Below are 53,756 nucleotides of genomic sequence, written 5' to 3' on the forward strand. Positions count from 1 at the left end.
GCAACGCCTTGCGGTGTATCCGTGGACGGGATGGGACGATTGTAGGCACAGGTTCGCAGGGCGGGGAAAACGGGGATAGCGGGGGCGTTTCGTCTTCCGGTGGGGGAGAAGAAGTGGTTTCAACATCTTAGCGCAAGCTAAGTGTTAGAAATCGCAGATGAGGGGGCGACAACGTCCCCGTCTTTCTCAGCCGTCGCGGTCCCCCCTCACCAACAAAATCTAAGACTTAGCTGGCGCTAAATCTTGATTTTGTATCCTCTCCCTCGCTGGGGAGAGGAAATGTTCATCTCTGACTTGATTCGGTTATCAAGGTCGAATGAGATGGATTTTTCTCTCCAAGCAAGAAGTTTTCGGTCGCAATGATTTCTCGCAACATTGGTCGGGGGAGTTCGTAACCATCTCCGATTTTCTTGCGCAGTGTCTTAGCTAAATTTCGCGGAGACACTTCAGTTTTGTGTAGCTTTTGTATTCTCTGTCGGTCGGACCATTGACATATCTGGCTGAACGCTGGTTCCACAAAAATCTCGACAGAGAATCGTATCACCTTCTCAAACTCGTCAAGTGATCTGAAAAAATTAGAACGGAGTTGTTGATCAAGTTCTACCAAGTCCGCTCGCGAGATAGCGTCATCTATTTCAAGAAGCCGTAGGGGTAGTGTGGCTACAACACGTTGATGATCGCGAAAGTCACGGATTGATTTTATTGAAATAGAATTTCGAATAGCAAAAATTACTTTTCTTGATACTGTTTTATTATTTCTACCAACGGCGCGCGATATTTCGGACGCCTCCTCAACAAATTCTTCAGTTAGTCGATTATTGTTTTTGGAAAGGTGGTGAAATAATTCTTCAAAAGTCGAATCGTGCTGATTTAAAAGAATATCCCAAGATTCGGAAATGGCTTTAATTTGACCATCGTATCTTTGAAGCCAACGTTGCATCTCACTTGCGGTACCCTTCAATCTCTTTACGTTGAACTCCGCGAAGGCCGCTTCTTCACGGCGATCGAATGCCAACTCTGCGAGACGTAAAGTTTCTTCGCAAAAATACCCCTTTGCGCATGTGCTTCCAAATAAGATGGCGCCACCACCGGCAACAAACCCAGTGAAGCCGTTATTGTGGCGTTTTGATCCGCATATGTGGCAGTATACCTTTTCTGAGCTTACAACGTAGCGATTCAAAATTTCCAGCTGGTCTACATCTGGACTTTGTCTTTCCAGCGGAAGAAGGTCGTTTTGCCCATAGGGATCAAATGTCTTCAGCCCTTTTGCATGCAGATATGCATCGTAGTTCATTCGACTTTCATCCTTTTGGTGCAGCAATTTAGTTCATGAAATGTTCCGGTATGTAGTTCCGGATGCCAACGGCATCCGGAACTGGTCAATGAGTTCCCAGATATCAGCTGCACCCGCTCGTCGCACCGCACGTGTCGCACTTCTCGCAGGTGCCGTTGCGCACCATCGTGAAGTTCTGGCACTCGGAGCACATGTTGCCGGTGTAGCCCTGGGCGATCGAGCGCATGCGGCGTTCGTTTTCCAGCTTCTTGGCATCCGCCTTGGCGGCGGCGGCGTCGGCGGCGGCCTTGTCGGAGAACAGCGCGGTGACGCTCTCGGTCGCTTCCTCCGCCTCGTCGGCGATTTCCTCGGCGAATTCGGCGGCGCGCTCCTCGTAGTCGCGCTTGAAGGCGACGACCTCCGAGGTGGCGATCGAGACGGCCGGTTCGAGCTTGCGGGCGGCCGAGCCGGCAAACGACGTCACGTTGCCGGCCGCGGTTGCCTTGGCCGGCGTGCCGGTCGCGGCACCCTTGGCCTCGCCGGCCGGGCCGTGCGCGCCGCTGCCGCCCTGGATGATCGTCGGCTTGTGGCCGCGCGTCCAGCCGGTCGAGAAGGGATTGGTCTTGCCCTCCTGGATGCCCTTGCCGAGGGCGGTGTTGGAGAAGTCCGACTGGTCGACATGGGCAAGGTCGTGGCGGCCGAGATAGGAAACGGCGAGTTCGCGGAACACGTAGTCGAGGATCGACGTGGCGTTCTTGATCGCGTCGTTGCCCTGCACCATGCCGGCCGGCTCGAACTTGGTGAAGGTGAAGGCCTCGACATATTCCTCGAGCGGCACGCCGTATTGCAGGCCGAGCGAGATGGCGATGGCGAAATTGTTCATCATCGCGCGGAAGGCGGCCCCTTCCTTGTGCATGTCGATGAAGATCTCGCCGATGCGGCCGTCACCGAACTCGCCGGTTCTGAGATAGACCTTGTGGCCGCCGACGATCGCCTTCTGGGTATAGCCCTGGCGGCGGTTCGGCAGCTTCTCGCGCTCGCGGGTGACGCGTTCGATCACCCGTTCGATGATCTTCTCGGTGACCGCGACGGCCTGGGCGGCGGCGGGCGCGGCGACCAGCGCCTCGATCGCATCCTCCTCGTCCTCCTCGTCCTCGATCAGCGAGGCGTTGAGCGGCTGGGAAAGCTTCGAGCCGTCGCGGTAAAGCGCGTTGGCCTTCAGCGCCAGCTTCCAGGAGAGCATGTAGGCGTTCTTGCAGTCCTCGACGGTCGCCTCGTTCGGCATGTTGATCGTCTTGGAGATGGCGCCCGAGATGAAGGGCTGGGCGGCGGCCATCATGCGGATGTGGCTTTCGACCGACAGGTAGCGCTTGCCGATCTTGCCGCAGGGATTGGCGCAATCGAAGACCGGCAGGTGCTCGTTCTTGAGGAACGGCGCGCCTTCCAGCGTCATCGCGCCGCAGACATGGATGTTGGCCGCCTCGATGTCCTTCTTCGAGAAGCCGATATGTTCAAGCAAGTTGAAGGACATGTCGGCAAGCTGCGCGTCGGAGACCTTCAGCGTCTCCTTCAGGAAATCGGCGCCGAGCGTCCACTGGTTGAAGACGAACTTGATGTCGAAGGCGGCCTTCAGCGCGCCGTTGACGGCCTCGATCTTCTCGTCGGGAAAGCCCCTGGCCTTCAGCGCGCCCGGGTTGACGGCCGGCGCCTGGTTGAGGTTGCCATGGCCGACGGCATAGGCCTCGATCTCGGCAATCTGGCTTTCCGAATAGCCGAGCGTGCGCAGCGCCTCGGGAACGGCGCGGTTGATGATCTTGAAGTAACCGCCGCCGGCGAGCTTCTTGAACTTCACCAGCGCGAAGTCGGGCTCGATGCCGGTCGTATCGCAGTCCATGACGAGGCCGATCGTGCCGGTCGGCGCGATCACGGTCGTCTGAGCGTTGCGGTAGCCGTGCGTCTCGCCGAGCGAAACGGCCTTGTCCCAGGCGGCCTTGGCATGGGCGACCAGGGCCTGGTCCGGGCATTCGTCATGGATCAGCGCGACCGGATTGACCGACAGCGCCTCGTAGCCGGCGGTCTCGCCATAGGCGGCGCGACGGTGGTTGCGCATGACGCGCAGCATGTTGTCGCGGTTCGGCGCGAAGCTGGGGAAGGGGCCGAGCTCGCCGGCCATTTCGGCCGAGGTCGCATAGGCAACGCCCGTCATGATGGCGGTCAGCGCGCCGGCGATCGCCCGGCCCTCCTTCGAATCGTAGGGAATGCCGGACGACATCAAGAGGCCGCCGATATTGGCGTAGCCGAGGCCGAGCGTGCGGTATTCGTAGGAGCGTTCGGCGATCTGCCGCGACGGGAACTGCGCCATCATCACCGAGACCTCGAGCACGATCGTCCACAGGCGCACGGCATGTTCGTAGTCGGCGATGTCGATGTTCTTGGTGGCGGCGTCCTTGAACTGCAGCAGGTTCAGCGAGGCGAGGTTGCAGGCCGTGTCGTCGAGGAACATGTATTCCGAGCACGGGTTCGAGGCGCGGATGGGACCGGCGGCCGGGCAGGTGTGCCAGTCGTTCATCGTCGTGTTGAAATGCAGGCCCGGATCGGCCGACGCCCAGGCGGCGTAGGAGATCTGCTCCCAGAGGTCGCGCGCCTTCAGCGTCTTCATGACGCGGCCGTCCTTGCGGGCGGTCAGGTTCCACGTGCCGTCATTCTCCACGGCGCGCAAGAAATCGTCCTTCAGCGAGACGGAGTTGTTGGAGTTCTGGCCGGAGACGGTGAGATAGGCTTCCGAATCCCAGTCCGTGTCGTAGGTCTTGAACTCGATGTCCTTGTAGCCCTGCTTGGCGAACTGGATGACGCGCTTGATGTAGTTTTCCGGAACCTGGCTCTTCTTGGCGGCGCGGATCTCGCGCTTCAGCGCCGGGTTCTCGTTGGGGTCGAAGCAGGCGCCGTTGTCGGCCGAGCAGTTGACGCAGGCCTTCATGATCGCCTTCAGATGGCCGGCGACGATCTTCGAGCCGGTGACGAGCGCCGCGACCTTCTGCTCTTCCTTGACCTTCCAGTTGATGTAGTCCTCGATGTCCGGATGGTCGATGTCGACGACGACCATCTTGGCGGCGCGCCGCGTCGTGCCGCCCGACTTGATGGCGCCGGCGGCGCGGTCGCCGATCTTCAGGAAGCTCATCAGGCCGGAGGAGCGGCCGCCGCCCGACAGCTTCTCGCCTTCGCCGCGCAGGTAGGAGAAGTTGGAGCCGGTGCCGGAGCCGTATTTGAAGAGGCGCGCCTCGCGCACCCAGAGGTCCATGATGCCGTTCTCGTTGACGAGATCGTCCTCGACCGACTGGATGAAGCAGGCATGCGGCTGGGGATGCTCGTAGGCCGACTTGGATTTCACCAGCTTGCCGGTGAAGGGATCGACGTAGAAATGGCCCTGGCCGGGGCCGTCGATGCCATAGGCCCAGTGCAGGCCGGTGTTGAACCACTGTGGGCTATTCGGTGCGACGCGCTGGGTGGCGAGCATATAGGCAAGCTCGTCCTTGAAGGCGGCCGCGTCTTCCTCGGAAGCGAAATACCTGCCCTTCCAGCCCCAGTAGGTCCAGGTGCCGGCGAGACGGTCGAAGACCTGCCGCGCATCGGTCTCGGAGCCGTAGCGCTCACCCTCGGGCAGCGCCTTCAGGGCTTCGGTGTCGGCGACGGAGCGCCACAGGAAGGAGGGGACGTCGTTCTCCTCGACTTGTCTCAGCCGCGCCGGCACGCCGGCCTTGCGGAAATATTTCTGCGCCAGGATGTCGGCGGCGACCTGGCTGAACTGCTGCGGCACGTCGATGTCGGCAAGGCGGAAGACGATGGAGCCGTCCGGATTCTTGATCTCGCTCACCGCCTTGCGGAATTCGATCTCCGCATAGGCCGACTGGCCTGCCTTCGTGAAACGACGTTCAATGCGCATGGTCCCGTATCCTTGTGTTCGCCGCATCCCGGCTCGCCTGCCGCGGACGCAATTATCCCCGTCCGGCCGCGATGCGTGTCGCAGCCAGTTCCAAATCCCTAGCCCTGTCGAGAAACCCGATCTGTTGGGTACCCTCTATCTTGTGCTGAGTGTGGCTGCAAACGCTAAATATAGTATTAACAGCTTCTTTACGCCAGCCCGGGATGCCGCATTGACGATCAAAAAAACGCGACGCAACACCGTTCGCGGCGAGCGGTTCATCCACCCGTCGACGCAACGCAGGACACGCGATTTTTGATTGTAAGAACCGGCCTCGTAACATTCCGGTTCAGCCGCCGCCGCAACCGGGGACCATTAACGCCATCGGTCCCGATTCCGTCAAGGGGTGGTTTTTGACGGAATGATGAACCCTAGATGTAGTGTGTGGCCGCTGTGGAAAACGGGGACAGTGCCGAAGCCCTGCAATTTCAGGCGTTTGACGCCGCCGCCTGCCGGATGCCGACGGAAAGGCGGCGTTTTGGCGAGAAATCAGGGGTAAAAACCGGCATGATTTTCCGACTCGCGAGCTTCCACCATTGGCTTCCGGCACGAACTGTGCGCGGCGGCAGCGATTCGGCCGCACGGTGGTGAAAAGCCGCGGACGTGCCTAGGGTACGGACCAGTTTAACGGGCCTGCACCCTAGAAAAGCGCGTCCTCGAAGAGGTCCTCGTCGCTCTGCGCGGCAGCCGGCGCGGGCGCGGCGGCGGCAAGGTCGACGCCGAAGAGCCGGCCGTGGATCTCCCGCTCGGACATCATGGTGTAGGTCGCAGCGATGCGCGGGCCGAGGACGGCGAGCGCCTCCTCGATGCCGCGACCGTCCGGCGCGGCGGCCGTGGCCGGCCGGGCGAGGGCGGCACAGTCGGCGAGCACGTCGCCGAGTTCGGCCTTGAAGTCCAGCGTCGCGACGGCGCCGGCGACCTTGGCGGCGACGTCGCCGCCGGAGGCATGCAGATCCGCAAGGTCCGCCTCCATGCGGTCGCCGGCCGCATGCACGGTGGCGAGCGCGTCCTCGAGCCGGCCGTCGAGCGACAACTCTCCCGACGCTGTCGCCTCGCCAAGCGCGCCCGCATCGACGTCGAGCACTTTCAGCGCCTCGAGGATCTTCTCGGCCGTGTCGTCGAGCATCGCCGAAAAGGTCCTGAGCTCGGCGGTCACCACGTTGATCGCGCGGCCGTCCTCGCCGAGCTTGCTGCAGCGCAGGTTGGTGTTGAGGGCCATGTACTGGATGTCGGTGCGCACCAGCTTGATCGTCTCGACCCCCTGCAGAAGTTCGCGCACGGTGGCCGTCGTCTCGCGGCTGAGGCGGTTGGCATCTTCCGCCGCCTGCTCGATGCCGCCGACCACATGCCGCGCCGCTGCGATGTCGGCTTCGAGGCGCCGCAGGCCCGAATCGCCCGATGGCGCGTCGCCGGCCGGCGCCATCGTGCCGTAGAGGTCGAGCAGTTGTCCGATGTCGTTGGCAAAACCGCGGATCGTAGCGACGACCGTCGTGCATTCCCGCTCGAAATGGCGGCTCGTCTCGGTGAGCTGCGCGTAGACCAGGTGGTCGACGAGAAGGCTGATTCGCGCCCGGTCGGCCGCGCCGACCGCGCTTCCGTCCGGCCCGGTGAAGAAGGTGTCCGTCAGGGCGAAGGCGGACTGGCAGTGTTCGATGCGCTGGCGCGTGATGTCGCCGATCTGCAGGGCGGAGAGGGTGGTCGCGACCTTCATCTGAACTTTGCGCGCCATCTGGGCGACCTTCTCGGCAAGGTCGGAGAACTGGCGGCGCTCCCGCGTCAGTTCGTCGGCATTGCGGGTCAGACTGGCAACGATGGGCGGCACGCTCGTCTCGTAGCGGGCAAGCGTCTGGCCGCCGCGGCCGGCCGCCACCCCGATCGTCGTGCCGAGCCCGGTAATCCTGGCCGACAGCGCATTGACCTCGCCCGTGCCGAACTGGATGCGCTCGATGATTTCCTCGGCAAAGCCGGCAAAATCGGGAATACCGGCGCCGGCGATCTTCGCGGTCGTGGCGAAGGTGCGCAGATAGCGCAGGGTCTCCTGCATGGCGGCGACATGGCCGGCGAGCGTCTGGCCCGTGGCCGAAATCGCCACGAGCCGCGTCTGGCGGTTCGTTTCGACTGCGGGGAGTGCCGAGATCTGCCTAACGGTTTCGGCAAGTCGCTCGATCGTATCGCGCGCCGCATCCTCGTCCAGCGAACCCGAAAGACGCTCCAGCGAGGCGACCAGCCTGTTCAAAACGTCGAGCACCGAGAGGAGCACGGCGCCGCCGTCGAGGAAGCGCTGCTCGATCCGCGAGCGGGCCCCTTCCAACCGGTCGGCGAGCGTCTCTTCGGTGTTTATCGTCCTGTATGAAGTCCCTGTCCCGACCGTCACGTCCGCCCCTCACTGTCGCGTTGTGGGGGACCCTACGCTGCAACTATGAAACGTCCGGTAAACTTCGGCGGGGAGTCGGGGCGGATCGCTGCCCGCGCCGGCCGGGACGCACTATGCTTCCCCGGTCCGGTCATCGGCTGCACGGCGGCGCAACGCAAGCGTGTTTAGTAGTCAAGGTTGTTAAAGTATTCGCTAATTTAAATGCTAAAACAACTTGATGATGAGTCTGCTAACGTAGCGTTAGATAGATTTTTTCGACAAGATGGTTACCTATGCGGGTATTTTTTTGACCTGATTCACCGTTCGTTAAGGTTGAAATGAGATCGTCTTCTCGCCAACTCAATGTATTTCGGCGACTCACGGGGGCGACATTGCAAGTAAACACGGATCTGCTTCCGGTTGTAGTTATAAAATCCGAGATGACCATTAGAAATATTGCGTCGCTCAAAGAAGAACTGATCGATAAGTTCTCTGATTCTGCGGCATTGTCTATCGTCGTGGGCGATGACGCCGTCGTGGATCTCAGTTTCGTGCAGCTTGTCGAGGCGGCCCGGCGCCATGCCGGCGCGTCCGGCGGTGCCCTCAGCCTGGCGGCGCCCGCGTCGGGGCGGTTGCTGGATGTGCTGCGCAGGGGCGGTTTCCTCGACGATCTGTCGGCGGACGACGCCAGGTTCTGGTTGCATCAGGAGGCCCTATAGATGACCGCGAAGATTTTGACCGTCGATGACTCCGCCAGCATTCGCCTGACGACCCGCGTGACGCTGTCGAATGCCGGCTATGCCGTCACGGAGGCCGTCGACGGCATGGACGGACTGAGCAAGCTGAAGGGCGGCTCCTTCGATCTCGTCATTACCGACCTCAACATGCCGAACATGGACGGCCTGACGATGATCCGCGAGCTGCGCAAGCTGCCGGCGCATACCGGCGTGCCGGTGATCTTCCTGACGACCGAGTCGGACGGCGAGATCAAGCAGCAGGCGAAGGCCGCCGGCGCGACCGGCTGGCTGACAAAGCCCTTCGATCCGGAGAGCCTTGTCAAGATCGCCAAGAAGGTTCTTGGCCGATGAGCAATCCGGATCCGATCTCGGTGTTCCGCACCGAAGCGAACGAAATGCTGGAACTGATCGAGGCCGGACTCCTCGACCTGACGCGCAGCCTCGACGACCGGGATCAGATCGATGCGGTCTTTCGCGGCCTGCACACGCTGAAGGGCTCCGGCGCGATGTTCGGCTTCGACGCGCTCGCGGCCTTCACCCATCATTGCGAGACGGCCTTCGACAGGGTGCGCAAGGGCGACGTGCCGGCGACGCAGGAACTCGTCGCGGCGGTGCTGGCCGCGCAGGACCACATGCGCGCGCTGCTCGAAAGGCCGAACGGCGACCACGACGCGACGAGTGCGGCGCTGCTGGCAGACCTGCAGTGTGCCGTCAACGGCGGTGCGGCCCCGGCCGCGTCCGTCGCGCAGCCGGCGGCGCCCGCCGGGGCGGACGCGCCTGCCGGTCGCCGCACGTGGCGCATCCGGTTCAGCCTGCCGGCAAACGCCATGGCGAACGGCACCAATCCTCTCGGCCTTCTCGACGAAATGCGCGATCTCGGCGAATGCCGGATCGTCGCCGACAGCTCCAGGGTGCCCGATTTCCTGATGCTGGACCCGCGCGAGATCCATCTCGTCTGGGACGTGACGCTCACGACCGAGCGGCCGCGCGCCGACATCGAGGACGTCTTCATCTTCGTCATGGACGAGATGGCGCTCGAGATCACCGACCTCACCTCTGCGCGGCCGGCCATGCCGCCGGCGACGGTCGTCGCGGACGTGCCGGCCACGAACCCGGTTGTCGCCGAGCGCGAGCCGGCCCCGATCCAGGCCGCCAACGACAGCAGGCAGAACAAGTCGGCCGAGAACGTCCGCGTGCCGGCGGAGCGGCTGGACGAGATGATGGATCGCGTCGGCGAGCTCGTCATCGCGCAGTCGCGCCTGACCCAGCTTGCGGGTGCTGCCGCCGATCTTGGCCTGCGCTCGGTGTCAGAGGAGATCGAGCGGCTCTCCGGCGAGCTGCGCGACACGATGATGGTGCTGCGCATGATGCCGGTCGCGAGCCTCTTCAGCCGCTTCCGCCGCCTGGTGCACGACCTGTCGCGGGAGACCGGCAAGGAGATCGAACTCGTCACCGAGGGCGAGGGCACCGAGGTGGACAAGACCGTCATCGACCGGCTGGCCGATCCGCTCGTCCATCTCGTGCGCAACGCCATCGACCACGGCCTGGAGCGCCCGGAAGAGCGCCTTGCCGCCGGCAAGCCCGCCAAGGGCCGGGTCATCCTCTCCGCCCGCCAGACCGGCGGCGAGGTGATCATCACCATCAAGGACGACGGCCGGGGCATCAGCCGGGAACGGGTGCGCGCCAAGGCGGAGGCCTCCGGCCTCATCCAGCCGGGCGCGACGCTCGTCGACCAGGAACTGCTCCAGCTCATCTTCCAGCCGGGCTTCTCGACCGCGCAGCAGGTGACGAACCTCTCCGGCCGCGGCGTCGGCATGGATGTCGTCAAGAAGACCGTCGAGGCGCTTCGCGGCGCGATCGATATTTCGAGCCGTCCGGGCGAAGGATCGGAGGTAGCGCTTCGCATCCCGCTGACGCTCGCGATCATCGAGGGGCTTCTCGTCCGGGTCGGGCAGGGCTGCTACGTCATCCCGCTTCCCGCCGTCGAGGAGTGCCTGGAGCTGTCGCTCGAGGACGACCTGCGCTCGCGCGGCCGCAGCTTCATCTCGCTGCGCGAGAGCCTCGTGCCGTTCATCCGGCTTCGCGAGCTCTTCCGTACCGGGACGCAACCCGACCCGCACCAGAAGGTGGTCGTCATCTCGACCGGCGCGGAGCGCGTCGGGCTCGTCGTCGACCAGATCATCGGTGACCACCAGACGGTCATCAAGTCCATGTCCAAGCTGCATCACGACGTCGTCACCTTCTCCGGTGCGACGATCCTCGGCGACGGCAGCGTGGCGCTGATCCTCGACGTGACCCATCTGGTCGCGGTGGGACAGCAGCAGGAGGCGCAATTGCGGGCGGCAGGATGAACGAGGCAGTACGGAAGCTCGACTATGAGACGCTTTGGCGCGGCGGGGAGGACCTGTCGGTCCTGACCTTCAACCTCAACGGCGAGACCTTCGCCATCGAGGCGACCGTCGTGCAGGAGATCCTCGATCTCCTGCCGGAGACGCACGTGCCGGGCAGCAAGCCCTTCGTGGCGAGCGTCATCAACTTCCGCGGCAAGGTCATCCCGCTGGCCGATATCCGCCTCGCCTTCGGCATGGAGGCGACGGAGACCACGATCGACAGCCGCATCGTCGTCATCGAGCTCGATCTCGACGACGAGGCGACGCTGATCGGCATCCGGACCGACAAGGTCTACGAAGTCACGACGCTCGCCAAAGCGGCGAGCGAAGCACCACCGAGCGTCGGCATGCGCTGGCGCGCGGACTATATCGACTGCCTCGTCAAGCGGGGCGGAGAGTTCATCATCGTGCCGAACCTGCAGGCGATCTTCTCGCTGCAGCGGGACCGCACGGCACCGGCCGGGGGGCCGAACTAGGGGTTAAGGGGACCGACCATGCGATTCACCATCAAGCTCAAACTATTCCTCGCCTTCGGATTCATGCTGGCCGTGCTGATCGGCACGGCGGGCTACGGCATTATGAGCCTCGGCAGCCTGAATACGACGCTCAGCGATGTGCTGAACGGCCCGGCCGAGCGGCTCAAGCTCGCGCAACAGCTCAGCAATCTGCAGCTTCAGCAGATCCGCCAGCAGAAGAACATGCTGTCTGCGGCCAATGCCGCCGAGAGCAATCGCTATATCGGCCTCAGCGACGACGCGCGCAAGAAGTTCGACGAAGCCTTCGAACAGGTGCTCGGCAAGGCCACGGAACAGGGCAAGGTGCTCTGGAACAAGCTGCAGGGCTTCACCACCGATTTCCGCCGGGACGACGACCGCATTCGCGCGCTGGCGCTCGCCGGCGACATGGTGGCCGCGACGCGGGTTTCGACGGTCGACGCGCGCGCCGCGACCAACGAGATCGACCAGTTGCTCGGCGAGGTCGTGGAGCTCGAAGCGGGCCGTCTGGACGCCGCCGAGATGGACGCGGATGCGCAGTATCAGGCCACCCGCACGATCATGGTGTCGGTCGCCGCGATCGCCCTGCTGGTCGCCGTCAGCGTCGCCATGTGGATCGTCATCTCGATCAACCGCGGCCTCAACCGCGCGGTCGGCGTCGTGCAGAACGTCTCGGACGGCGACCTGACGCGCTTTGCCGAGGTCACCACGAAGGATGAGGTCGGCGACCTGCTCGGCCACGTCAACACGATGATCGAGCGGCTGCGCGGCGTCGTCGCCGACGCGCTGTCGGCCTCCGACAACGTCTCGTCGGGCAGCCAGGAGCTTTCCTCCAGCTCCGAGCAGCTATCGCAGGGCGCGACCGAACAGGCGTCCTCCGCTGAGGAAGCCTCGGCCTCGATGGAGGAGATGGCCTCCAACATCAAGCAGAACGCCGACAACGCCGCCCAGACGGAGAAGATCGCCCGCCAGTCGGCCAAGGACGCGGAAGCCTCCGGCCAGGCCGTCGGCCGCGCCGTCGGCGCGATGCGCACGATCGCCGAGAAAATCTCGATCGTCCAGGAGATCGCCCGCCAGACCGACCTGCTGGCGCTCAATGCCGCGGTCGAAGCGGCCCGCGCCGGCGAACACGGCAAGGGTTTCGCGGTCGTCGCCTCGGAAGTGCGCAAGCTCGCCGAACGCAGCCAGGCGGCTGCCGCCGAGATCAGCGCCCTGTCCGGCGAGACGGTCTCCGTCGCGACGGAAGCCGGCGAGATGCTGAACCGGCTTGTGCCGGACATCCGCAAGACGGCGGAACTGGTCTCCGAGATCTCGGCCGCCTGCCGCGAACAGGATATCGGCGCCTCGCAGATCAACGAGGCGATCCAGCAACTCGACAAGGTGACGCAGCAGAATGCCGGCTCGTCCGAGCAGATGTCCGCAACCTCCGAGGAACTCGCCGCCCAGGCCGAGGAACTGCAGGCCTCGATCGCCTTCTTCCGGGTCGACAGCGCCGCACGCCGGGAGCCGAACCACGCCGAGAAGCTGCGCACCACCGCAGCGAAGATGGCGGCGGCTCCGGCCAAGCGTCCCGCCGCCGCGCCGGTTCGCCGCGAGCAACCGGTGGCCTCCACGCCCGCGCGCGGCAGGGGTTTCTCCCTCGACATGTCGATGGGCGGCCCGGATGCCGACGATGCGGATTTCCGCGAAAGCGCGTGACATGGCCGGTCCTTCCTCTGAGTCCCAGTACGTCACCTTCAGTCTCGACAACGAGGTCTTCGCCGTGCCGGTCACGGTGGTGCGGGAGATCCTCGACCACGAGGACGCCTTCAAGATCCCGCACGGCCCGGAATACCTGCTCGGGTTGCGCGATGTGCGCGGGCAGGGCGTGCCGGTCATCGATCTCCGCCTGAGGCTCAGCATGTCGAAGACGGAGAAGACGCCGAACACCCGCGCGCTGGTGCTCGACGTGCCGATCGGCGACAGGATGCTGACGCTCGGCCTCGTGGCCGACCGCGTCTTCGAGGTGACGCCCTTCCGCCACGACGAGATCGAGGGCGCGCCGGACATCGGCGTGCGCTGGCCGTCGGACTACATCGCCGGCGTTGTGCGCCGCAACGGTGCCTTCGTCGTCATCGTCGATCTCGCCCGCCTTTTTTCGGGCGCCGAGGTCGCGATGATGGGCACGGCCAACCGCCTCGCCGCGACGGCATAAGCGATCAACGGAGAAACGCGTGGGAGCTGCAGTGAGAATGCAGGCGTCGGAAGACCGGCTGAGCAACCGGAACTTCGATGCCCTGTCGCGCTACATCTACGACTACAGCGGCATCAAGATGCCGGCGACGAAACTGACGATGCTCGAGGGCCGGCTCCGGCGCCGGCTCCGGGCAACCGGCATCGCCAGCTTCGACGACTATTGCGACTTCCTGTTCAAACACGGCGGCATCGAGCGGGAGGCGATCCACCTGATCGACGCCGTGACGACCAACAAGACGGACTTCTTCCGCGAGCCGAAGCATTTCGACCACATGGTGCAGGCGGGGCTGCCCGAACTCGTCGCGGCCGGCCATCGCCGCATCCGGCTCTGGAGTTCCGCCTGCTCGATCGGCGCGGAGCCCTATACGATGGCGATGGTGATGCAGGAGTTCGCCGCGGCGCATTCGGGGCTCGACTATCGCATCCTCGCGACCGACCTGTCGACGGATGTGCTGCAGGCCGCGCGGCGCGGCATCTATCCGCGCACCGCCGTCGCGCCGGTGCCGGCGGACATGCGGGGGAAATATGTCATGGCGCCGCGCGACGCGGCCCGCGGCGAGGTGCGGATCGCGCCCCGCCTGCGCGCCAAGATCGGCTTCGCCCGCATGAACCTGATGGACGACGTCTACAAGGTCGGCGATCCGATGCACATGATCTTCTGCCGCAACGTGCTGATCTATTTCGACAAGCCGACTCAGGCCAAGGTGCTCGCGCGGCTGTGCGACTGCCTGCATTCGGGCGGCTATCTTTACGTCGGCCATTCCGAGACGATCACCGGCATCGACCTGCCTGTGCGGCAGGTGGCCAATACGGTCTTCCGCAAGGTCTGAGAGGCTTGATGGGCAAGAAGATCCGCGTGCTGATCATCGACGATTCGGCGAGCGTCCGTCAGGTCCTGACCCATGTGCTGGAGCAGGATCCCGACATCGAGGTGATGGGGGCTGCGTCCGATCCCTTCGTCGCGGCGCGCCGCATCCAGGAGGAGGTTCCCGACGTCATCACGCTCGACGTCGAGATGCCGCGCATGGACGGCATCACCTTCCTGCGCAAGATCATGGCGCAACGGCCGATCCCCGTCGTCATGTGCTCGTCGCTGACGGAGGAGGGGTCGGAAACCCTGCTCCAGGCGCTCGAGGCGGGGGCGGTCGATGTCGTGCTGAAGCCGAAGATCGGTGCGGCCGACCATCTCGCCGAATCGGGCATGCGCCTGCGCGAGGCGGTCAAGGGCGCCGCGGCCGCCCGACTCGGCCGGGCGCCGCGACCGCCGATCGCCATGGGCACGACCGCCAAGCTGACGGCGGATGCCGTGCTGCCGCCGCCGACCGGGCGGGCGATGGCGAAGACGACCGAAATGGTCGTCGGCGTCGGAGCCTCGACCGGCGGCACGGAGGCGCTGCGCGTCATGCTGGAGGCGCTGCCTGCCAATTCGCCCGGCATCGTCGTCGTGCAGCACATGCCGGAAAAATTCACCGCCGCCTTCGCCAAGCGGCTGAACAGCCTGTGCGAGGTCGAGGTGAAGGAGGCGCAGAACGGCGATCCCGTGCTGCGCGGCCACGTGCTGATCGCGCCGGGCGACCGCCACATGATGCTGGAGCGGCAGGGCGCGCGCTACCATGTGACGGTGCGCGACGGCCCGCTCGTCTCCCGTCACCGGCCCTCCGTCGACGTACTGTTCCGTTCCGCGGCACGGGCGGCCGGCGGCAACGCGATGGGCGTCATCATGACCGGCATGGGCGACGACGGCGCGCTCGGCATGAACGAGATGCACCAGGCCGGCGCCTATACCGTCGCGCAGGACGAGGCGACATCCGTCGTCTTCGGCATGCCGAAGGAGGCGATCAGCCACGGCGGCGTCGACAGGGTGGTGCCGCTCGAGCAGATCGCCCGGGAAATCCTTGCTGCCGACCGGCGGCGGCACTGATCTTCATCTGCCATTAACCATATTTGGCAAGGATGTAGAAAGGCGCCATGGGTCGGCGCGGAAGCGAGCGATGAGCGGCTCACGAACTCCCCGGAGACGATACGGATGCCGGTCATCACCTTCGCCAACACCAAGGGCGGCGCCGGAAAGACGACGGCGGTGCTGCTCGTCGCCTGCGAACTGTCGCGCATGGGCTTTTCCGTCGTCGTTCTCGACGCGGATCCGCAGCACTGGATTTCGCGGTGGTACGAGATGTCCGCGGCGGCCCGCCCGCAGACGCTTTCGGTCGTTTCCTACGTGACCACCGCCACCATCGACCAGCATGTGCGCCAGGCGCGGGCGCGGGCCGATTTTGTCCTTGTCGACCTGCCCGGCGCGCGCAGTTCGCTGCTGGCGCAGACCATGGGCTATTCGGACTATGTGCTGATCCCCGTCCAGGGCTCGGCGATGGACGCGCAGGGCGGCGCCCATGTCATCGAACTGCTGCAATATCTCGAAGAGCGGGCCGATATCCGCATCCCGCATTCCGTCGTGCTGACCCGCGTCAACTCGATGGTGACGACGCGGGCGCTCCAGGCGGTCAAGGACCTGCTCTCTCAGCGTCGGGTGCATGTGCTCGATACGCCGATCATCGAGCGATCCGCCTACCGCGACGTCTTCGGCTCCGGCGACACGCTCTATTCGATGGACCCGCGCAGGGTCAGCAACCTGGACAGGGCGCAGGAGAATTCCCGGACGCTTGCCATGGAGGTGCTGCGGCGCGTCCTCGTGCTGCAGGGCCTTGCCGAGCGGGATGTCCTGGAGACGCTGAAACGCGTCGCCTGAGCCCGCCTGTCCGGATTTTCGCCACCCCCGTCCCTCCGAGGCATGTCGCGCAAAAGCGTGCGGCGGTTTTTCGATAGCGACAGGCACAAAATCAAAGAACTGAAGCGCGGCGCGAATCCGGGAGATCGCGATGCGCTTCAGGCCGACGGTTCCCGCAGCACGACGACCTCGCAGGGCGAGCCTGCCGAAAGCGCCGGCGCGTGTGGCCGGCGCAGGATGAGGCATTCCGATCGGGCGAAGGTCTTCATCATCGACGAATCCTGCTTGCCGAAGGGGGTGGCGAGAAGCGCACCGTCCGCGCCGCGCCGCAGCCGGGCGCGCAGATAGTCCTGCCGCTTGTCGTTTTCGGCGAGGTCCGTTTCCGTCACCGCGGTGGCGCGCCGGTCGATCGCCGGGAGCCGCGCCAGCGTTCGGATCAGCGGCTCCAGGAAAAGCAGGCTGCAGACGAGGCTTGAGACCGGGTTGCCGGGCAGGCCGAGCACCTGCATGGCGCCGAGCCGGCCGACCATCAGCGGCTTGCCCGGCCGCATGGCGATGCGCCAGAAGTCGAGCGCCATGCCGGCGCCGGTCAGCACCGGCTGCACGATGTCGTGGTCGCCGACCGAGGCGCCGCCGAGCGTCACCAGCACGTCGGCGCCGCAGGCCCGCGCCCAGTCGACCGCGTCGAGGATTGCCGCCGCATCGTCGCCGGCAATGCCGAGGTCGAGCACCTCGGCACCCGCGTCGCGCGCAAGTGCGGCGATGCCGTAGCTGTTGGAGGCGACGATCTGCCCGTGGGCGGGCGTCTTGCCGGGTTCCACGAGCTCGTCGCCGGTGGCGAGGATCGCGACCTTCGGCCGGAGATAGACCGGCAGGTAGGGGTGGTTCATCGCCGCCGCGACGGTCAGCCGGCCGGCATCGAGCAGGTCGCCGGCCTTGAGAACCGCCTCGCCCTCGGCGAAATCCTGGCCGCGCGGGCGGATGTGGCGGCCGGCGGCCGGGGTGAAGGTCGCCCGGATCGTGGCGCCGTCGCCCGAAATTTCCGCATCCTCCTGCAGAAGCACGGTGTCCGCGCCCTCCGGCACCGGCGCGCCGGTGAAGATGCGGACCGTCTCGCCGGGGCCGACCGTGCCGCGGAAGGCATGGCCGGCGGCCGAGCGGCCGATCACCCGGAGCGCCGCACCCGCGGCGAGATCCGCGTGGCGCAGCGCATAGCCGTCCATGGCGGAGCTGTCGAAGGGCGGCTGGGTCAGCGTGGCGGTGATGTCGGCGGCAAGCACGCGGCCCTGCGCCTCGTGCAGGCCGACGAGCTCGCTGCGGGCCGGTGGCGCGGCCGCTGCCAGAAGGCGTTGCAGGGCGTCCTCGACCGGCAGCAGCGACATCGCTCAGCGCTCCCTGCGGCGGTAATCGCCGGAGCGGCCGCCGGATTTTTCGACGAGCCGGACGCCGCCGATTTCCATCTCGCGGTCGGCGGCCTTCGCCATGTCGTAGATCGTCAGGCAGGCGACGCTGACCGCCGTCAGTGCCTCCATCTCGACGCCGGTGCGTCCGGTGAGCTTCGCCGTCGCCGTGACGCGCAGGCCGGGCAGGGCGGGGTCCTCGCCGATCTCGACGGAGACCCTGGTGAGCATCAGCGGATGGCAGAGCGGTATGAGATTGGCCGTCTGCTTGGCGGCCATGATGCCGGCGAGCCGCGCCGTGCCGATCACGTCGCCCTTCTTCGCATTGCCGGCAAGGATGAGGTCGAGCGTTGCCGGCGCCATGCGCACGTGGCCCTCGGCCGTGGCAACGCGCACCGTCTCGGCCTTGTCGCCGACATCGACCATATGGGCTTCGCCGGCCGCATCGATATGCGTGAGGCCGGCCGCCGTCATTCGGCAGCCAGCATCGTGGCGGAGCCGGTGAGGAGCGCGCGGGTGGCGGCGGCGACGTCGTCCTGGCGCATCAGGCTCTCGCCGACGAGGAAGGTGGTGATGCCCGAAGCCTGCAGGCGCTTGCAGTCGGCATGCGTGACGATGCCGCTCTCGCCGACCAGCAGCCTGTCGTCGGGCACCAGGCCGGCGAGCCGCTCGGAGACGGCGAGATCGACCTCGAAGCTGCGCAGGTTGCGGTTGTTGATGCCGAAGAGCTTCGTGCGGAGCTTCAGCGCCCGCTCCGTCTCGGCCTCGTCATGCACCTCGACCAGCACGTCCATGCCGAGCGCCAAGGCGGCGTCCTCGAGCGCCTTGGCATCGTCGTCGGAAAGCGACGCCATGATGAGGAGGATGCAGTCGGCTCCCCAGGCGCGGGCCTCCAGCACCTGGTAGCTGTCGAAGAGAAAATCCTTTCGCAGCGCCGGCAGCGCGCAGGCGGCGCGTGCGGCGGCCAGGAACGCCGGCGCGCCCTGGAAGCTCGGCCCGTCGGTGAGCACGGAGAGACAGGCGGCACCGCCCGCCTCGTAGGCCCTTGCAAGCGCCGGCGGATCGAAATCCGGCCGGATCAGTCCCTTCGACGGGCTCGCCTTCTTGATCTCGGCAATGAGGCCGAACTCCCCCTTCGCCTTCCGGTCGAGAAGGGCCGCGAGGAAGCCGCGCGGCGGCTCCCGGTCGCGGACGATCGCCCGCAGTTCGGCCGCCGGAACGCGCGCCTTGGCGGCGGCGATCTCCTCGCGCTTGTAGATCTCGATTTTCTTCAGGATGTCGGCCATGGGTGAAGCCTACCTCTAAATTCCGGCGTTGGAAACGGTGACGAGTCGGTCGAGCACCGTCTTCGCCGCGCCGCTCTCGAGCGACTGCCGCGCGAGCGCCATGCCGTCCTCGAGATTTGCGGCCCTGTCGGCGACGACGAGCGCGGCGGCGGCATTGGCAAGCGCGATGTCGCGATAGGGCATGACGGTGCCTTCCAGCACGGCGCGAAGCGCGGCGGCATTGTGCGCGCCGTCGCCGCCGCGGATCTCGTCGAGCGTCACCTGCGGCAGGCCGAAATCGGCCGGCGTCAGCTCGAATTCGCGGATCGTGCCGTGCTCGAGCGCCGCGACCTGGGTCCTGCCGGTCGTGGTGATCTCGTCGAGGCCGGAGCCGTGCACGACCCAGACCTTGTTCGAGCCGAGGTCGCGCAGCACTTCGGCGATCGGCACCAGCCAGTGCGGCGAGAAGACGCCGAGCAGCTGGCGGCCGACGCCGCCCGGATTGGAAAGCGGACCGAGCAGGTTGAAGATCGTGCGTGTGCCGAGCTCGACCCGCGAGGGCCCGACATGTTTCATCGCCGGATGGTGGAGCTGGGCGAACATGAAGCCGAGCCCGGCCTCCCGGACGCAGCGCGCGATCTCCTCCGGGCCGATGTCGAGCTTGACGCCGAGGCAGGAGAGCGCATCGGCGGTGCCGGCCTTCGAGCTCAGCGCACGGTTGCCGTGCTTGGCGACGGGAACGCCTGCGCCGGCGACGATGATCGAGGCGAGCGTCGAGATGTTGTAGGTGCCGGTGCCGTCGCCGCCGGTGCCGACGATGTCGATCGCATCCTGCGGCACCGCGACCGGCAGCATGCGGGCGCGCATCGAGCCGACGGCGCCGTAGATCTCGTCGACGGTCTCGCCGCGCACGCGCAGCGCCATCAGGAAGCCGCCGATCTGCGACGGGGTCGCCGAGCCGGACATGATGATCTCGAAGGCGGCGCGCGCCTCGTCGCGGTCGAGCGCCTGGCCGGAGGCCGTCTTGGCGATGAAGGGTTTCAGGTCCGACATGATCAGTCTCCGAAAACTCGGCCGGACATCACCGGGCGAGCGCCTGTTCGGCGAGTGTCCGGTTGATGGAGACGCCGTAGGAGGCCTGCAGCGCATTGACCATCTGGTCGAGGATGTCGTCGCCGCTGGCGCGCGCCACCGCCTCGACCTGCTGGTCGGTATTGGCGAGCGCGTCGGTCGGCGGATCGCTGTCGACGGCGGTGACCGCAAGCAGGATCTGGCCTTCGCCGCCGACGCCCGCCGTGGCCGCGACGTGGCCGACCGGGCCGCCGAACGCCGCGACGATCGCGGCCGGGCTCAAGGCCGGATCCTCGGTCGAGCGCGTGACGCCGGTCTTCGTCTCGACGGCAAGGCCGAGATCCGTCGCGATATCCGCGAGCCTGGCGCCCTTGCGCAGGCTGGCGGCGAGCTCTTCGGCCTTTCCGGCCAGCGCCTGGCGCTGCTGCTCGGCCGTCCAGTCGGCGACGACTCGGTCGCGCACCTCGTCCAGCGTGCGGTCGCGTTCCGGCATGACGTCGAGCACCTCGAACCAGACAAATCCGTCGCGGCCGAAATTGACCGGCGCGGCCTCGTTGCCCACCTCGGTCTTGAAGGCCTCGGCAAGCAGCGTCGCCTGTTCCGGTATGCCGACGATTTCCTCGTCATTCTGGTCCTTGCCGGTCGCGTCGACGGCGTCGAGCGTCACGACCTTGAGGCCGCTCTGCCGCGCCGCGTCCTCGATGTTCGCGCCGTCGGCGCGCGCGTTCTCGAACCGGTCGTGCACGGTCAGGACCTCGTCGCTCGCCTGGGCAAGCGCCAGGTCGGTGCGCAACTGGTCCTTGACCTCGTCGAAGGATTTCGTCGTCTCCGGGCGGACATTGCTGACGCGCAGGATGACCGGGCCGAAGGCGCCGTCGACGACCGGCGTCGTGCCGCCGGCGGCGGGGACCGCGAAGGCGGCTTCGGCGAGCTTCGCATCGGGCATGCGGTCGCGCGTGAAATCGCCGAGCAGCACGTCGGACGCCGTCTTGCCCTCCGCGACGACGAGGTCGTCGAAGCTCGCACCGCCCGCGAGCTTCGTTGCGGCGGCATCGGCGGCGGCGCGGTCGGCGAAGGAGAGCTGCTCGATCGTGCGCGTTTCCGGCGTGGTGTAGCCCGCCTTGTTCTTCTCGTAGTCGGCGCGCACGGCCTCCTCGGTGACGGCAGCCGGATCCGCGATGTCCTTCGGCTCGAGCTTGACATAGGCGACCTTGCGGAATTCCGGGGCGCGGTAGCGCGCCTTGTTTTCCTCGAACCACGGGGCCAGCACGTCGTCGCCCGGCGCCTTGACCGCGTCGATATTGGCGTTGGTGAGAAGCAGGTAGTCGACGGAGCGCTTCTCGTTGCCGTATTGCTTCAGCGCGCCCTTCAGGACGTCCGGCGCACGATAGCCGTCGGAGACGGCTTCGACGATCTGGCTGCGGATCGCCACCTGGCTGCGGTTGCCGATGTAATCGTCCTCACGCAGGCCGGCATTGCGAAGGATCGAGGAGAAGGCCATGCGGTCGAACTGGCCGTTCGGGCCCTTGAACGCCGGGTCGTCGGCGATGAGCTGCGCCAGCCGGCCTTCCGACAGGCCGAGGTCCATGTCGCGCGACAGTTGGTCGAGCGTCGCGCCGGCGACGAGTTCGGCGAAGACCTGGTTCTCGACACCGAGCGCGCGGGCCTGCTCCAGCGTCAGGCGGGTGCGGAAACGCTGCGACAGCGTCGCGACCTGCCGCTCATAGGCAAGGCGGAAATCCACCGGCGAGACGTCGATGTCGCCGACGGTGACGACGGCGTTGGAGGATCCGGTCACGAGCGAGCTTGAAATGCCCCAGACGGCGAAGGAGGCCACGAGCAGCAGCAGCAGACCTTTCGCAACCCAGGTCTGGGCGCCTTTTCTAAGCAATTCGAGCATGTTGTAGCAGTCCTCACGTCACGAGGCCCTCGGGCCAGGAACCTGTCTCTTAACGGAAAGCGTCCGGGAATTGAAGACCGGCGCGGACAATTGGAACGGGGTCGCCCGGCAGTGCTGCAAACGGGCGGCGCGACGGCAGCGTGCGGCGGCCGGCACGATCGCTGCCGCCATATGACGCAAATGGGTCAGCAACTGGCGCTTTCCTTCGCCGGCAAAGGGAAAATTTCTGAAAATATTGCGGAATTTCGTTCAGTTGCGAATGAAAAACACTTGCCCGCCGCTGCGGGAAGCGCTGTCCTGCAGGCTTGGCCGGCATCGGATGCGATCCGGCGATTCGCGGCAGGGCCGAGGCGTTTCGGGAAGGAGCCTGCATTGGCGTCGACACTGGTGATGGTCAATCTGTTCGGCGCCGTCGCGCTGCTGCTCTTCGGGCTGGCGCAGGTCAAGGACGGCGTGACGCGGGCCTTCGGGGCGCGGCTGAGGGCCGGCCTCGCGCTCGGTACCAAGGGCACGCTGCGCTCCTTCGCCGCCGGCTTCGGCGCCACGCTGGCGCTGCAGAGCTCGACGGCGACGGCGCTCACCACCGCGTCTTTCGTCGAGCGCCACCTGATCAAGCCGCGCATGGCGCAGGTCGTGCTGCTCGGCGCCAATGTCGGCACGGCAGTGACGGCCTGGATCGTGTCGACCGGCATCGAGTGGCTGTCGCCGCTGCTGGTACTCGCCGGCGTCGCGCTGGCCCGCTCGAAATCCTCGACCGCGCGGCAGGGGCTCGGCTCCGCCCTGGTGGGCATCGGCCTGATGCTGCTGTCGCTGCACCTCCTGTCCCTTGCCACGGAGCCGATGCGGCAGTCGCCGGCGCTTGCCGCCTTCCTGACGCTGCTCGACGGGGCCTGGCCGGCAGCGCTCGCCTTTTCGACCGTGCTTGCCGCCCTGTCGTCCTCCAGCCTCGCCATCGTCGTGCTCATCCTGTCGCTGACGACGATGGGTATCCTGTCGCCGGCCCTGACGGTGGTGCTCGTGCTCGGCGCCAATCTCGGCGGCGCGATCCCGCCGGTCGTCGCGACGCTCGGCGCAAAGGCGGCGGCGCGCCGGGTGACGCTCGGCAACCTCATCGTAAGGGGAATCGGCTGTCTCGCCGTCCTGCCGCTTGCGGGGCCGTTCGCTGCCGTGCTCGCACAGGTGCCGGTGCCCGGTGCCAAGCTGCCGGTCGACGTGCATCTCGCCTTCAACATCGCCATTGCGCTCGTCTTCTGGCCGCTGTCGGCACCGGTCGCCCGGCTGATGGAGCGCATCGTGCCCGAAGAGGAACAGCCGGAGACCGGGCCGCGCTATCTCGACGAGGCGGCGCTCGCCACGCCGATCGTCGCGCTCTCCGGCGCGGCGCGCGAGGTGCTGCGGGTGGGCGACGTCATCGAGGACATGCTGGTGCGCACGATGCGCGCCTTCAACGACGACAATCTCGCCGAACTCAGGGGCATATCCGCGCTGGAGGCCCAGGTCGACCTGCTGCAGCAGGAGGTGAAGGTCTACCTGTCGCGGCTCGGACGCAACGGTCTCGACGGCGACTCGGCCGGCCGCTCCATCGTCATCATCGACTATGCGATCAATCTCGAGCATGTCGGCGACATCATCGAGAAGGGCCTCGTCGAGCAGGTGAGGAAGAAGGTCGAGCACGGGCTGACCTTCTCCGAGGACGGTTATGCCGAGCTCAAGGGCCTGTTCGACCTGACGATCGAGAACCTGCGCATCGCCCAGACGATCTTCGTGACGCGCGACCTGAAGCTCGCGCGCCAGCTGATGCAGGTGAAGGTCGACGTGCGGCGGATGGAGAAGCAGTCGTCGGCGCGCCATCTCGCGCGGCTGCGCGACGGCCGGACGGAGAGCCTGCAGACGAGTTCGCTGCATCTCGACATGCTGCGCGACCTGAAGCGCATCAACGCCCATCTCGTCTCCGTCGCGCATCCGATCCTCGACGAGGGCGGGCTCCTGGAGGAGAGCCGGCTGAAGAGCGTGGAGTGACGCCGGCGCTCGGCGCTCGGACGCCAGGCGGCAAATCCCCTTTCTCGTCGGGCGCGGTTTTTGCTAAGGAACGCGCTTGAGCCAATGAACGAGGAATGAGCATGCCCGCCCAAGAGACGAACCGCCGCTGCCTCGCCGTGATTCTCGCCGCCGGCGACAGCACGCGCATGAAGTCCTCGGTCTCCAAGGTGCTGCACCCGGTGGCGGGGCGGCCGATGATCGCCCATGTGGTCGATGCGCTGGCGAAGGCCGGCATTTCCGACGTGGCGCTGGTGCTCGGCCGCGACGCCGAGAAGGTCGAGGCGGCGGCGAGGAACCCGGCGGTGCGTGCGACGACGCATATCCAGACGGAACGGCTTGGGACGGCGCATGCCGTGCTCGCGGCGCGCGCGGCGATCGCGCAGGGCTACGACGACCTGCTCGTCGTCTTCGGCGACACGCCGCTCATCACCGAGGCTCCGCTGCGCGCGGCGCGGGACGGGCTTGCCGCCGGCAACGACGTGGTCGTCATCGGCTTCACGGCGGCCGACCCGTCGGGCTACGGCCGGCTGATCGTCGAGAACGGCGGGCTTGCCGCCATCCGCGAACACCGCGACGCGAGCGAAGCGGAGCGGGCGATCCGCTACTGCAACGGCGGCCTGATGGCGATCGACGGCCGCAAGGCGCTCGACCTCATCGACCGGATCGGCAACGCCAATGCCAAGGGTGAATATTATCTGACCGACATCGTCGAGGTGGCACGGGCGGCGGGCGGCCGGGCGATCGCCGTGGAGGCACCGGAGGCGGAGCTCACCGGCTGCAACACGCGCGCCGAGCTCGCCTTCATCGAGCGGCTGTGGCAGGAGCGCCGCCGCCACGAGATGATGCTGTCGGGCGTCTCGATGATCGCGCCGGAGACCGTCTTCCTCGCCTTCGACACGGCAATCGCGCCGGACGTGACGATCGAGCCGAACGTCGTCTTCGGCGCCGGCGTCACGATCGAAAGCGGCGCGGTGATCCATGCCTTCTCGCATGTCGAAGGCGCGCATGTGCGCGCCGGCGCCGTGGTCGGTCCCTTCGCGCGGCTGAGGCCCGGCGCGGATCTCGGCCCCGATTCCAAAGTCGGCAATTTCTGCGAGGTGAAGCAGGCGACGATCGGCGCGGGCGCCAAGGTGAACCATCTCAGCTATATCGGCGACGCCGCGGTCGGCGCCGGCACCAATATCGGCGCCGGAACGATCACCTGCAACTACGACGGCATCAACAAGCACCTGACGAACATCGGCGAGAACGCCTTCATCGGCTCCAATTCCGCGCTGGTCGCACCAGTTTCGGTCGGCAACGGCGCCTATGTCGCCTCCGGCAGCGTCATCACCATGGACGTGCCGGACGACGCGGTCGCTTTCGGCCGCGCGCGCCAGGAGAACAAGCAAGGCCGCGCCCCCGTGATCCGCGACCGCAACCTCGCGATCAAGGCGGCACGAAAGAAGGCGGCGGAATAGGCCGACCGTTAACGTCGGAAACCGAAAGTGAGAGCTGCCGGATTGCGCCGGCTGCAAAAATCACTACCACATTGCCCGAGATTTTCGGGGACCGGAGTGGGGTAAACTATGTGCGGCATCGTCGGGATCGTCGGCAGGGAGGCCGTCGCCACGCGGCTCGTGGACGCGCTGAAGCGGCTTGAATACCGCGGCTATGATTCGGCGGGCGTCGCGACGATCGACGGCGGCCGGCTCGACCGGCGTCGCGCCGAGGGTAAGCTCGTCAACCTCGAGCGCAAGCTTGCCGAGACGCCGCTTCCCGGCACGATCGGCATCGCGCATACGCGCTGGGCGACGCATGGCGCGCCGACCGAGGCCAATGCGCATCCGCATTTCGTCGACGGCGTCGCGGTCGTGCACAACGGCATCATCGAGAATTTTTCGGAGATCAAGGACGAACTGACGGCCGGCGGCGCGGTCTTCGCGACGCAGACCGACACCGAGATCGTCGCCCAGCTTCTCGCAAAGCTTCGCCGCGACGGTTTCGGCCGGCGCGAGGCGATGCACAAGATGCTGAAGCGCGTCACCGGCGCCTATGCATTGGCGGTGATCTTCGAGGACGATCCGTCCACCATCATGGCGGCGCGCAGCGGCCCGCCGCTTGCCATCGGCTACGGCGACGGCGAGATGTTCCTCGGCTCCGACGCCATCGCGCTTTCCCCCTTCACCAACGAGATCAGCTATCTGATCGACGGCGACTGGGCGGTGATCGGCCGCGACGGCGCGCATATCTTCGATCTCGACGGCAATCCCGTCGAGCGGCCGCGGCAGGTGAGCCAGGCGGCGTCCTACATGATCGACAAGGGCAACCACCGCCACTTCATGGAGAAGGAGATCTACGAGCAGCCGGAAGTGATCTCGCGCGCGCTTGCCAGCTACGTCGATTTCCTCGCCGGCCGCATCCGTCCCGTCGCCGGCCCGATCGACTTCGCCGTCGTGCCGGGCCTTGCCATCTCCGCCTGCGGCACCGCCTATCTGGCGGGCCTCGTCGGCAAGTACTGGTTCGAGCGCTATGCGCGGCTGCCGGTCGAGATCGACGTCGCCTCGGAGTTCCGCTACCGGGAGATCCCGCTGAACCCGGCCTCGGCCGCGCTCTTCATCTCGCAGTCCGGCGAGACCGCCGACACGCTGGCGTCGCTGCGCTACTGCAGGGAGGCCGGGCTGAAGATCGGTGCGGTGGTGAACGTCCGCGAATCGACGATCGCGCGGGAATCCGACGCGGTGTTCCCGATCCTCGCCGGCCCGGAGATCGGTGTCGCCTCCACCAAGGCCTTCACCTGCCAGCTCTCGGTGCTGGCGTCGCTGGCGATTTCCGCCGGCCGCGCCCGCGGCACGATCAGCGAAGCGGAGGAGAAGGAGCTGGTGCGCCACCTCTCCGAAATGCCGCGCATCATGAGCCGGGTGCTGAACACGATCCAGCCGACGATCGAGCAGCTGGCCCGCGAGCTCGCGAAGTGCCGCGACGTGCTCTATCTCGGCCGCGGCACGAGCTACCCGCTCGCCATGGAAGGCGCGCTGAAGCTGAAGGAGATCTCCTATATCCACGCGGAAGGCTATGCGGCAGGCGAGCTGAAACACGGGCCGATCGCACTGATCGACGAGAACATGCCGGTGATCGTGATCGCGCCGCACGACCGCTTCTTCGAGAAGACCGTGTCGAACATGCAGGAAGTGGCCGCCCGCGGCGGGCGCATCATCTTCATCACCGACACGCGCGGCGCCGCCGCCTCGAAGCTCGCGACCATGGCGACGATCGTGATGCCCGACGTGGACGAGCTGATCACGCCGATGATCTACTCGCTGCCGATCCAGCTCCTCGCCTATCACACGGCCGTCTTCATGGGCACCGATGTCGACCAGCCGCGCAACCTCGCGAAATCGGTGACGGTGGAATGATCCTTCGCGATGAAGGCGCCGGGGATGTCGATGCGATCCGTGCGCTCACCGCGCGCGCCTTCGCCGGCATGCCCTACAGCGACGGTTCGGAGCCGGCGATCGTCGACCGCCTGCGGGCCGCAGGCGCTCTGACCCTGTCGCTCGTGGCGGAGGAGGCGGGCTTGGTCGTCGGACATGTCGCCTTCTCGCCGGTGACGGTCACCGACGGCAGCACCGGCTGGTACGGCCTCGGCCCCATCTCGGTCGCGCCGGAGCGCCAGGGGCAGGGCATCGGCTCGGCGCTGGTGCGCGAAGGCTTTGCCCGGCTGAAGGCGCTCGGCGCTGCGGGCTGCGTGCTGGTCGGCGACCCGGGCTATTACGGCCGTTTCGGCCTTTCGACCGGGCCGGCGCTCACTTACGACGGCGCGCCGCCCGAGTATTTCATGCATGTGGCGTTTTCTCAGGTTTACGCGACGGGCGGCGTTTCCTATCATCCGGCCTTCTACGGCTGAGGCCACCCGCAACCCGACCGCGCCGCAAGCCCGCGCGACAGCTGGACCCGTCGATGAGCGAAACCTCCTTCCGCATCTCCATGGCGGCGCGGCTGCGCAACAATTTTCTGACCGGGCTCGTCATCTGCGCGCCCATCGCCATCACGATCTGGCTGACCTGGACGTTCATCCGCTGGGCCGACAGCTGGGTGAAGCCCTATATCCCGAACGCCTACAATCCGGAAAAATACCTGCAGTTCGCGATTCCGGGCTTCGGCCTGCTGATCGCGGTCGTGGTGATCACGATGGTCGGCTTCCTCGGCCGCAACCTGATCGGCCGCTCGATCGTCAATTTCGGCGAATCGATCTTCCACCGCACGCCGCTGGTGCGCACCGTCTACAAGAGCCTCAAGCAGATCTTCGAAACGGTTCTGAAGGAGCAGGGTACGACCTTCAAGAAGGCGGCGCTGATCGAATATCCGAGCCCGGGCCTGTGGTCCGTGGTCTTCATCGCGACCGATGCGCGCGGCGAGCTGCAGACGAAGTTCAACGCGATGGGCAAGGAAATGGTCGGCTGCTTCCTGGCGCCGACGCCCGTGCCGACGGCGGGCTTCCTCGTCTTCGTGCCGCGCGACAAGATCGTGCCGCTCGACATGAGCGCCGAGGATGCCGCGAAGCTCATCATCTCCATGGGGCTCGTGACGCCGCCGGAACGCTCCGTCGCGCTGCTTGCGGCGGAGGCGGAAAAACACAAGCGCAAGGGCCAATAGGCCGGTCGAAGCAGGGCGACGTCGCTCGATCGATCGAAGGGTATTACCTTTAGCGACTATAGGTGTTTCTGTTCCGGACGTCTCCGTGCCGCTGCCTGCCCTGACTGAAAAGCCGTATCGCGGTCACTTGCGCATCCGGTTGTACGGCGTATCAACAGGTGTTCTCGCGACGCCTTTTCAACCGGCCCGGAGGAAGCGGATCGCCTCGTCGCGCCGGTAGAGGTAGAGCAGCGTCCGGAGCGCCTCTCCGCGGGCACTCGTCAGCTCCGGATCCCGTTCGATGACATAGGCGGCGTCCTTGCGGGCGATTTCGAGCAGGTCGCCGTGGGCCTCGAGGCTGGCGAGCAGGAAGCCCGGCGTGCCGGACTGGCGCGTGCCGAGGAGTTCGCCTTCGCCGCGCAGCTTGAGATCCTCCTCCGCGATGCGGAAACCGTCCTCCGTCTCGCGCAGGATCGAGAGCCGCGCGCGGCCGTTTTCACTGAGCGGCCCCTTGTAGAGCAGGATGCAGCTCGACGCTTCGTCGCCGCGTCCGACCCGGCCGCGCAGCTGATGGAGTTGTGCGAGGCCGAAGCGCTCGGCATGCTCGATGACCATGATGGTGGCGTCCGGCACGTCGACGCCGACCTCGACGACGGTGGTGGCGACGAGCAGGCGGGTCTCGCCGGTCTTGAAGGCGAGCATCGCCGCATCCTTCTCCGGCCCGCTCATCCGGCCGTGCACGAGGCCGGCGGCGGCGCCGAAGACGCTAGTCAGCGTCGCATGGCGCTCCTCGGCCGACATGAGGTCGCTTTCCTCCGATTCCTCGACCAGCGGGCAGATCCAGTAGGCCTTTTTTCCCGCGGCGAGCGCGGTGCGCAGCCGGCCGACGATCTCGCCGGTGCGCTCCTGCGGCATGACGACGGTGTGGATCGGCTTGCGGCCGGCCGGCTTCTCGGTGAGCTTCGAGACGTCCATGTCGCCGAAGGCGGCGAGCACCAGCGTGCGCGGGATCGGCGTCGCCGTCATCACCAGCATGTGCGGCGTGATGCCCTTGGCGGTCAGCCGCAGCCGCTGGTGCACGCCGAAACGGTGCTGCTCGTCGACGACGGCGAGCACGAGATCCCGGTAGGCGACATTGTCCTGGAAGAGCGCATGCGTGCCGATGACGATCTGCGTCTCGCCGGCGGCGATGCGTTCGAGGACCGCCTCGCGCTCGCGGCCCTTGGTGCGGCCGGTGAGCACGTCGATCGTCACGCCGGCCGGCGCGGCCATCCTGGAGAGCGTTGCGACGTGCTGGCGGGCGAGGATCTCGGTCGGCGCCATCAGCACGGCCTGGCCGCCGGATTCGACGGCGGCAAGCATCGCCATCAGCGCGACGGCCGTCTTGCCGGCGCCGACGTCGCCCTGCAACAGGCGCAGCATGCGCTGCTCGCCCGCCATGTCGGCGAGGATGTCGGCGACCGCCGCCTGCTGGCTGGCGGTGAGTGCGAAAGGCAGGGCGTCGACGACCAGCCGGCTCAGCGCGCCCGTCGCCCTGACGGGCCGGCCGGCGACGCGGCGCAGGCGCTGGCGCACCAGGGCGAGCGAGATCTGGCCGGCGAGGAACTCGTCATAGGCGAGCCGGCGGCGGGCGGGCGCCTGCGGGTCGAGGTCGGTCTCGTCGCGCGGCTCGTGCAGCCGGAGAAAGGCGTCGCGGGCGTCCGAGAAGCCCTGGCGGCGCAGCAGTTCCGGCTCGATCCACTCGGGCAGCGCCGGGATGCGCGCGACGGCGGCCTCGACCTCCTTGCGCAGCACGCGCGGCGACAGGCCGGCGGTGAGCCCGTAGACCGGCTCGACGAGCGGCAGGCTCCCGGCCTCCGACGCCTTCACCATATAGTCCGGATGCACCATGGAGGGCCGGCCGTTGAACCATTCCACCTTGCCGCTGACGACGACCTGCTCGTCGAGCGGGAGGGCCTTTTCCAGCCAGTTGCCCTTGACGCGGAAGAAGGTGAGGGCGAGTTCGCCGGTCTCGTCGTGCAGGAAGACGCGATAGGGTGCGTTTCCCTTGCCGCGCGGCGGCGGCTGGTGGCGGTCGACGCGGCCGGTGATGGTGACGATGACGCCTTCCGGCGCCCGCGCGATGTCCGGCTGCTTGCGGCGGTCGATGAGCCCGTGCGGGCGGTGGAAGATCAGGTCGACGACGCGGCAGTCCTCGGCGCTCTCCTGCCCGAGCAGGCGCGCGAACAGCTCGCCGAGCTTCGGGCCGATGCCGGGAAGCGAGGAGAGCGAGGCGAAGAGCGGATCGAGCAGGGCGGGACGCATGGCGCGCAAAATGCGCCGGGAATTTGCCGCTTGGCAAGGCTGACAATCGCGCTTCCAGCGTCTATAGAGACCGGCGGACCGGATGAGCGATGCCGCAGGGCATCGCTATGGCCTTGACGCCACGTCACAAATCCGCGTCTGACGGTCGCATCTCAAGGAAAGCCGAAGCCATGACCGGGACCACCCGCTCCAGCGCCGACATCGACCCCCGCCGCAAGCGCATTCTCTTTCGCTGCTGGCATCGCGGCATCCGCGAGATGGATCTCGTGCTGGGTTCCTTCGCGGATGCGGAGATCGCCGCCCTGTCGGACGGTGAGCTGGACGAACTGGAAACGATCATGGCGGAGGAGGACGCCGACCTCGTCAAATGGGTGACCGGCGAGAAGCCGGTGCCGGCGCGTTTTGCCGCCGGGCTCTTTCCGCGCATCGCCGCCTACAAGCCGGATTTCTCGCCGATCGTCGCGGCGAAGGACGAGGGCGGCCGATGATCGCCGGTTTCGATCCGAGGAAGGTCGCCGCCGCCGCGCGGCCGCTGACGGTCGGTGCCGTTCCCGCCGGCCTCGAGCCGTTTCTCGTCGCCGAGCTGGCGCGCACCGCCGGTCCCGTCGCCTATGTGCTCTCCGACGGCCAGCGCATCGCCGACATGGAGCAGATGCTGGGTTTTGCGGCGCCCGAGCTCCCCGTTCTGACGCTGCCCGGCTGGGACTGTCTGCCCTATGACCGCGTGTCGCCGAGCGCCGACGTGTCGGCGCGCCGCCTGTCGGCGCTGTCGGCGCTGATCGCGCATCGCAGGAAGCCGCATCCGGCGATCGTGCTCGTGACGGTCAATGCCATGCTGCAGAAGATGGCGCCGCAGGCGCTTATCGAAAGCCTCGCCTTCTCGGCGCGGCCCGGCAACCAGCTGCGCATGGACGACATCGCCCAGCGCCTGGAGCGCAACGGCTTCGACCGCGTCGCGACGGTGCGCGAGGTCGGCGAATATGCCGTGCGCGGCGGCATCCTCGATGTCTACGTGCCGGGAAGCCTCGAGCCGCTGCGCCTCGATTTCTTCGGCGATACGCTCGAATCGATCCGCTCCTTCGATCCGGCGAGCCAGCGAACGACCGGGCAGGTGCGCTCGCTCGACCTTAATCCGATGAGCGAGGTGACGCTGACGCCGGACACGATCAGCCGCTTCCGCACCCAGTACCTGGCGCTCTTCGGTGCGGCGACCCGTGACGACGCGCTCTACCAGGCCGTTTCCGAGGGCCGGCGCTATGCCGGCATGGAGCACTGGCTGCCGCTCTTCTACGACGGGCTGGAAACCGCCTTCGACTATCTCGACGGCTTCCGGATCGTCACCGACCATACGGTGCGCGAGGCGGCGGCGGAACGCTCCAAGCTCGTGCGCGACTATTTTGATGCGCGCCGGAGCGCCGCGACACCCGGCAAGGGACAGGTGGCGCAGGCCACCCCATACAAGCCGGTTCCCCCCGGCGAGCTCTATCTGGACGATGTGCGCTTCTCCGCCCTGCTCGACGAACGGGCGGCAATCCGCATTTCCCCCTTCAACGAGCACGAGGGCGAGGCCCGCCAGGTCGTCACCGTCGACGCGCGGCAGGGCCTGCGCTGGGCCCGCCCGGTCGGCGAGGCGGACGCCGAACGCGAGCGCGTCAACGTCTTCGACCAGGCGGTGAAGCATATCGCCGCGCGCCGCTCCGCCGGCGGCAAGGTGCTGGTCACCGGCTGGTCCGAAGGTTCGCTCGACCGTCTGATGCAGGTGCTCGCCGAGCACGGTCTCGGCAATGTCGTGCCGGTCGACACGCTGGACAAGCTTTTGACGCTCAGGCCCGGCGAGGCGGGTTCGGCCGTGCTGTCGCTCGAGGCGGGCTTCGAGGCGGGCGAGGTCGTCGTCATCGGGGAGCAGGACATCCTCGGCGACCGAATGGTGCGCCGCTCCAAGCGCCGCAAGCGGGGCGCCGACTTCATCAGCGAAGTGGCCGGCCTCGACGTGGGATCGATCGTCGTCCATGCCGAACACGGCATCGGCCGCTTCGTCGGGCTGAGGACCATCGAGGCTGCCGGCGCGCCGCATGCCTGCCTCGAACTCGTCTATGCCGACGACGCAAAGCTCTTCCTGCCGGTCGAAAACATCGATCTGCTGTCGCGCTACGGCGCGGAAGGCACCGACGCGGTGCTCGACAAGCTCGGCGGCGTCGCCTGGCAGGCGCGCAAGGCCAAGCTCAAGAAGCGTCTGCTCGACATGGCGAACGGCCTCATCCAGGTTGCCGCCGCCCGTCTCGTGCGCCATGCGCCGGTGCTGGCGGCGCCGGACGGCGTCTATGACGAATTCGCCGCCCGTTTCCCCTATGACGAGACCGACGACCAGGCGAATGCCATCGACGCGGTGCGCGACGATCTCTCGCAAGGCCGCCCGATGGACCGGCTCGTCTGCGGCGACGTCGGCTTCGGCAAGACGGAAGTGGCGCTGCGCGCCGCCTTCATCGCGGCGATGAACGGCGTGCAGGTGGCGGTCGTCGTGCCGACGACGCTGCTCGCCCGCCAGCACTACAAGACTTTTGCCGACCGCTTCCGCGGCCTGCCGATCCGCGTGCAGCAGGCTTCCCGCCTGGTCGGCGCCAAGGAGCTCTCGCTTGTCAAGAAGGAGCTGTCCGACGGCAAGACCGACATCGTCGTCGGCACCCATGCGCTGCTCGGCAGCGCGATCAGGTTTGCCAATCTCGGCCTGCTCATCATCGACGAGGAGCAGCATTTCGGCGTGAAGCACAAGGAGCGGCTGAAGGAGCTGAAATCGGACGTGCACGTGCTGACGCTGTCGGCGACGCCGATCCCGCGCACGCTGCAGCTCGCCATGACCGGCGTGCGCGAACTGTCGCTCATCACCACGCCGCCGGTCGACCGCATGGCGGTCAGGACCTTCATCTCGCCCTTCGACCCGCTCGTCATCCGCGAAACGCTGATGCGCGAACACTATCGCGGCGGCCAGAGCTTCTATGTCGTGCCGCGTGTCGCCGACCTGCCGGAGATCCACGATTTCCTGCGGCAGGACGTGCCGGAGCTGAAGGTCGCGGTGGCGCATGGCCAGATGCCGGCAACCGAGCTGGAAGACATCATGAACGCCTTCTACGACGGGCGCTACGACGTGCTTTTGTCGACGACGATCGTCGAATCGGGCCTCGACGTGCCGACGGCCAACACGATGATCATCCACCGCGCCGACATGTTCGGCCTCGCCCAGCTCTATCAGCTGCGCGGCCGCGTCGGGCGCTCCAAGGTGCGCGCCTTCGCGCTTCTGACCCTGCCGGTCGCCAGGAAGCTGACGGGTACGGCGGAGCGGCGCCTCAAGGTGCTGCAGTCGCTCGATACGCTCGGCGCCGGCTTCCAACTCGCCAGCCACGATCTCGACATCCGCGGCGCCGGTAACCTGCTCGGCGAGGAGCAGTCGGGCCACATCAAGGAGGTCGGCTTCGAGCTCTACCAGCAGATGCTCGAGGAGGCGGTCGCCGAGATCAAGGGCGACGAGGAGATCGTCGACAGCGGCTGGTCGCCGCAGATCTCCGTCGGCACGCCGGTGATGATCCCGGACGACTACGTGCCCGACCTGCATCTCCGCCTCGGCCTCTACCGGCGCCTCGGCGAGATCACCGAGCTTGCCGACATCGACGCCTTCGGCGCCGAGCTGATCGATCGCTTCGGGCCGCTGCCGGCCGAGGTGCAGCATCTCCTGAAGATCGTCTACATCAAGTCGCTCTGCCGCGTGGCGAATGTGGAGAAACTCGACGTCGGGCCGAAGGGCGTCGTCGTGCAGTTCCGCAACAGGGAGTTCCCCAATCCGGCTGCGCTGGTCGGCTATATCGGCAAGCAGGGCACGCTCGCCAAGATCCGGCCCGACCAGAGCCTGTTCCTCGCGCGCGACTACCCGACGCCGGAGAAGCGGCTGACGGGCGGCGCGCAGGTGATGACGCAACTCGCGGGACTGGCGAAGCAGGAGGCGGCCTGAGGCGCGGCGATGGCGGAAACGGCAGCACCGGTCACGCTGTTCGGCGCGCGCTACAGCGTCTATGTGCGCATCGTGCTCGCCGTGCTCGGCGAAAAGGGCGTTGCGTGCGGCCTCGTGCCGGTCGACGTCTTCGCCGAGGACGGGCTTTCGGCCGACTACCTGTCGCGCCATCCCTTTGGCCGCATTCCGGCCTTCGAGCATGACGGTTTCCGGCTTCACGAGACGAGCGCGATCGCGCGCTATGTCGACGAGGCCTTTCCAGGCCCGTCGCTGCAGCCCGCCGGGCTCAGGGAACGGGCGCGGATGAACCAGATCGTCGCCATGCTCGACAACTACGCCTACCGGCCGATGGTCTGGGACGTCTATGTCGAGCGGGTGCTGCGCGCGGCGGAGGGGGCGGCCGCCGACGAGGCGCGGATTGCCGCCGGTCTCTCGCAGGCGCGCGTGTTTCTCGACGCGCTTGCGGCACTTTCGGGCGGCTCACGCCGGCTTGCCGGCCCGGACCTGTCGCTTGCCGACCTGCATGCGGCACCGATCTTCGACTATTTTACGCAGGCGCCGGACGGGGCGGCCATGCTCGGTGAGTTCCCGGCGCTCGGCGAATGGTGGGAGAGGCTCAGAACGCGCCCGTCCGTCGCCGCTGCGCTCGCCTGACGCCACGGCGCAAGAACGGCGTTTCAGACGGCCGCCGCCTTTTGCTTGCGCTTCAGCGCCGCGATTTCGCGCAGCGCGCCGGCGAGCGTTTCCACCGACTGCGCGCCCACCACCGCGTATTGATTGTCGAGGATGAAACAGGGCACGCCGGTAATGCCCATCTCGCGCGCCATGCCGATCTCCTCCTTGACCGAATCGATATCGGCGCCGGCGGAAAACAGCGCGCAGACGACGGCGCGGTCCATGCCGCTCGCCTCGGCGATGTCGAGCAGCACCGTGCGGTCGCCGACATCCCTGCCATCCTCGAAATAGGCCTTGAACAGGCTGCTCGCCACCTTTGCCTGGACGTCCGGTCCCTCGATCATCGCCCAGCGGATCAGGCGATGGGCGTCGAGCGTGTTGGGGCTCTTCTCGACGGCGTCGAAATCGAAGGCGATGCCCGCCTCGTGGCCGAGGGCCGCCAGCCGCTGGTGGGCCTGGTCGACGGCCTCGCGGCTGCCGAACTTCTCGGTGAGCCAGGCCTTGTGGTTCTTTCCTTCAAGCGGCATGTCCGGGTTGAGCTGGTAGGGCCGGAAGGTGACGGCGGCGCGGACTTCGCCCGAGACCTGCGCCAGCGCCTGTTCGAGGCGCTTCTTGCCGAGGTAGCACCAGGGGCAGACCACGTCGGAGACGAGGTCGATCGTTACGGCTTCCATCGGTTCATCCTTTCCGTTGCTGCGGTTCCTGCCGTCAGGGTGCGGAGATAGGCGCAGCCGCCGCGCGAATCAATGCGCTCCGCCGAACCAGCGCCCCGCACGGCCTCGCCGCTCACTGGGCGCGCTCGTCCCACCAGACCGGAAACTGGTAGCCGTAGAGCGGCGTCTCTTCCGGCCGGCCGATATGCTTCTGCCGCGCCACCCACTGTTCGCCGAGATGATAGAGCGGCACGAGATAGTAGCCGGAAAGCAGCATGCGGTCATGGCCGCGCACCGCCGCCTGGAAGCCTTCCGCCGTGCGGGCCGACAACACGGCGTCGACCATCCGGTCGACGTTCGGATCGGCGACGCCCGCGAAATTCTGGCTGCCCTCGACGTCGCGCGTGTCGGAGCGCCAGCGCAGTGCCTGCTCGATGCCGGGCGAGAGCGACGACGGGAAGGCCTTCATGATGACGTCGTAGTCGAAGGTCTGCGAGCGGCTCTGATACTGCGAATCGTCGACCGTGCGCACGCCGACGCGGATGCCGAGCTGGGCGAGGAAGCGCTGGTAGGCGAGCGCCAGTTTTTCCTGGTCGGCATTCTGCGTCATGATGTCGAAGGCAAGCGGCTTGCCGGCGGCATCCACCATCCTGCCGTCCCTGATCGCGTAGCCGGCGGCGCGGATGAGGTCGAGCGCCTGCTTCAAAACCTTGCGGTCGCGGCCGGACGCGTCGGTGACGGGCAGGCGGTAGCTTCCGTCGAGAATGTCGGGATCGACGGCCTTCACCCCGTCGCCCATCAGCGCCTTCTCGGCTGCGCTTGCCGGCACGCCGAGGGCGGAGAGGTCGGAATTCTGCCAGTAGCTCTCTGTTCGCCTGTAGGCACCCTCGAACAGGTTCTTGTTCACCCATTCGAAGTCGAAGGCGAGCGTCAGGCCCTTGCGCAGCCGTTGGTCGGCGAACATCGGCCGGCGCGTGTTGAAGACGAAGCCGAGCATGCCGGACGGCACCTTCGGCGTGAAGGTGTCCTTGACGACAGCGCCGCTGGCGACCGCCGGAAAATCGTAGCCGCGCGCCCATTTCGTCGGGCTGCCCTCCTGGTAGACGTCGACGACGCCCTTCTTGAAGGCCTCGAACAGGGTGCTTTCCTGCAGGAAATATTCGACCGAAATCTCGTCGTAATTGTCGAAGCCGACCTTGGACGGCAGGTCCTTGCCCCAATAGTCCGGATCGCGTGCGTAGACGATCTTTTCGCCCGGCTTGACCTCCTTGACCGTGTAGGGGCCGGAGCCGACCGGGAATTCGAGCGTCGTGCGGTCGAAGGTTTCCGGATCGACCAGATGTTTCGGCAGGACGGGCGACAGCGCGAAGATCATCGGCGTCTCGCGGTCGGCCTTGTCGTTGAAGGTGAAGCGCACGCCGTGCTCGCCGACTTTTTCCATCGTCTCGACGAGCGACAGGCGCTGGCTGAAGGGGGCGCGTCCCTTGTCGCGGAAGAGTTCGAAGGTGAACATGACGTCCTCGGGCGTCACCGGCTTGCCGTCCGCCCAGCGCGCCTTGGGATTGAGGTTGAACTGGATGAAGGTGCGGTCCTCGTCCCACTCGACCGTCTCGGCGAGCAGGCCGTACATGGTGAAGGGCTCGTCGCGCGAGCGCTGCATCAGCGATTCGTAGACGAGATTGCCGAATTCCGGATCGAGCATGCCGCGCGCCGTGGTGCGCATGCTTTTCAGGATGAAGGGATTGAGGCTGTCGAAGGTGCCGACGACGCCGTAGGCGATGCGTCCGCCTTTCTTCACGTCCGGATTGACGTAGGGGAAATGCTTGAACTCCGCCGGCAGCGCCGGTTCGCCGTGCATGGCGATCGCATGGACGGGGGCGGCGAGGGCGGAAAACGGCAGGGTTGCGACGAGGCCGGCGACGAAGGCCGAGAGGACGATCCGCAAGGTTCCTATCCTTTCGAAATCCTGGGAATGATTCCCATCCAATCTATACGAACTCGGCGGTGACGGAACCCTCCGCGCCGCCTTTGCAGCCTCGCGGACGCCGAAGGCCGGGCGGTCTCCCGATCCCCGGCCGGAAAAGCATGACCAGGCCCCGAAAGGCCGGCGAAAAGCGACGGGAAGGGCTGGAAATCCGCCGCGGCGCATTGTAACAGGATGACCCGAACCGGGTCATGCAAATGCCTCATTTAGCCGACAGGAGAGCGCACGGCTGACCCCATCACTCTGGGCACGACTTCGCCCGGTACCGGACTTCAGGAGACGGAACCAGACAATGACCTTCACATCGATCTTCACCAGGCAGGCCCTGCTTTCCGCGCTTGCAGTTTCAATGGCTGCCGGCGCGCTGCCGACCGCGGCCGCGGCGCAGCAGGCAGGGCGGCCGCCGCAGGGTTGGTTCAAGGTCTGCACCAAGCAGGAAGACAACGACGTCTGCATCGTGCAGAATCTGATGATGGCCAACAACGGCCAGCTCATCACGGCCGTCGGCCTGATCACCGTCCAGGGCAAGGTGAACCGCCGCATCATGCAGGTTTCGGTTCCGAGCGCCCGCCTGATCCCGTCGGGCATCCAGATGCAGATCGACGGCGGCAAGGCCCAGAAACTCGACTACGCGATCTGCATGCCCGACAAGTGCGTCGCCGAAGTCCTGCTGACCGACCAGATGCTTGGCAACCTCAAGAAGGGCGGCGAGGTGGTCTTCACCTCCGTCAACTTCCAGCGCGCGCCGAACCCGATCAAGATGTCGCTGAACGGCTTCACCGGCGCCTTCGACGGCGAGCCGATCGAGCAGTCGAAGCTCGAGGAGCGCCAGCGGCTGCTGCAGGAAGAGATGCAGAAGAAGGCCGAGGAAGCCCGCAAGAAGCTGGAAGAGGCCCAGAAGGCCGCCAAGGAACAGCAGTAGGCCTCCGGCTGAACGAAACGATCGAGACGGCAAAACCCGGCGCGCTTCCGCGGCCGGGTTTTTCTTTGGATCCCGGGACGGGAGCCGGGGGTCAGTGCAGGTGGATCGCTTCCACCTTCCACTGGTAGCCCCGGTCGGCGGGCACCATCAGGGCGCGGACCTGCGGATGGCGCAGCGGCTGGCCGCTGTCGTCCGCCACGAGGTTCTGCTCCGAGACATAGGCCACATATTCCGACTCGTCGTTCTCGGCGAAGAGATGGTAGAAGGGCTGGTCCTTGTTCGGCCTGATTTCCGCCGGAATGGCATTCCACCACTCCTCGGTATTGGCGAATTCGGGGTCCACGTCGAAGACGACGCCCCGGAACGGGAAAATCCGGTGCCGGACCACATCGCCGATCGCAAATTTGGCGTTTCTCATCTTCATGGCGCACTTCCTTTCCACTTATATGTGGGAAAGTTGGCAAAAACATCAATAGATAGAGTGTCACTGCTGCGTGAGGCGGCATGCTTGCGCACAGGCGGTTTTCATCGTACCCCGCTTGAACGGCGCTGACAGAGGAGCAGACCAACGGTGTCAAACCAGTGGGGCAGGAGCGGAGGCGGCGCGGGCGGCAGGACGGGATCCGGCACGAGCGTGCTCGCCATCGTCGCCAGCCTCGCGATCGGCGCCGCCGGCGGCTACGGCGCGGTGCGCACGCTGCAGAGCTTCGATGCGCGCAATCTTGCCGCCGAAAGCGAGGCGCGCGTCAGCGAACTGACTGCCGAAATCGCGCGGCTCCGGGATACGGCGGAGGATCGCTCCGGCGCGCGCGAAAAGCTTGCCGAGGACAATGCGGCGCTCCGCCGCCAGGTCGAGGCGTTGCGCCGGAGCATCGACACGTCGGAGGCCGTGCTGCAGGCGGACAATGTCCGGCTGCGGCAGGAGACCGTTCCGGCCCTCGAGGCCGACCTGCGCGCGGCGCAGCGCGCGGCGCGGGAGGCGGAAGCCGCGCGGTCGGACCTTGCACAGCAACTTGACCAGGGCCGCGCCCGTCTTTCCGATCTCCAGGCGCGGCTTGCCGAGAGCGAACGCGCCCTCGAGGCCAGCCGGCGCGACGGCCGCCGCGCAGCCGACGCCGAACGCCTCGCGCGCCTCGACACGGACCTGCGGCGCATCACGACGGAGCGGGACCGGCTGGGGAGCGAACTCGCGGCCCTGAAGGAGCGCGATATTCCCGCGCTCGAATCCGAGCTTGCCAAACGGCAGCGCAGGCTGGACGATCTGCGCAACGAGAACCGGGCGCTGGCGGAGCGGCTGCGGCAGGCCGAGCGCAGCACGGCCGACGCGACGCCGAGCCGGCCGGACGACAGCGGCATGAAGCCCGCGCCGGTCGACCGCACGCCGGCCGACACGCAGAATCCGCGCGATGCGGCACTGGTTAAGCGCGCGCTCGGCAAGGCGCCGGGGCTGGCGCGCCTCTCGTCGGGCGATCTGACCCGCCTCGAACGCGGGCTTGTCGACGGCGAATGCGTGACGGCGGCGCTCGATGCCGTTTTCGACCGGGTGCCGGTGCTGGCGCTGCGCAACCTCATGCGGGACCTCGACAGCGATTGCTGACGCGGCAGGACGGCAAAATCGGGAGACGGGAATGACCGTGATCAGACTGCTTGCACTGTCCATCGCGCTCATCTGGAGCGCGGCGACCGGCGCCGCCGCCTTCGAGCGCAACATCATGACCGGCGGGCCGCAGGGCACCTATATCAAGATCGGCCGCGACATCGCCGCTCTCGGCGAAAAATGCGGCCTGCCGCTGACCGTCGTCGAAAGCGCAGGCTCGCTTGAGAACTTCGTCGGCGTGCGCAACCGGCGCAACACGCAGTTCGGCATCGTCCAGAGCGACGTGCTCGAATATCTGAAGACCTTCGAGGCGAACGACCCGGAGGTGCAGCAGGCGGTCAGGGGCGTGCGCATCATGTTCCCGCTCTACAACGAGGAGATCCATGTCCTGGCGAAGAAGGACATCGCCACGATGAAGGACCTCGCCGGCAGGAAGGTGGCGATCGGCGTCAAGGACAGCGGCACCTTCCTGACGGCGTCGCTGATCCTCGACATCCTGCAGGTCACGGATGCGGTGCGGGTGCCGGACAATCCGGACGTCGCGCTGCCGAAGCTGCTTTCGGGGGAGATCGATGCCTTCTTCTACGTGGCGGGTGCGCCGGCCGCGCTCTTCGGCGGCGGTGCGATCGACGGCAATCGTTTCCACCTGGTGCCGATCACCGAGGCGCCGCTGCTCGCAACCTACACGCCGTCGCGCATCGAGGCCGGCACCTATTCCTTCCAGCAGACACCGGTCGACGTGATCGCCGTCAAGGCGGTGATGATGACCTACGACTACGACCTCAAGCGCAACGCCTATCACCGGGAGAGCTGCAGGACCGTCTCCGACTTCTCGAGCCTCATCCTCAACAATCTGGAGGGCCTGAAGCAGACCGGCCATCCGAAATGGAAGACCGTCGACCTTACCGCGCTACCGCCCGGCTGGCAGGTCGGCGTCTGCGTCAAGGCGGGCATGGCGCTCGACTACAAGCCGGCCTGCGCCGCCCCGGTTCCGGCCGCCGACGGCGGCGCGGACGACAGCAACGAGGAATATCTGAACCTCCTGAAGCAGCGCCTGAAGCAGCAATGACGCCTTTGCGCGCCGATGGCCCGGCATGGTCAACGGACGGTTAATCTCTGTCGCCTAGACTGGCCCGGTATTGCGTATCGGGGCACGTGCATGTGGACCAGACATCATAAGAAGCGGCGGCTCGGCCGTCTCGTCCTGCCGACCGTCACGGTCGCGTTCCTTTGCTATTTCGGCTATCATTCGCTGCATGGCGACTTCGGTCTGAAGGCCATGGAGGAGTTCGAGCACCGGCGGGTCGAACGTCAGGCGCGGCTCGACATCCTCGTGCAGCAGCGCAAGACGCTGGAGCAGGAGGTGGCGCTGATGAGCGACGGCTCGCTGGAACGCGACATGCTGGACGAGAAGGCCCGCTTCGCGCTCAACATGTCGCGAAGCGACGAGATCGTCATATTTCATTAATAATGTGATTAACCGAAAATGAGTTAATCGTATTTTGTTTTGCAAAATCATGTATTTGTGCGGAATACAAGCCATGCAAATATGGCATTGCTGATGGGTGCATTCTCCCCTATGGTTCGGTCCAAAGGCAAACTATGGGGAGGAACGAATGGCTCCGCGCAAAACCGCGTCCACGTCCAGCCGCAAATCGGCGGCCAAGCCTGCAAAGAAAGACTTCAACGGCGGCACCATCGCCGACTTTTCCAAGGATGACGACCTCAAGGCCTATCGCGAGATGCTGCTGATCCGGCGTTTCGAGGAGAAGGCCGGCCAGCTTTACGGCATGGGCTTCATCGGCGGCTTCTGTCACCTCTATATCGGCCAGGAGGCCGTCGTCGTCGGCATGCAGATGGCGCTGAAGGACGGCGACCAGGTCATCACCGGCTACCGCGACCACGGCCACATGCTCGCCTGCGGCATGAGCGCGCGCGGCGTGATGGCGGAGCTCACCGGACGCCGCGGCGGCCTGTCGAAGGGCAAGGGCGGCTCCATGCACATGTTCTCCAAGGAGAAGAACTTCTACGGCGGCCATGGCATCGTCGGCGCCCAGGTGTCGCTCGGCACCGGTCTCGCCTTCGCCAACCGCTACCGCGAGAACGACAATGTCTCGCTCGCCTATTTCGGCGACGGCGCGGCCAACCAGGGCCAGGTCTACGAAAGCTTCAACATGGCGGCCCTGTGGAAGCTGCCGGTCATCTACATCATCGAGAACAACCGCTACGCCATGGGCACCGCCGTGTCGCGCGCCTCCGCCCAGACCGATTTCTCGCAGCGCGGCGCCTCCTTCGGCATTCCCGGCCACCAGGTCGACGGCATGGACGTGCGTGCGGTGAAGGCTGCCGCCGACGAGGCTGTCGAGCACTGCCGCACCGGCAAGGGCCCGATGATCCTCGAAATGCTGACCTACCGCTATCGCGGTCACTCGATGTCGGATCCTGCGAAATACCGCTCGAAGGACGAGGTGCAGAAGATGCGCTCCGAGCACGACCCGATCGAGCAGGTGAAGGCGCGCATCCTCGAGAAGCAGTGGGCAAGCGAGGACGAGTTGAAGCAGATCGACAAGGATGTCCGCGATGTCGTCGCCGACAGTGCCGATTTCGCCCAGTCCGATCCGGAGCCGGATGTATCCGAGCTCTACACCGACATCCTGCTTTAAATCCGGGGAGGGACGAAGAATGCCAGTGGAAATCCTCATGCCCGCCCTGTCTCCGACGATGGAGGAGGGCACGCTCTCGAAGTGGCTCAAGAACGAGGGCGACAAGGTTGCCTCCGGCGACGTGATCGCCGAGATCGAGACCGACAAGGCGACGATGGAAGTGGAAGCGGTCGATGAAGGCGTGATCGGCAAGATCCTGATCGCCGCCGGCACCGAGGCCGTCAAGGTCAACACGCCGATCGCGGTTCTCCTGCAGGACGGCGAGAGCGCCGATGCGATGGCCGCCCCGAAGGCTGCCGAAAAACAGCCGGATGCGGCGATGCCGAAGGTCGAAGAGGCCGAGAAGCCGACGGCGCAGGGTTCTGCTTCCGCACCGGTCCCGGCGGCGCCGAAGGTGGATGCCGCCTCCGATCCGGACATTCCGGCCGGCACCGAAATGGTCACGACCACCGTGCGCGAGGCGCTGCGCGACGCCATGGCGGAAGAGATGCGCCGCGACGGCGACGTCTTCGTCATGGGCGAGGAAGTCGCCGAATACCAGGGCGCCTACAAGATCACGCAAGGGCTGCTGCAGGAATTCGGCGCCAGGCGCGTCATCGATACGCCGATCACCGAACACGGCTTTGCCGGCGTCGGCGTCGGCGCGGCGATGACCGGCCTGAAGCCCGTCGTCGAGTTCATGACCTTCAACTTCGCCATGCAGGCGATCGACCAGATCATCAACTCCGCCGCCAAGACGCTCTACATGTCCGGCGGCCAGATGGGCGCGCCGATCGTCTTCCGTGGCCCGAACGGCGCTGCCGCCCGCGTCGCCGCCCAGCATTCGCAGTGCTATGCCGCCTGGTACAGCCAGATCCCGGGCCTCAAGGTCGTCATGCCCTATACGGCGGCCGACGCGAAGGGCCTGCTGAAAGCCGCGATCCGCGACCCGAACCCGGTCATCTTCCTCGAAAACGAAATCCTCTACGGTCAGAGCTTCGACGTACCGAAGATGGACGATTTCGTGCTGCCGATCGGCAAGGCGCGCATCCACAAGACGGGCAGCGACGTCACCGTCGTCTCCTTCGGCATCGGCATGACCTATGCGCTGAAGGCGATCGCCGAGCTCGAAAAGGACGGCATCGACGTCGAACTGATCGACCTTCGCACCATTCGCCCGATGGACCTGCCGACCGTCATCGAATCGGTCAAGAAGACCGGCCGCCTCGTCACCGTCGAGGAAGGCTATCCGCAGTCCTCCGTCGGCACCGAGATCGCGACCCGCGTCATGCAGCAGGCCTTCGACTATCTCGACGCGCCGATCCTGACGATCGCCGGCAAGGACGTTCCGATGCCCTATGCCGCGAACCTCGAGAAGCTCGCGCTGCCGAATGTCGGCGAAGTCGTGCAGGCGGTGAAGACCGTCTGCTACAAATAAGGGGAGGGCGGAGACATGCCGATCAACATCACGATGCCTGCCCTGTCACCCACCATGGAAGAGGGCAACCTCGCCAAGTGGCTCGTCAAGGAAGGCGACACGGTGAAATCCGGCGACGTCATCGCCGAGATCGAGACCGACAAGGCGACGATGGAAGTCGAAGCCGTCGACGAGGGAACGGTGGCGAAGATCGTCGTGCCCGCCGGCTCGGAAGGCGTCAAGGTCAACACGCTGATCGCCATCCTGGCTGCCGACGGTGAAGATGTGGGCGCCGCCGCTGCCGGCGGTGGCGCCGCAAAGGCCGAGACCCCGAAGGCCGAAACGCCGAAGGAAGCCGAAAAGCCTGCCGCAGTCCCGGCCGCTGCTGTTTCCGAGCCCGCGCAGGCTGCCGGCAGCCCGCCCCGTGTCGGCAACGGCCTCTTCTCCTCGCCGCTCGCCCGCCGTATCGCCAAGGATGCCGGCATCGACATCAAGGCGATCACGGGTTCCGGCCCGCACGGCCGCGTCGTCAAGAGCGACGTCGAGAAGGCGGTCGCGTCCGGCGGTGCAAAACCCGCCGCCGCTGCCCCGGCCGTCGCGGCCGCAGCTCCCGCCGCCGCCCCCAAGGGCATGTCGGAGGAGGCCGTGCTCAAGCTGTTCGAGGCAGGTTCCTACGAGCTCGTGCCGCATGACGGCATGCGCAAGACCATTGCCAAGCGCCTGCAGGAATCCAAGCAGACAATCCCGCATTTCTACGTCTCGGTCGATGTCGAGCTCGACGCGCTGCTGGCGCTGCGGGCCCAGATCAACGCGGCCGCCCCCGAAAGGGACGGCAAGCCGGCCTACAAGCTCTCGGTCAACGACATGGTGATCAAGGCCATGGCGCTGGCGTTGCGTGACGTGCCGGATGCCAACGTCTCCTGGACCGACAGCAACATGGTCAAGCACAAGCATGCCGATGTCGGCGTCGCCGTGTCGATCCCCGGCGGCCTGATCACGCCGATCATCCGCAAAGCCGAGACGAAGAGCCTGTCGGCGATCTCCAACGAGATGAAGGACCTCGGCAAGCGGGCGAAGGAACGCAAGCTGAAGCCCGAGGAATACCAGGGCGGCACCACCGCCGTCTCCAACATGGGCATGATGGGCGTCTCCAACTTCGCCGCCGTCGTCAATCCGCCGCATGCGACGATCCTTGCGGTCGGCGCCGGCACGGAGCGGGTCGTCGTCAAGAACAAGCAGATGGTGATCGTCAACGCGATGACCGTGACGCTCTCGACCGACCACCGCTGCGTCGACGGCGCGCTCGGCGCCGAACTGCTCGGCGCCTTCAAGCGCTACATCGAGAACCCGATGGGGATGCTGGTTTAATGGGCTGCTGGACAGCAGTTATAGAACTTTTGAAAGTGCTGGCTGAGTTCGCTTGGCCAGCGACCCTACTTGGGTTTGTATGGTGGTTTAATAAGCCAATACTGAACGTGTTTTATGCGGTAAAGCGCCAGATTGATCGTGGGGCGTCCGTAAAATACGGTGACTTGGAGCTTCACGGCATTACGCTTGGGAATTTTCCCTTGGCTGACAGCTCGGTGTATGAGCGAGTAGCCGCCGATGATCTCATGTTGACTACACGTACTAATTTATACCAGTCACAGAAAAATATATTTCTGGTGCATAGAGCTATCGAAACCGGGGACGTGCATCCTAAGACGAAATTTTCATTGTACGATATTTCAGTTTATCTTGTTACTCACAAGACGTATGGAGCTTTAAATGAAATAAGGGAAGTAGAATACTATTTCGGAAAGTATTTTGGCGATGATATTTCTCTAAATGGGTCAAAGTACATTGTAAAAAATTCAAAAAATGGATTTGCTGTTAGGACTACAGCCTACGGCCCTACCTTGTGTGAGGCAAGGATAAATTTTCACGACGGAAGTTCCGTCATAGTCAATAGGTACCTAGATTTTGAAGGCACTGGGTACATGTTCGATCCGAATGTAAACGACTACGATGCAGGTCGATCTGTATGAAAACAGTCCTCTGCTACGGTGACAGTCTCACCTGGGGCTACAGCGCGGAAACGCTCGACCGGCATGACTTCACCGATCGCTGGCCGAGCGTTCTGGCGAAGGCGCTGGGGCCGGAGGTGACCGTCATCGCGGAGGGGCTGAACGGCCGCACCACCGCCTATGACGATCATCTGGCGGATTGCGACCGCAATGGTGCCCGCGTCCTGCCGACGATCCTGCACAGCCACGATCCGCTCGACCTCGTCATCCTGATGCTCGGCGCCAACGACATGAAGCCGGCGGTCTGCGGCACGGCCTTCGGCGCCGTGCGGGGCATGGAGCGGCTGGTGGACCTGGTGCGCCATCATGCGTGGTCGGTCGACCGGGAGGAGGGGCCGGAGATCCTGATCGTTTCGCCGCCGCCGCTCTGCGAGACGGCGAACACGGCCTTTGCGGCGATGTTTGCCGGCGGCGTCGAGCAGTCGGCGATGCTGGCGACGCTTTATGCGGACCTCGCCGACGAAACCGGCTGCGGCTTCTTCGACGCGGGATCGGTCGCCCGGACGACGCCGCTTGACGGGGTGCATCTCGACGCGGCAAACACACGGGCGGTCGGCGGGGGTATCGAGCCGGTCGTGCGCATGATGCTCGGGCTTTGACAGGGATCAAGGAGCAGGCGGCGCGGCGGGCTAGGCTGACACCATCACCGAACAAGGGAGATGGACCATGTCGAACACGCCGCACCAACTGGCCGAGGACTTTCCGGAACACGTGGCCAAGATCCGCCATCTGCGCGCGGTCGACGGCCACTTCCACCGGATAACGGATGAATATCAGGCGGTGAACCTGGCGATCCACCGCGCCGAGACGGACATCGAGCCCGCCGACGACTTCCGCATGGCGGAGATGCGCAAGGAGCGGATGCGGCTCAAGGACGAAATCTACGGAATGCTCGCGCGGCCGGAAACGGTCGAAGAGCTTCCCTGAGGGGCGGGGGCAGCGCTTCCACTCCTCGAAAAAGACACCGCCTGCGCGTCAGCGGATCGCGGGAAACAAAGGAAGGAGTGGAAGCGCTCATGTCGAATGCCTACGACGTCATCGTTATCGGTTCGGGCCCGGGCGGCTACATCGCCGCGATCCGGGCCGCGCAACTCGGCCTGAAAACCGCGATCGTCGAGCGCGAACACCTGGCCGGAATCTGCTCCAACTGGGGCTGCATCCCGACCAAGGCGCTGCTGCGCTCCGCCGAGATCCTTCACTACGCGAAACATCCGGGCGACTACGGCATCAGGATCGAGGGTTCCGTCACCCCGGACCTGAAGGCGATCGTCGCCCGCTCGCGCGGCATTGCGGCGCGCATGAACGGCGGCGTCGGCTTCCTGATGAAGAAGAACAAGGTCGACATCATCTGGGGCGAGGCGAAGATCGTGAAGCCCGGCGAGATCGTCGTGTCGAAGACGACGAAGGCGATCCAGCAGCCGCAGGCGCCGCTGCCGAAGACCGTTCTGCCCGAGGGCACCTATACGGCCAAGCATATCGTCATCGCCACCGGCGCCCGGCCGCGTGCGCTGCCCGGCATCGAGCCGGACGGCAAGCTGATCTGGACCTATTTCGAAGCGATGAAGCCCGAAGAGATGCCGAAGTCGCTGCTCGTCATGGGCTCGGGCGCCATCGGCATCGAGTTCGCTTCCTTCTATCGCACCATGGGCGTCGACGTGACGGTCGTCGAGGTGATGAAGACGGTGATGCCGGTCGAGGACGCGGAAATCTCGGGCCTCGCCAAGAAGCAGTTCGAGAAGCAGGGCATGAAGATTCATCTGGAGGCGAAGGTCGCCAAGGTGGAGAAGGGTGCCAATTCCATCACCGCCCATGTCGAGATGAAGGACGGCAAGGTCGAGAAGATCACCGCCGACCGCATGATCTCCGCCGTCGGCGTGCAGGCGAATATCGAGAATATCGGTCTCGAGGCGCTCGGCGTGAAGACCGACCGCGGCTTCATCGCCATCGACGGCTACGGCAAGACCAATGTTGCCGGCATCTACGCCATCGGCGATGTCGCAGGTCCCCCGATGCTCGCCCACAAGGCCGAGCATGAGGCCGTCATCTGCATCGAGAAGATCGCCGGCGTCGCGAATGTTCACCCGATGGACAAGGCGAAAATCCCCGGCTGCACCTATTGCCACCCGCAGGTCGCCTCGGTCGGCCTGACGGAAGCGAAGGCCAAGGAACAGGGCCGCGACATCCGCGTCGGCCGCTTCCCCTTCGTCGCCAACGGCAAGGCGATCGCGCTCGGCGAGGACCAGGGGCTCGTCAAAACGATCTTCGACAGGAAGACCGGTGAACTGCTGGGCGCCCATCTGGTCGGCGCGGAGGTCACCGAACTCATCCAGGGCTTCGTCGTCGCGATGAACCTCGAGACGACCGAGGAAGAGCTGATGCACACGATCTTCCCGCATCCGACGATCTCGGAGACGCTGAAGGAAAGCGTGCTCGACGCCTATGGACGTGCGCTGAACGCTTGAACGTGTTATCGAAGCGCTCGCGGCGCCCCCTCATCCGGCCCTTTGGGCCACCTTCTCCCCGCGGGGAGAAGGGGATCGCCGCAAACGTCTCATTCTTCGTCTTCTCCCCATCGGGGAGAAGGTGCCGGCAGGCGGATGAGGGGGCTTCGCGAGGAAAAGTGGAATAGTCATGGTCACCATTCTCGACCGTACCAATCTCACGCCCGACGCCAAGCGCGTGCGGCATCCGGAAAAGGCCAACCGGCCTGACACCGAGGTGCTGCGCAAGCCGGAATGGATCCGCGTGCGCGCGCCGGTGTCGAAGGGCTACCAGGAAACGCGGGACCTCGTGCGCGCCCACAAGCTGGTGACGGTCTGCGAGGAGGCGGGCTGCCCGAATATCGGCGAGTGCTGGGACAAGAAACACGCCACCTTCATGATCATGGGCGAGATCTGTACGCGGGCCTGCGCCTTCTGCAACGTGGCGACCGGCAAGCCGAACGCGCTCGACATGGACGAGCCGGAAAACGTCGCCAAGGCCGTCAGGCAGATGGGCCTGTCGCACGTCGTCATCACCTCGGTCGACCGCGACGATCTGGCGGACGGCGGTGCCGAGCACTTCGAGAAGGTGATATGGGCGATCCGCGCCGCCTCGCCGGCAACGACGATCGAGATCCTGACGCCGGACTTCCTGAAGAAGCCCGGTGCGCTCGAACGGGTCGTCGCCGCCAGGCCCGACGTCTTCAACCACAATATGGAGACCGTGCCCGGCAACTACCTGACGGTCCGGCCGGGTGCGCGCTACTTCCACTCGATCCGGCTTTTGCAGCGCGTCAAGGAACTGGACCCGACCATGTTCACCAAGTCCGGCATCATGGTGGGTCTCGGCGAGGAGCGCAACGAAGTGCTCCAGCTCATGGACGACCTGCGCACCGCCGACGTCGATTTCCTGACCATCGGCCAGTACCTCCAGCCGACGCGCAAGCACCACAAGGTCGAAAAATTCGTCACCCCGGAGGAGTTCAAGTCCTACGAGACCGTCGCCTACAGCAAGGGCTTCCTGATGGTCTCGTCGAGCCCGCTGACCCGCTCGTCGCACCACGCCGGCGACGATTTCGCCCGGCTGCGGGCGGCGCGGGAGAAGAAGCTACTGGCGGCGGAGTAAAATCCCTGCTTGCATTTTTCAGAAACCGCGGCGATTTTCGCCGCGTTTTTGGTTTGCGAGCGGAGATAAGCGGTGCCGGCTTCCATCGACGATCTGCGCCGAGCTGCCGACATTTTGCGTCATGCGGAGCGCATCATGGTCATCGGATGTTCCGGCGGCGGCAAGAGCACACTGTCGCGCCGGATCTGCGACTATCTCGACCTTCCCTATGTTTCCATGGATCGTGAGTTCTATTGGCTGCCGGGCTGGGTAAAGCGCGACAAGGCGGAGGAGAGGGCGCTGATCCCCGAAACCGTGGCCCGGGACCGTTGGCTCATGGATGGCAGCGGTTCGTCGACCTTCGATCTCAGGGTGCCGCGGGCGCAGATGGTGCTTTGGGTGCGTATTTCACGCTGGCGATGTCTGCTCGGCGTAGCGAGACGCGGTTTCCGCTATCGGGGCAAGACCCGGCCGGACATGGCGCCGGGTTGCGTCGAGCAAATTCCGGACCGGGAATTCCTGTCTTACATCTGGCATTTCGAGAAGCGCTTCGCCCCGCATCTCGTGGCGCAATTGCAGAGACATGGACCGGACATTCCGGTTTTGCAGCTGAAAAGCCACGCGGAAATGCACTGCCTTCTTGATCTTCTCGGCGCGCCCACTTAGCTCTCGGCCATGCCCCAGTTCGAAACCCGCAGGCCCGTTCCCCATACGCCAGACCAGATGTACGCGCTCGTCGCCGATGTTGAGCGCTATCCGGAGTTTCTGCCGCTCTGCGAGGGACTGACCGTGCGCTCGCGCAAGGCGCGCGACGGCAGGGAACTGCTCGTCGCCGACATGACCGTCGGCTACAAGGCGATCCGCGAGACCTTCACGACACAGGTGCTGCTGAACGCAGCCGAACGGGCGATCGACGTCAAGTATCTCGACGGGCCGTTCCGCTATCTCGACAACCGCTGGCGCTTCGAGGCGCTGCCTGACGGGACCTGCTCGGTGCATTTCTTCATCGACTACGAGTTCAAGAGCCGCATCCTCGGTGCGCTGATGGGCTCGATGTTCGACCGCGCCTTCCGCATGTTCACGGAGGCGTTCGAGAAGCGGGCGGCGACGATCTACAGGACGGCCTGACGTTTCTGATCGCGTGCCCGCGCTGCTCGCGTTTATGGCGCGGGATGTGGAAAACGGCCGCGGTCGCGAATTTTTTCGGTTTGCTCTTCGTCAGACGTTCATGTTGATGCGCGCCCTGACCTTTGCTGCCGCCTTTTTCGCATTCGCCCTGGCGGCGGCGGCGGGCGACGATGGCGAAAAGCCGGGCAGCTACATCCTTCTGCTCGACAAGGACGGCCGGCCGGTCGCCGGCACCTATCGGCTCGGACCCGGCGTGCAGCTCGTCACCGAATCGAGCGACGGCGGCCTACCGAAGGAGGCCGTCTATGTGGACCGGGCCTTTTTTCCGCAACGCGAGGCGAGTTTCCTCCACTTCTTCAACAATCGCCACGCCTACACGCCGGACCCGACGGCGGTGAAGGTCGGCGAGGAAGTGCGCATCGACGATCGCGAAACAAACCTGCCGCCGCTCTTCAAGGACCAGAAGACGGAGCGGGAAGGGGCGTTCCGGCTGACCGTTGTCGCGCTTGTCGCCTCCACGCTCGGTGACACCAAGGTGGTCGGCAAGCGCTACCGGCGCGAGGGCTACGGTCCTGATGACACGGATCCCTGGGAAGGCGACCGCTTCTATATCGAAACGCTCGACATGGACCTGTCGCTCGCGGCCGCACGGCGCGTGGCGGCGATGGAACGGGGCACGGCGCTGAGCTCGGGCGATTTCCTGGCGCAATATACGGTGCGGTCGACAAAGATCCCGGCCTTCGCCAAATGTATCGCGGAAAAGCGCGAGACGGCGGAATACAAGGCGCTCGCGGAAGCGCAGCGGGCAGGTCCGGACGCCCTGATGGGGACGCAGTTCCTGTCGGAGGGCAAGGTCTTCTGGCAGGACAAGGCCCTCGCGCAAGGCCAGTTCAACATGAGCGTCTTCACGCTTTGTCCGAACTAGCGAGTTTGCGCACTGTTCCAGCGCCGGGTTTGCGCGAGGCGCGGGCCGCCCTGTTGCGGACCGCGGTAAGCCACTTTCCTTTCCGACGGCTGGTCCCGGTGGGAGCGGAAAGCGGCGAGGCCGCGGTAAAGGACTTCGCCGACCATGCGGGCTTCTGCCTGACGCTGCCGAAACAGCCCCGCTATTCGAGCGAAGCCGCCTCCCGCAGCATCTCGAATGCCGTGCGCAGCGTGGCGAGCCGCACCTGCTGACGGCCGATATCGCCGTAGCGCATTTCCCGCTGCAATGTTGCATGGCCCGCGCGGGCGGCGGCGAGATGCACGAGGCCGACCGGTTTTTCGGCCGAGCCGCCGCCGGGGCCGGCAATACCCGTCACCGCAACCGAGATGTTCGCCTCCGAATGCCGGATCGCCCCTTCGGCCATCTCGATTGCCGTCGGGCGCGAGACCGCGCCATGCGCTTCGAGCGTATCGCGGGAGACACCCAGCATCTCTTGCTTGGCGTGGTTGGAATAGGTGATGAAGCCGCGGTCGAAGACGGTGGAGGAACCGGCGACCTCGGTGATCGCGCCGGCGATGAGGCCCGCCGTGCAGGATTCGGCGGTCGCGATCATCAGCTTGCGCTCTGTGAAATCGGCGACGATCCGTTTTGCCGCCTCTTCGATATCCTCGGGCCAGATGCTCATGAATCGTCCTTCCTGTAGACGACGGTCGCCGTGGCGATCGCCGCGATGCCCTCGCGCCGGCCGACGAAGCCGATCTTCTCGTTCGTCGTCGCCTTGACGGAGCAGCGTTCGAGCGCAATGCCGAGGAAATCGGAAAGGTTCCGGCGCATCGCTTCACGATGCGGCCCGACCTTCGGCGCCTCGGCGATCAGCGAGACGTCGGCATTCATGATGGTGCCGCCATTGTCCCGCACGATCCTGGCTGCGTGTTCGAGGAATATCCGCGAGGCGGCGCCCTTCCACCGAGGGTCGGAGGGCGGGAAGTGGTCGCCGATATCGCCGGCGCCGCAGGTCGCAAGCAGGGCATCGGTCAGGGCATGCAGTGCGACGTCGGCGTCGGAATGGCCCAGAAGCGCCTGGTCGTGCGGGATGAAGACGCCGCAGAGCGTGACGCCGTCGCCTGCGACAAGCTGGTGCACGTCGTAGCCGTTGCCGGTGCGCACGTCGGGGAGGGGGCTCGAAAGCCGTGCGTCGGCCATGGCGATGTCCTTCTGCAGGGTGAGCTTGACGTTGCCGGCCGTGCCCTCGATCAGCCGGACGGGAATGCCCGCCCATTCGGCGATCGCCGCATCGTCGGTGAAGTCGTCGCGGCCGGCCGCGGCGGCGCGCCGGTGCGCGTCGAGGATCGTCTGGAAATGGAACGACTGGGGCGTCTGGG

Annotated in this window: 47 protein-coding genes; 32 read left to right on the top strand and 15 right to left on the bottom strand. The window is 65.8% G+C overall.

What is annotated here, in order from left to right; genetic code table 11:
* Window positions 1–283: 283 nt before the first annotated feature.
* The 3 genes from LXM94_RS01400 to LXM94_RS01410 form a co-directional block, all read right to left on the bottom strand.
* Window positions 284–1,294, bottom strand: a complete 1,011-nt coding sequence (locus LXM94_RS01400; protein ID WP_235769361.1) for a hypothetical protein — start codon at window positions 1,292–1,294, stop codon at window positions 284–286.
* Window positions 1,295–1,397: 103 nt separating this feature from the next.
* A complete protein-coding gene (locus LXM94_RS01405; RefSeq protein WP_235769362.1) occupies window positions 1,398–5,213 on the bottom strand; it encodes a vitamin B12-dependent ribonucleotide reductase in 3,816 nt (1,271 codons plus the stop codon).
* Between the two features lie 679 nt (window positions 5,214–5,892).
* Entirely contained in the window at window positions 5,893–7,626 is a 1,734-nt protein-coding gene (locus tag LXM94_RS01410) for a chemotaxis protein (protein ID WP_235769363.1), read from the bottom strand.
* Window positions 7,627–8,045: 419 nt separating this feature from the next.
* Between LXM94_RS01410 and LXM94_RS01415 the strand changes: the two genes are divergently transcribed.
* The 9 genes from LXM94_RS01415 (at window position 8,046) to LXM94_RS01455 (ending at window position 16,207) form a co-directional block, all read left to right on the top strand.
* A complete protein-coding gene (locus LXM94_RS01415; RefSeq protein ID WP_235769364.1) occupies window positions 8,046–8,324 on the top strand; it encodes a hypothetical protein in 279 nt (92 codons plus the stop codon).
* Complete coding sequence (locus LXM94_RS01420; protein WP_235769365.1) at window positions 8,325–8,693, top strand: response regulator; 369 nt, start codon at window positions 8,325–8,327, stop codon at window positions 8,691–8,693.
* A complete protein-coding gene (locus LXM94_RS01425; protein ID WP_235769366.1) occupies window positions 8,690–10,693 on the top strand; it encodes a chemotaxis protein CheA in 2,004 nt (667 codons plus the stop codon). Before LXM94_RS01420 ends, LXM94_RS01425 begins: the two co-directional genes overlap by 4 nt.
* Window positions 10,690–11,208, top strand: coding sequence for a chemotaxis protein CheW (locus LXM94_RS01430; protein ID WP_235769367.1), 519 nt, complete (start codon window positions 10,690–10,692; stop codon window positions 11,206–11,208). Before LXM94_RS01425 ends, LXM94_RS01430 begins: the two co-directional genes overlap by 4 nt.
* Window positions 11,209–11,226: 18 nt before the next feature.
* Window positions 11,227–12,924, top strand: coding sequence for a methyl-accepting chemotaxis protein (locus LXM94_RS01435; protein WP_235769368.1), 1,698 nt, complete (start codon window positions 11,227–11,229; stop codon window positions 12,922–12,924).
* Between the two features lies 1 nt (window position 12,925).
* Complete coding sequence (locus LXM94_RS01440) at window positions 12,926–13,420, top strand: chemotaxis protein CheW (protein WP_235769369.1); 495 nt, start codon at window positions 12,926–12,928, stop codon at window positions 13,418–13,420.
* 37 nt (window positions 13,421–13,457) lie between these two features.
* Window positions 13,458–14,291, top strand: a complete 834-nt coding sequence (locus tag LXM94_RS01445; RefSeq protein ID WP_235769478.1) for a CheR family methyltransferase — start codon at window positions 13,458–13,460, stop codon at window positions 14,289–14,291.
* Window positions 14,292–14,299: 8 nt separating this feature from the next.
* Window positions 14,300–15,382 carry a protein-glutamate methylesterase/protein-glutamine glutaminase gene (locus LXM94_RS01450; protein WP_235769370.1) on the top strand — a complete coding sequence of 361 codons (1,083 nt, stop codon included), beginning with the start codon at window positions 14,300–14,302 and terminating at the stop codon, window positions 15,380–15,382.
* A gap of 105 nt (window positions 15,383–15,487) precedes the next feature.
* Window positions 15,488–16,207, top strand: coding sequence for a ParA family protein (locus LXM94_RS01455; RefSeq protein ID WP_235769371.1), 720 nt, complete (start codon window positions 15,488–15,490; stop codon window positions 16,205–16,207).
* A 137-nt stretch (window positions 16,208–16,344) separates the two neighbouring features.
* On the opposite strand, the gene LXM94_RS01460 is transcribed toward LXM94_RS01455, so the two are convergent.
* The 6 genes from LXM94_RS01460 to LXM94_RS01485 are packed head-to-tail and all read right to left on the bottom strand — an operon-like array spanning window position 16,345 to window position 22,138.
* Complete coding sequence (locus LXM94_RS01460) at window positions 16,345–17,568, bottom strand: molybdopterin molybdotransferase MoeA (RefSeq protein WP_235769372.1); 1,224 nt, start codon at window positions 17,566–17,568, stop codon at window positions 16,345–16,347.
* 3 nt (window positions 17,569–17,571) lie between these two features.
* Window positions 17,572–18,060, bottom strand: a complete 489-nt coding sequence (gene moaC / locus LXM94_RS01465) for a cyclic pyranopterin monophosphate synthase MoaC (RefSeq protein WP_235769373.1) — start codon at window positions 18,058–18,060, stop codon at window positions 17,572–17,574.
* Entirely contained in the window at window positions 18,057–18,872 is an 816-nt protein-coding gene (trpC, locus tag LXM94_RS01470; RefSeq protein WP_235769374.1) for an indole-3-glycerol phosphate synthase TrpC, read from the bottom strand. Before trpC ends, moaC begins: the two co-directional genes overlap by 4 nt.
* A 15-nt stretch (window positions 18,873–18,887) precedes the next feature.
* On the bottom strand, window positions 18,888–19,904 hold the full coding sequence (gene trpD, locus LXM94_RS01475) for an anthranilate phosphoribosyltransferase (RefSeq protein WP_235769375.1): 1,017 nt from the start codon (window positions 19,902–19,904) through the stop codon (window positions 18,888–18,890).
* A gap of 28 nt (window positions 19,905–19,932) precedes the next feature.
* The gene (locus LXM94_RS01480; RefSeq protein ID WP_235769376.1) at window positions 19,933–21,822 is read right to left on the bottom strand and encodes a peptidylprolyl isomerase; all 1,890 of its coding nucleotides are present in this window, start codon (window positions 21,820–21,822) and stop codon (window positions 19,933–19,935) included.
* Window positions 21,823–21,871: 49 nt separating this feature from the next.
* The gene (locus LXM94_RS01485; protein ID WP_235769377.1) at window positions 21,872–22,138 is read right to left on the bottom strand and encodes a hypothetical protein; all 267 of its coding nucleotides are present in this window, start codon (window positions 22,136–22,138) and stop codon (window positions 21,872–21,874) included.
* 56 nt (window positions 22,139–22,194) lie between these two features.
* On the opposite strand from LXM94_RS01485, the gene LXM94_RS01490 reads away from it, so the two are divergent.
* The 5 genes from LXM94_RS01490 (at window position 22,195) to LXM94_RS01510 (ending at window position 28,497) form a co-directional block, all read left to right on the top strand.
* The gene (locus LXM94_RS01490; protein WP_235769378.1) at window positions 22,195–23,841 is read left to right on the top strand and encodes a Na/Pi cotransporter family protein; all 1,647 of its coding nucleotides are present in this window, start codon (window positions 22,195–22,197) and stop codon (window positions 23,839–23,841) included.
* 101 nt (window positions 23,842–23,942) lie between these two features.
* Window positions 23,943–25,322 carry a bifunctional UDP-N-acetylglucosamine diphosphorylase/glucosamine-1-phosphate N-acetyltransferase GlmU gene (gene glmU, locus LXM94_RS01495; protein ID WP_235769379.1) on the top strand — a complete coding sequence of 460 codons (1,380 nt, stop codon included), beginning with the start codon at window positions 23,943–23,945 and terminating at the stop codon, window positions 25,320–25,322.
* Window positions 25,323–25,430: 108 nt separating this feature from the next.
* Window positions 25,431–27,257, top strand: a complete 1,827-nt coding sequence (glmS, locus tag LXM94_RS01500) for a glutamine--fructose-6-phosphate transaminase (isomerizing) (protein WP_235769380.1) — start codon at window positions 25,431–25,433, stop codon at window positions 27,255–27,257.
* On the top strand, window positions 27,254–27,748 hold the full coding sequence (locus LXM94_RS01505; protein WP_235769381.1) for a GNAT family N-acetyltransferase: 495 nt from the start codon (window positions 27,254–27,256) through the stop codon (window positions 27,746–27,748). Before glmS ends, LXM94_RS01505 begins: the two co-directional genes overlap by 4 nt.
* Before the next feature lie 53 nt (window positions 27,749–27,801).
* Entirely contained in the window at window positions 27,802–28,497 is a 696-nt protein-coding gene (locus tag LXM94_RS01510; protein WP_235769382.1) for a DUF502 domain-containing protein, read from the top strand.
* Between the two features lie 177 nt (window positions 28,498–28,674).
* On the opposite strand, the gene recG is transcribed toward LXM94_RS01510, so the two are convergent.
* Window positions 28,675–30,780, bottom strand: a complete 2,106-nt coding sequence (gene recG / locus LXM94_RS01515; RefSeq protein ID WP_235769383.1) for an ATP-dependent DNA helicase RecG — start codon at window positions 30,778–30,780, stop codon at window positions 28,675–28,677.
* A gap of 170 nt (window positions 30,781–30,950) precedes the next feature.
* Between recG and LXM94_RS01520 the strand changes: the two genes are divergently transcribed.
* From LXM94_RS01520 to LXM94_RS01530, 3 genes are read left to right on the top strand one after another with little or no spacing between them, the layout of a single operon-like run.
* Window positions 30,951–31,268 carry an FAD assembly factor SdhE gene (locus LXM94_RS01520; RefSeq protein ID WP_235769384.1) on the top strand — a complete coding sequence of 106 codons (318 nt, stop codon included), beginning with the start codon at window positions 30,951–30,953 and terminating at the stop codon, window positions 31,266–31,268.
* Entirely contained in the window at window positions 31,265–34,780 is a 3,516-nt protein-coding gene (gene mfd / locus LXM94_RS01525) for a transcription-repair coupling factor (RefSeq protein WP_235769385.1), read from the top strand. Before LXM94_RS01520 ends, mfd begins: the two co-directional genes overlap by 4 nt.
* Before the next feature lie 9 nt (window positions 34,781–34,789).
* Window positions 34,790–35,434, top strand: coding sequence for a glutathione S-transferase family protein (locus LXM94_RS01530; protein ID WP_235769386.1), 645 nt, complete (start codon window positions 34,790–34,792; stop codon window positions 35,432–35,434).
* A 23-nt stretch (window positions 35,435–35,457) separates the two neighbouring features.
* Here the strand turns inward: LXM94_RS01530 and LXM94_RS01535 are convergent, their stop codons facing one another.
* Window positions 35,458–36,129 carry a DsbA family oxidoreductase gene (locus LXM94_RS01535; RefSeq protein WP_235769387.1) on the bottom strand — a complete coding sequence of 224 codons (672 nt, stop codon included), beginning with the start codon at window positions 36,127–36,129 and terminating at the stop codon, window positions 35,458–35,460.
* A 112-nt stretch (window positions 36,130–36,241) separates the two neighbouring features.
* Window positions 36,242–38,053 carry an extracellular solute-binding protein gene (locus LXM94_RS01540; protein ID WP_235769388.1) on the bottom strand — a complete coding sequence of 604 codons (1,812 nt, stop codon included), beginning with the start codon at window positions 38,051–38,053 and terminating at the stop codon, window positions 36,242–36,244.
* A 331-nt stretch (window positions 38,054–38,384) separates the two neighbouring features.
* On the opposite strand from LXM94_RS01540, the gene LXM94_RS01545 reads away from it, so the two are divergent.
* Window positions 38,385–39,014, top strand: a complete 630-nt coding sequence (locus tag LXM94_RS01545; protein WP_235769389.1) for an invasion associated locus B family protein — start codon at window positions 38,385–38,387, stop codon at window positions 39,012–39,014.
* Window positions 39,015–39,105: 91 nt separating this feature from the next.
* On the opposite strand, the gene hspQ is transcribed toward LXM94_RS01545, so the two are convergent.
* Window positions 39,106–39,438: a heat shock protein HspQ gene (hspQ, locus tag LXM94_RS01550; protein WP_235769390.1), complete on the bottom strand. Its 333-nt coding sequence runs from the start codon at window positions 39,436–39,438 to the stop codon at window positions 39,106–39,108.
* 147 nt (window positions 39,439–39,585) lie between these two features.
* Between hspQ and LXM94_RS01555 the strand changes: the two genes are divergently transcribed.
* From LXM94_RS01555 to LXM94_RS01620, 14 genes are all read left to right on the top strand, one after another.
* On the top strand, window positions 39,586–40,611 hold the full coding sequence (locus LXM94_RS01555) for a coiled-coil domain-containing protein (protein WP_235769391.1): 1,026 nt from the start codon (window positions 39,586–39,588) through the stop codon (window positions 40,609–40,611).
* 31 nt (window positions 40,612–40,642) lie between these two features.
* Window positions 40,643–41,680, top strand: a complete 1,038-nt coding sequence (locus tag LXM94_RS01560) for a TAXI family TRAP transporter solute-binding subunit (RefSeq protein ID WP_235769392.1) — start codon at window positions 40,643–40,645, stop codon at window positions 41,678–41,680.
* 90 nt (window positions 41,681–41,770) lie between these two features.
* Window positions 41,771–42,079 carry an FtsB family cell division protein gene (locus LXM94_RS01565; protein WP_235769393.1) on the top strand — a complete coding sequence of 103 codons (309 nt, stop codon included), beginning with the start codon at window positions 41,771–41,773 and terminating at the stop codon, window positions 42,077–42,079.
* 148 nt (window positions 42,080–42,227) lie between these two features.
* Window positions 42,228–43,274, top strand: a complete 1,047-nt coding sequence (pdhA, locus tag LXM94_RS01570; RefSeq protein ID WP_235769394.1) for a pyruvate dehydrogenase (acetyl-transferring) E1 component subunit alpha — start codon at window positions 42,228–42,230, stop codon at window positions 43,272–43,274.
* Between the two features lie 19 nt (window positions 43,275–43,293).
* Window positions 43,294–44,691 carry a pyruvate dehydrogenase complex E1 component subunit beta gene (locus tag LXM94_RS01575; RefSeq protein ID WP_235769395.1) on the top strand — a complete coding sequence of 466 codons (1,398 nt, stop codon included), beginning with the start codon at window positions 43,294–43,296 and terminating at the stop codon, window positions 44,689–44,691.
* Between the two features lie 15 nt (window positions 44,692–44,706).
* Window positions 44,707–46,038 (top strand): pyruvate dehydrogenase complex dihydrolipoamide acetyltransferase, encoded by a 1,332-nt coding sequence (locus LXM94_RS01580; protein WP_235769396.1) that lies wholly within the window; start codon window positions 44,707–44,709, stop codon window positions 46,036–46,038.
* Window positions 46,038–46,697, top strand: coding sequence for a pYEATS domain-containing protein (locus tag LXM94_RS01585; protein WP_235769397.1), 660 nt, complete (start codon window positions 46,038–46,040; stop codon window positions 46,695–46,697). Before LXM94_RS01580 ends, LXM94_RS01585 begins: the two co-directional genes overlap by 1 nt.
* Window positions 46,694–47,335, top strand: a complete 642-nt coding sequence (locus tag LXM94_RS01590; protein ID WP_235769398.1) for an SGNH/GDSL hydrolase family protein — start codon at window positions 46,694–46,696, stop codon at window positions 47,333–47,335. The genes LXM94_RS01585 and LXM94_RS01590 overlap by 4 nt, the downstream gene beginning before the upstream one ends.
* 67 nt (window positions 47,336–47,402) lie before the next feature.
* The gene (locus LXM94_RS01595) at window positions 47,403–47,663 is read left to right on the top strand and encodes a YdcH family protein (RefSeq protein ID WP_235769399.1); all 261 of its coding nucleotides are present in this window, start codon (window positions 47,403–47,405) and stop codon (window positions 47,661–47,663) included.
* An 89-nt stretch (window positions 47,664–47,752) separates the two neighbouring features.
* A complete protein-coding gene (lpdA, locus tag LXM94_RS01600) occupies window positions 47,753–49,198 on the top strand; it encodes a dihydrolipoyl dehydrogenase (protein WP_235769400.1) in 1,446 nt (481 codons plus the stop codon).
* A 169-nt stretch (window positions 49,199–49,367) separates the two neighbouring features.
* A complete protein-coding gene (gene lipA / locus LXM94_RS01605) occupies window positions 49,368–50,342 on the top strand; it encodes a lipoyl synthase (protein ID WP_235769401.1) in 975 nt (324 codons plus the stop codon).
* A gap of 72 nt (window positions 50,343–50,414) precedes the next feature.
* The gene (locus tag LXM94_RS01610; RefSeq protein ID WP_235769402.1) at window positions 50,415–50,987 is read left to right on the top strand and encodes a P-loop NTPase family protein; all 573 of its coding nucleotides are present in this window, start codon (window positions 50,415–50,417) and stop codon (window positions 50,985–50,987) included.
* 9 nt (window positions 50,988–50,996) lie between these two features.
* Window positions 50,997–51,449 carry a type II toxin-antitoxin system RatA family toxin gene (locus tag LXM94_RS01615; protein ID WP_235769403.1) on the top strand — a complete coding sequence of 151 codons (453 nt, stop codon included), beginning with the start codon at window positions 50,997–50,999 and terminating at the stop codon, window positions 51,447–51,449.
* Window positions 51,450–51,549: 100 nt separating this feature from the next.
* On the top strand, window positions 51,550–52,374 hold the full coding sequence (locus LXM94_RS01620; RefSeq protein WP_235769404.1) for a hypothetical protein: 825 nt from the start codon (window positions 51,550–51,552) through the stop codon (window positions 52,372–52,374).
* Window positions 52,375–52,555: 181 nt separating this feature from the next.
* On the opposite strand, the gene LXM94_RS01625 is transcribed toward LXM94_RS01620, so the two are convergent.
* Window positions 52,556–53,053 carry a CinA family protein gene (locus tag LXM94_RS01625; protein WP_235769479.1) on the bottom strand — a complete coding sequence of 166 codons (498 nt, stop codon included), beginning with the start codon at window positions 53,051–53,053 and terminating at the stop codon, window positions 52,556–52,558.
* A gap of 2 nt (window positions 53,054–53,055) precedes the next feature.
* Window positions 53,056–53,756 (bottom strand): 2-C-methyl-D-erythritol 2,4-cyclodiphosphate synthase (gene ispF / locus LXM94_RS01630; RefSeq protein ID WP_235769405.1); only part of this gene is annotated, 701 nt, incomplete at its 5' end.

This window comes from Rhizobium alarense (genome assembly GCF_021555155.1).
In the GTDB taxonomy this organism is placed as follows: domain Bacteria; phylum Pseudomonadota; class Alphaproteobacteria; order Rhizobiales; family Rhizobiaceae; genus Rhizobium_D; species Rhizobium_D alarense.

What these genes read in the sequence shown, in the direction of transcription:
- LXM94_RS01400 (WP_235769361.1), bottom strand. Translation starts at nt 1,294, where the DNA reads ATGAACTACGATGCATATCTGCATGCAAAAGGGCTGAAGACATTTGAT.
- LXM94_RS01405 (WP_235769362.1), bottom strand. Translation starts at nt 5,213, where the DNA reads ATGCGCATTGAACGTCGTTTCACGAAGGCAGGCCAGTCGGCCTATGCG.
- LXM94_RS01415 (WP_235769364.1), top strand. Translation starts at nt 8,046, where the DNA reads ATGACCATTAGAAATATTGCGTCGCTCAAAGAAGAACTGATCGATAAG.
- LXM94_RS01420 (WP_235769365.1), top strand. Translation starts at nt 8,325, where the DNA reads ATGACCGCGAAGATTTTGACCGTCGATGACTCCGCCAGCATTCGCCTG.
- LXM94_RS01425 (WP_235769366.1), top strand. Translation starts at nt 8,690, where the DNA reads ATGAGCAATCCGGATCCGATCTCGGTGTTCCGCACCGAAGCGAACGAA.
- LXM94_RS01430 (WP_235769367.1), top strand. Translation starts at nt 10,690, where the DNA reads ATGAACGAGGCAGTACGGAAGCTCGACTATGAGACGCTTTGGCGCGGC.
- LXM94_RS01435 (WP_235769368.1), top strand. Translation starts at nt 11,227, where the DNA reads ATGCGATTCACCATCAAGCTCAAACTATTCCTCGCCTTCGGATTCATG.
- LXM94_RS01440 (WP_235769369.1), top strand. Translation starts at nt 12,926, where the DNA reads ATGGCCGGTCCTTCCTCTGAGTCCCAGTACGTCACCTTCAGTCTCGAC.
- LXM94_RS01445 (WP_235769478.1), top strand. Translation starts at nt 13,458, where the DNA reads ATGCAGGCGTCGGAAGACCGGCTGAGCAACCGGAACTTCGATGCCCTG.
- LXM94_RS01450 (WP_235769370.1), top strand. Translation starts at nt 14,300, where the DNA reads ATGGGCAAGAAGATCCGCGTGCTGATCATCGACGATTCGGCGAGCGTC.
- LXM94_RS01455 (WP_235769371.1), top strand. Translation starts at nt 15,488, where the DNA reads ATGCCGGTCATCACCTTCGCCAACACCAAGGGCGGCGCCGGAAAGACG.
- LXM94_RS01460 (WP_235769372.1), bottom strand. Translation starts at nt 17,568, where the DNA reads ATGTCGCTGCTGCCGGTCGAGGACGCCCTGCAACGCCTTCTGGCAGCG.
- moaC (WP_235769373.1), bottom strand. Translation starts at nt 18,060, where the DNA reads ATGACGGCGGCCGGCCTCACGCATATCGATGCGGCCGGCGAAGCCCAT.
- trpC (WP_235769374.1), bottom strand. Translation starts at nt 18,872, where the DNA reads ATGGCCGACATCCTGAAGAAAATCGAGATCTACAAGCGCGAGGAGATC.
- trpD (WP_235769375.1), bottom strand. Translation starts at nt 19,904, where the DNA reads ATGTCGGACCTGAAACCCTTCATCGCCAAGACGGCCTCCGGCCAGGCG.
- LXM94_RS01480 (WP_235769376.1), bottom strand. Translation starts at nt 21,822, where the DNA reads ATGCTCGAATTGCTTAGAAAAGGCGCCCAGACCTGGGTTGCGAAAGGT.
- LXM94_RS01485 (WP_235769377.1), bottom strand. Translation starts at nt 22,138, where the DNA reads ATGCCGGCCAAGCCTGCAGGACAGCGCTTCCCGCAGCGGCGGGCAAGT.
- glmU (WP_235769379.1), top strand. Translation starts at nt 23,943, where the DNA reads ATGCCCGCCCAAGAGACGAACCGCCGCTGCCTCGCCGTGATTCTCGCC.
- glmS (WP_235769380.1), top strand. Translation starts at nt 25,431, where the DNA reads ATGTGCGGCATCGTCGGGATCGTCGGCAGGGAGGCCGTCGCCACGCGG.
- LXM94_RS01505 (WP_235769381.1), top strand. Translation starts at nt 27,254, where the DNA reads ATGATCCTTCGCGATGAAGGCGCCGGGGATGTCGATGCGATCCGTGCG.
- LXM94_RS01510 (WP_235769382.1), top strand. Translation starts at nt 27,802, where the DNA reads ATGAGCGAAACCTCCTTCCGCATCTCCATGGCGGCGCGGCTGCGCAAC.
- recG (WP_235769383.1), bottom strand. Translation starts at nt 30,780, where the DNA reads ATGCGTCCCGCCCTGCTCGATCCGCTCTTCGCCTCGCTCTCCTCGCTT.
- LXM94_RS01520 (WP_235769384.1), top strand. Translation starts at nt 30,951, where the DNA reads ATGACCGGGACCACCCGCTCCAGCGCCGACATCGACCCCCGCCGCAAG.
- mfd (WP_235769385.1), top strand. Translation starts at nt 31,265, where the DNA reads ATGATCGCCGGTTTCGATCCGAGGAAGGTCGCCGCCGCCGCGCGGCCG.
- LXM94_RS01530 (WP_235769386.1), top strand. Translation starts at nt 34,790, where the DNA reads ATGGCGGAAACGGCAGCACCGGTCACGCTGTTCGGCGCGCGCTACAGC.
- LXM94_RS01535 (WP_235769387.1), bottom strand. Translation starts at nt 36,129, where the DNA reads ATGGAAGCCGTAACGATCGACCTCGTCTCCGACGTGGTCTGCCCCTGG.
- LXM94_RS01545 (WP_235769389.1), top strand. Translation starts at nt 38,385, where the DNA reads ATGACCTTCACATCGATCTTCACCAGGCAGGCCCTGCTTTCCGCGCTT.
- hspQ (WP_235769390.1), bottom strand. Translation starts at nt 39,438, where the DNA reads ATGAAGATGAGAAACGCCAAATTTGCGATCGGCGATGTGGTCCGGCAC.
- LXM94_RS01560 (WP_235769392.1), top strand. Translation starts at nt 40,643, where the DNA reads ATGACCGTGATCAGACTGCTTGCACTGTCCATCGCGCTCATCTGGAGC.
- LXM94_RS01565 (WP_235769393.1), top strand. Translation starts at nt 41,771, where the DNA reads ATGTGGACCAGACATCATAAGAAGCGGCGGCTCGGCCGTCTCGTCCTG.
- pdhA (WP_235769394.1), top strand. Translation starts at nt 42,228, where the DNA reads ATGGCTCCGCGCAAAACCGCGTCCACGTCCAGCCGCAAATCGGCGGCC.
- LXM94_RS01575 (WP_235769395.1), top strand. Translation starts at nt 43,294, where the DNA reads ATGCCAGTGGAAATCCTCATGCCCGCCCTGTCTCCGACGATGGAGGAG.
- LXM94_RS01580 (WP_235769396.1), top strand. Translation starts at nt 44,707, where the DNA reads ATGCCGATCAACATCACGATGCCTGCCCTGTCACCCACCATGGAAGAG.
- LXM94_RS01585 (WP_235769397.1), top strand. Translation starts at nt 46,038, where the DNA reads ATGGGCTGCTGGACAGCAGTTATAGAACTTTTGAAAGTGCTGGCTGAG.
- LXM94_RS01590 (WP_235769398.1), top strand. Translation starts at nt 46,694, where the DNA reads ATGAAAACAGTCCTCTGCTACGGTGACAGTCTCACCTGGGGCTACAGC.
- LXM94_RS01595 (WP_235769399.1), top strand. Translation starts at nt 47,403, where the DNA reads ATGTCGAACACGCCGCACCAACTGGCCGAGGACTTTCCGGAACACGTG.
- lpdA (WP_235769400.1), top strand. Translation starts at nt 47,753, where the DNA reads ATGTCGAATGCCTACGACGTCATCGTTATCGGTTCGGGCCCGGGCGGC.
- lipA (WP_235769401.1), top strand. Translation starts at nt 49,368, where the DNA reads ATGGTCACCATTCTCGACCGTACCAATCTCACGCCCGACGCCAAGCGC.
- LXM94_RS01615 (WP_235769403.1), top strand. Translation starts at nt 50,997, where the DNA reads ATGCCCCAGTTCGAAACCCGCAGGCCCGTTCCCCATACGCCAGACCAG.
- LXM94_RS01620 (WP_235769404.1), top strand. Translation starts at nt 51,550, where the DNA reads ATGTTGATGCGCGCCCTGACCTTTGCTGCCGCCTTTTTCGCATTCGCC.